Here is a 55,449-nt window from a genome sequence, read left to right as displayed (position 1 = left end):
AGAAATGAAGAATCCACCGCTTGTCAAAGGAACGCTCTTAGCCAGGCCGCAGCGTTTTTTGGCCACTGTTAAATTGGACAACGGCCAGGTTATTAACGCTGCATGCAATCACAGCGGCAGCATGCGAACCTGCTTTGTACCCGGCAGCCGAGTCATGCTGTCGGTAGACAACAACCCCAACCGCAGGCATCCGCATACCTGGGAGCTGATCGAGATCAATGGCGTTTGGGTATGCGTCAATACCTTTGTACCCAATCGGTTGGTGCATCGGGCGGTGAAAAAGGGGCTTATACCGGAGCTGAGCGGCTACAATCAGATTCAGACCGAGGTCAAAATCAGTGACGACAGCCGCATCGACCTCATGCTTAGTCGCCCCGGGGAACGGTGTTACGTAGAGGTCAAGAGCGTTACGATGGTTGAAAACGGCATCGCTTATTTTCCGGACGCCGTGACCAGCCGCGGATTGCGTCATCTGGAGGCCTTGACCAAGCTCATCGAGCAGGGACATCGGACGGTTCTCTTTTTCGTCGTTCAGCGGAACGACGCAAATCTTTTTAGACCGGCTTATGAGATCGATCCTTCGTTTTCGCTCGCGCTCAAAACGGCACACGAACGCGGAGTAGAGATTCTCGTCTACCGTGCTGATGTCTCGGTGCAGGAAATCAATTTAGGGGAACCTTTGCCGTTCGATCTGACGCCGCCGGAAAGCCATCAATAACGCATGGCGCGCAAATACTCGCAGCTTGTTTTGATGCAGGCGAGTTCGTCCTTCGGTTCGTCGTTTTCGACAAAGATGTGCCGCAGGCCGGCTCTTTCCGCACGCTTAAAGATTGCGGGAAAGTCGATGACGCCTTCCCCGACGCAGGCGAATCCCCGCTGCGGCGTCGCATCCATATCCTTGACGTGCCATAAAGGGAAACGGCCGGGATAGGATTCAAGATAATCGATCGGCTGACGGTTGCCTTTGACCATCCAGTAAATATCCAATTCTATACCAACCATTGTCGGGTCGGTCTCCTGCAAAAGCACATCGAATGGTATTCTGCCTTCGGTCGGCTGAAATTCGATGTCGTGGTTGTGATAGGCAAACCGTAAACCCGACCGTTTGACCTTTTCACCAATGGCGTTCAGTTCTTCAGCCAGACGCCGCCAATCGTCGATGGTCTTACCCTCCATGGATCCTTCCCACGGCCAAAAGCAAACGAGGTATTCCTTTTCCATGGCCAGCGACTGATCGATGAGTTGTGAGAGATTGGCGCGCAAAGCCCCGATCGATCCGCCGCCGGAAATGACCTTCAAACCGATTTCCTGCAGGAAAGCCTTAAAGGCTGCCGGCGACTCCCCGAAATAGGCGCCCATCTCCAGGGTATTGTAACCGATTTCCGCCACTCGGCGCAGCGTCTTTTCCCAGTCCTCCTGCAGGGATTTGCGGATGGTAAAGACCTGCAGGCCGATTTCGCGCCACTGTCGGCTTTCTTGTGCGGCTGCCCCCCATGCCAAGCCGGCAACCGCGGCGGTGCTGCGCAAAAACTGCCTTCGCGTTAAAGTGTTCATGCAAAAACCTCCGTTAATTCTACTACGCTTAAACACTCCGATCCGTTTGGTCCGACGCTTGTTCCTACAATGTTCAGTGCAAGGCCCGCACCTTATCTCCGCAGATCCGCCGAAAAGGCTCTTTGAGGGCAGCCGTTCAGATGCCCAAGATGAGCTTGGCCGAAGTAAAATAAATGACTAGGCCGGTCATATCCACGATGGTCGTCAAAGCCGGGCTGGCGATGACTGCCGGGTCCAATTTGAGCTTTGCGGCAATGAGCGGCAAAACGGCGCCGATCAAGGTTGCCGTGACTACCTGCAAACCTAAAGCAACGGCGATGGCCAGACCGATCCTCGGCAAAGTATAGCCGGAAGGAATCGTAGAGCCCTGTGAGAGAAACATGACTTTTAACCAGGAGAGCAAACCTAAAATCACGGCCAAAAGCAGCGATACGCGCAGTTCTTTGAAAATCACCTTCAGGAAATCGCTGGGGGAAATTTCTTTGAGGGCCAACGCGCGGACAACGACCGTAGCGGACTGGCTGCCGGTGTTGCCGCCGGTGTCGGCAACCATCGGCATGTAAAGGGCAAGGATCATCAAATTCATTAGCGTCGACTCAAAGCTGTGGATGATCATACCGGATACCAAACCCAGCGCCGCAACGCTCACCACCCAGGTTGCGCGATTCTTGAAATGTTCCCAGGCCGAAGTGCGGAGGTACACGCCGGCTTCGTGCGAACCGCCGATGGCCATGATTTTTTCCATGTCTTCGGTATGCTCTTGCGTGATGATGTCGAGAGCGTCGTCGTGGGTAATGATGCCGACCAGCACTCGGTCGTTGTTGACGACGGGAATGGCGAGGAGGTCGTACTTTTGGATTTTGCGCGCCGCTTCTTCCTGGTCATCGTCGGCTTTAACATAGATGACGTCCCGATGCATCAGGTCTTCGACCTTTTGGTGCGGCCGGGCAATAATGAGATCTTTGAGCGAAATAAAACCGATCAGTCGACGCTGATCGTCGACCACATAGGCATAGTAAATGGTCTCCTTGTTTGGAGCTTCCAGCCGCAGCTTTTCGATGGCTTCGGCGGCGGTGAGGGACGGTTGAAGAACCGCATACTCGGAGGTCATTACCGATCCGGCGGTACCTTCCTCGTAAGAGGCCAGGCGGCGAATGTCCTCTCGTTCTGCCTGTGCCAAGGCGGGCAGCAGGGACCTTTGCGTCTCCTCGGGCAGACGTTTGAACAAGTCGACGCGATCGTCATGCGACATGTCCGTAATCAGATTGGCCAGCTCGGTGCGGCTCAGCTTTTCGGTTAATTCGAGCTGGTCATCTTCATCGAAATGACTGAATATCTCGGCGCGGATTTCGGGTTTGACCGCCAAAAGGATCTGCCAGATTTCGTTCGGTTCGAGCGCAGAGATAAAATCCGCAACTTCCGCCGGGTGATTCGACTCGCAAAAGTCGCGCAAAGATTCGATGTCGCCGATGTTCAGCAGCTCCCGCAGTTCAGGAACCAGAAACTCGTTCTTCATAACCACCTCGCTTTCTCTGCTCGCTTGATCGGCGTACCGCCGATTGTCCCTTTCGGCGGCGTTTCAAGTAGGAGAAATTACATTGTTCTTCGCAATAGAGTTCCCCCTCCGAATTTTCACTCGAGACGGATAAAATGCGAAACTAAAACGGGGAAACCTTACAAAAAGTTCAATAAAAGAACAAGAACTATCTTGGCGAGAAGGGAAAAGATTCCTTTTTTCGGTAAGCCAGGCCGGTAAAAAGCGCAATCACTTGCCCTTCTTGGTCAAATATTTTTGCCTGGTAGCTTGCCAGTTTGCCGTCTGCAACTTGCTCACAAACGGCGCGCAATATGCCGGCTGTGACCGGACGAACAAAATTCATCGTGGTATTGACGGCCAAGGAGAGCGTGCCGCCGCAATTGCAGGCCACCGCAAAGCTGAAATCGGCCAAAGCAAACAGAGCGCCGCCGTGCACGACGCCGACGGCGTTCAAGTGCGAGGCCGCAACTTCCATCTCGGCAACCGCGCGGCCGGGCGAAGCCTCCACCAGTCGGATGCCGTTCGCCGCGGCGAAGCGATCGTTCGCCTGCATATAGGCGATGATTTCATCGGAAGTCATGGGGCGCCTCCCTGTCTCAAGCTGATTAACCGTCAAAGATATTCGCGCAGATCGATAACCCTTTTGGCTTTGCCGGTCGTTCTTTCCAGCGTTTTGGGTTCCACCAAAGTTATTTTTGCCGAAACGCCGATGGCGTTACGGATCTTGGTTTTGATCTTTTCTTCCAATTGATGCATGACGCGCATCTCATCGGAAAAATAGGCCTCGTTGAGTTCGGCACGGATTTCCAGAGTATCGAGCGCGCCTTCGCGGCGAACAATCAGCTGAAAGTGCGGCTCGGTCTCTTCCATCTCTACGAGAACGGCTTCCACTTGAGAAGGAAAGATATTGACGCCGCGAATAATCAGCATGTCGTCGGTGCGGCCGCGCGGCTTGGACATGCGCACGAAGGTTCTGCCGCACGGGCAGGGTTCCGCAGTCAATTTGGTTATGTCGCGGGTTCGGTAGCGGAGCAGCGGAATGCCCTCTTTGGTCAGAGTGGTCAACACCAACTCTCCATACTCGCCCATAGGCAGCGGCGCGCCGGTTTCCGGATCAATGATTTCGGCGATGAAATGGTCCTCGCTGATATGCATGCCGTTCTTGTGGACGCACTCAAAAGAGACACCTGGTCCCATGACTTCGCTCAGGCCGTAATTGTCCGTGGCGATGATGCCGAGCCGCCGTTCGATTTCGCCGCGCATCGCCTCGGTCCACGGCTCGGCGCCGAAACAGCCGACGCGCAGCTTGAGCGAGTCGAGGGGGATTCTCTTTTCCTCCAAAATCTCCCCCAAGTAAACGGCATAGCTGGGCGTCGAGACCAGTACCGTCACGCCGAACTCGGACATCACCTGCAGCTGGCGGTCTGTGTTTCCGGAAGAAACCGGAATCACAGTGGCGCCGACCCGCTCGATGCCGTAATGCAGACCAAAGCCGCCGGTAAACAATCCGTAACCAAAGGCCACCTGGACGATATCCTTTTTGGTTACACCGGCTGCGGTCAGGAGGCGCGCCACCAAATCCGACCAGGTATCCAAATCGTTGCGGGTATAGCCGACCACCGTCGGGCGACCGGTTGTGCCCGACGAGGCGTGCAGCCGCACGATCTCTTCCATGGGCGCAGCAAACATGCCGTAGGGATAGGTGGACTGCATGTCGGCTTTGGTGGTAAAAGGGAACTTGAAGAAATCTTCCAGGCTTTTGAAATCTTGCGGCTCGGCGCCGATGGTCTTGAACCGTTCCTGATAAAACGGCACGTTTTCATAAACGAGCTGCAAAGTTTTTTGCAGACGCTGCAGTTGAATCTGCTGCAGTTCGTCGCGGGAACGAGTTTCTTCCGCCTGATTCCAGTAGAGCAAACCGCTTCTCCTTTTGTTGACTTGCCCCGCACCGAGGGCGAGGAAAATTTATCGGATTTTCCGCTTACATGGTATAGATCTGCTCGCCTTTGAGCAGCGTAACATTGGCCTCGAGCAGCACTTCGATGGCGCGTTCCATCTCTTCGACGCGTATGATCATGACCGCCTCGTGCTCGTGCTTGCCTAAAAAGCCGTACATATATTCGATGCTTATACCGGCATCGGCCAGCACCTTGAGAATTTGATACAGCCCGCCCGGGCGATCTTCGATGACGGCAGCAATCACCACGTTCTCTCTGATTGTGAAACCGGAGCGGCGCAGAATGTCGACAGCCTTGTCCGGCTTGTCGACAATGATGCGAAGAATGCCGAAATCCGAGGTATCCGCCAGAGACAGGGCGCGAAGATTGATGCCGGCCTGCGCAAGGATGCCGGTGATCTCCATCAATCGGCCGGCGCGGTTTTCCATAAACACTGAAATTTGTCTGACCTGCATGTCATGGCCCTCACGATTATGGTTCAATAAAGTTCATCTCGCCTCAGATGTTGCGCAGATCGATGACGCGTTTGGCTTTGCCCTCGCTGCGTGCGAGAGTCTTTGGTTCTACCAGTTTGACGTTGACGGAAATCGACAGCACGCTTTCGATCTCCTCCTTGATTCGCTTGGTCAGCGCCTCCAGGGCGCGAATCTCATCGGAAAAGAACTTTTCGTTGACTTCCACTTGGACTTCGAGGCTGTCAAGCGCACCCTCCCGCGTGACGACGAGCTGGTAATGCGGTTCGGTTTCTTCCATGGAAAGCAAAACCGACTCGATCTGAGAGGGGAAAACGTTGATGCCGCGAATGATGAGCATGTCGTCGGTGCGGCCTTTGATGCGGCTGATGCGCGGCATGGTGCGGCCGCAATGGGGGCACTTGCCCGTGGTCATGCTGACGATGTCTTTGGTTGCATAGCGCAAAAACGGCGTCGCCTCTTTGGTTAGGGTGGTAATGACCAGCATGCCGTCCTGCCCTTCCGGCACCGGCTTGCCGGTCTTGGGATCAAGGACTTCGGGCAGGAAATGATCAGCCCAAATGTGCAGTCCGTCTTGTCCCACGCATTCGACCGCCACGCCCGGGCCGATGATCTCGGAAAGCCCGTAAATGTCGTAAGCCTTGATGTCCCACTTTTCTTCAATCTGGCGCCGCATCTCTTCGCTCCACGGCTCGGCGCCGTGAATTCCGATGCGCAGCGAGCTTTTGCGCGGATCGATACCCTCAGACTCGGCGATTTCGGCCAAATAAATGGCATAAGAAGGCGTGCAGGTGAGGATGGTGGTCTGAAAATCCTGCATGAGCTGAAGCTGCCGCTTCGAGCCGCCGGAAGAGATGGGCACGACGGTCGCTCCCAGGTCGAGCGAACCGTAATGAACGCCGAGACCGCCGGTGAACAGGCCGTAACCGTAGGCGTTTTGAATAATGTCGTCATCTCGACCGCCCACGGCATAAATGCTGCGCGCCATCACCTCGGACCAGACGCGAATGTCGTGCTCGGTATAGGCCACGACCGTCGGTTTGCCGGTGGTGCCGGACGATGCATGGATTTCCTTGACCTGCTTCATCGGCACCGCAAACATGCCGAAAGGATAGTTGGTGCGCAGCGTTTCCTTGTCGGTCAACGGCAGATGCTGCAGGTCATCGAGCGATTTAATATCCTGCGGCTTCATGCCGATGGCGTCGAAAGCGCCGCGGTAGTACGGCACGTGCTGGTATAGCCGTAAAGCCACGTCGCGCAGCCGCTCCAGTTGCAGCCGATACAACAATTCGGGATCAATGTACTCGACGATATACTTCATAGTCTTCTCCTCACCCTATAGGTTCACGGTTCCGCGTTCAAGCCCGCCGCTCGTCCGAGCTCGAAAGCGCGCCAATTGACTGCAAACGTTTCACCAGAAAACCGCCTGGAGATCGCGCTCTTCCAGGTATCGATCGGAAGATCGAGCCGGGCAGCCAGTACCCCCAGCAGCACCATATTGACGCTCTTAAAGTTTCCCGCCGCTTCCGCCTTTTTCATGCCGTCGATCAATAAAGTGCCGTAACCGCTGCTTGCCAGCCTCGACTCGATGTCCGCCGGATATTCCGCCTTTCCACCCGCGACGGTGATCGGATCGATGCGATAATCGTTGACAATGACCATTGCATCATCAGCCAAATAATCGAGCCAGCGCAGCGTCTCTAATTTTTCGAAGGACAGCAGAAACTGAGCTTCGCCGAGCGGAATAACGGGTGAATGAACGGCAGTACCGAAACGGACATGGCTGCTCACTGCTCCGCCCCGCTGCGCCATGCCGTGCACCTCGCTCTGTTTCACGTCACATCCTGCCGCAAGGGCGGCATTTGCCAGCACATTGCTTGCCGCCACGATTCCTTGGCCGCCGACACCGACAATCAACACATTTATGGTTTCCGCCATGGTTATCCTTCCACATTAACTCGGGTTCGATGAATGGATTCCTTGGGACAAATCTGACTGCACAAGCTGCAGCCGAAACAGAGATCGGGGTTAATGACCACCGAGCCGTCACGAAGACTCATTGCCGGGCAACCGATGCGCAGACAGAGCCTGCATTCACTGCAGGTGTCTTTGTCGATCATCATGACGCCGGTGTATTGATGCCGATCCACCAGAGCGCAGGGCCGCGACGCGATGATTACCGACACGCCGTCGCAGGCTATTGCTTCGCCGATCGCTCGTTCGAGAGCCTCAGTTTCGATCGGATCGACGGTGCGGACGTAGGCAGCACCTACGGCGCGCGCCACAGCTTCGAAATCAAAGACCGGGACCTGCTCTCCCTGCAGCGTTTTGCCGCTTGCTGGATTTTCCTGATGGCCGGTCATGGCCGTAATTCGATTGTCCAGAATAACCACGGTCATTTTGACGCGGTTGTAAACGGCATTCACCAAAGCCGGAATGCCGGCATGAATGAACGTCGAATCGCCGAGCACCGCAACGACGGGGCGATCGGGTTCGAGCACGCGGGCATATCCTTGGGCCATGCCGATGGAAGCGCCCATACACAACACCGAATCGATGGCATTGAGCGGCTGCAAAGCGCCCAAAGTGTAGCAGCCGATATCACTGCTGACAACCGCACGGTGCTTGCGAAGAACCGAAAACACGGCCCGATGGGGGCAGCCTGCACACATTACGGGCGGACGCGCCGGCAAATCATTGCCTGCCGCTTTTTTCGGTACTGTCCCGAAAAAACGGCGGCGCAGAACATCCGGCGACAGCTCTCCGGCCGTGGACTGCAGATCGGTGCCGCGGACATTTAGTCCCGCCGCTTTGATCTGTTCTTCCATAAACGGTTCAAGCTCTTCGATGACGTACACTTGACGATGTCGGCTGATGAATTCGGCGATCTTGCGCATCGGCAAAGGGTTGGTCATGCCGAGCTTGAGAAAGGAAGCGTTCGGAAAGACCTCGCGCGCATATGTATAACTGACGCCTGCGGTAATGATGCCGATCTCTGCATCGCCCTCTTCGACGCGATTCAGCGGTGTGGTTTCCGAATATTCAGCCAAGCGGCGCATGCGTTCCAAAAGAACCGTCCTGCGCACGCGTGCATTTGCGGGCATCATGACGTACTTTTGCGGATCTTTTACGTACGGTCGTGTCCTGACAGGCTGCGGCTCTTCCAGTTCGACGACGCCTCGACCGTGGCAGATTCGGGTCGTCATGCGCAGCATGATCGGCGTATCGAAAGCCTCACTGATCTCGAACGCAAGCTTGGCAAACGCTTTGGCTTCAGCGCTGGATGAAGGCTCCAGCATGGGAATCTGGGCAAAACGGGCAAAATAACGATTGTCCTGTTCGTTTTGGGAGCTGTGCATGCCGGGGTCATCGGCAGAGACCAATACCATACCTGCGTTGACGCCGGCATAGGCAGCGGTCATAAGGGCATCCGAAGCAACGTTAACACCGACGTGCTTCATTGCCGCCAGCGCCCGTTTGCCGGCAACCGCAGCGCCGTAGGCAACCTCAAAAGCGACCTTTTCATTGACCGACCACTCGGCATAGATTTGCGGATATTGAGCAATATTTTCTAAAATTTCCGTGCTTGGGGTGCCGGGATAAGCGGCGGCCACCTGCACGCCGGCCTCAAACGCACCGCGCGCTACCGCTTCGTTCCCGGAAAACAGCCTTTTCATTCAACCTCCGTTATCTCGCGTGATTTGCTTCCGATTTATTTTTATCCAATTCTGCATCATCCGATCGACGAGGTGTTCTCTTACGAAAGATAGACGAAATAAGCTGAAAAACAACAGAGAATTGCCGTGCCAAACACCAAACAACTCGCAGGCACCCCGATTTCATAGTTGCCGGTTAAAAATTCTACTTTTGTCTCAAGATCGATTCTTATCGACCGGTATCAACCGGCTTAAAGGGTCTAGTGCTTTTTTTCCAGCCGATTATACGACCCATCGGAGATGTCCGCGCCTTCCCCCAAGGAAACTGACGCAGTGAATATAAGTCAATTGGGGGCAATTGTTCAAGTGTTATCGAAAAATGTTAAAAAAGTGTTTGCTTCTTTGACAAGATTTTGATATGCTTTTTTTGTAATGCTTAGCAAGAGGCAGGTATTATGGAAGAAAAAACCTTGAGCAAAGGGTACGGCATCGTTATCGTGCTGACTGCCTGTGCCATCATTGGGTTCGTTGCCGGTCTTGCCGGTTCCTACCTTCTTTCTCAACCGATTTTTCGCCAAGCACAAGTCGCCAAATTCAAAGAGCTGGACGACTCGATTCAGCTGCTGCAGGAAAAGACGAACGAGATCGACCAGCAGACGCGCCAAGGTCGTGAAGAGCTCGCAAAGCTGAAGGAATCGTTGGACGAACTGACCGGTAAAGCATCGAATTTGCGCTTTACAGCCTCACATGTCAAAAAGAATCTCGACCACCTGGATCAAAGTCTTTCGATCAGGATGACCAAGCTCGAAAATCGCGCGGCGCAGTTGGAGGAGACGGCCAAGCAGCTGGAGCAGCAATTGGCCGCGTACGCCAAAACCATGACGACTTGCGACAACGATCAGAAGGAGCAGATTCGACAACTTAAGTTGCGTCTTGCCGAGCTGGAGAACAAGGTTGCGCAAATGCCGCGCACCCCTTAGCTCAGTCTTTTGACCATCCGCCGGATCGTTTCGATGCAGGCCTGCGGCGTCTCTACCGTCACGAGTCTGCCCTCCTCCGCTTCTTGGGCAAAAAGCGGCGCCGTCGACCAGCCCAGCAGAATGACGGTCTTGCCGCTTTTCAGCGCCAAGGCAATCTCCGAGATGGTTCCGGCGCCTCCGCGGCAAGCGACTATGACGTCACTGGAAAGAACATTGATCACGTTGCGGGCCGACCCCATGCCGGTTGCCACGGCAATATCGATGAATGGATTGGCTTCGTCGGCATCGGGTCCGGGAAGGATGCCGAGCGTAAGGCCGCCGCGACGCTTTGCGCCTTCCGCTGAAGCGCGCATGACGCCGGCATCGCGGCCGCCGTTGAGCAGAATCCAACCCTGTTCGGCAATCAGTTCGCCCAACTGCCGCGCCTGATCGTAATCCTGCCGAGAAACTTGAGCCCCGCCCATCACACCTATCACGAATTTACGCACGCTTGAACCTCCGTTATACGTCTGCCGGCCAATTGGCCGCAGGCAGCGTTCACATCGTGTCCTTTGCTCCACCGCACCGACAAACCGGCATGCAGCGGCAAGAGCCATTGAGCAAATTGATTCACCCGCTCCTCATCGGGTCTGCGAAATTCCGCCGTTGTAGGGTTATAGGGGATGAGATTGATCTTGCTCGGTATTTTTTTGACGATTCTTTTCAAAGCTTCGGCATGTTCGCGGCTGTCGTTGACATCGGCGAACAGCACGTACTCGAACGTTAGAATTTTGCGCGACTTTCGGGCATAATACTCGGCGGCCTGAAGCAGAACGTCCAAGGGAAAGCGTTTCGCAATCGGCATCAAAGCGGCGCGCTGCTCCTGAAACGGCGAATTCAAAGAAACAGCCAGTCGATACTTTCGACCTTCATCCGCATAGCGAATCATCTGATCGGCAAGCCCGGCGGTGGAGATGACGATGCGCCGCGCTCCGATGGCCAGGCCGTTATCGTCGCTCAACAGATCCGCCGCCTCCATCACATGCTCATAATTTGCCAGCGGTTCGCCCATGCCCATAAAGACGACGTTGGTGATCGGCTGCGGCCGATCGCGCATAATAAACATGACCTGTTCGACGATTTCCCCTACCGTCAGATTACGCTGCAGGCCGAGCCGGGCCGTGGCGCAGAAGCGGCAGTTCAAGCCGCATCCTGCCTGGGAGGAAACGCAGACCGTGTACCGCGGCGGATCCGGAATATAGACGCTCTCGATGTGGCGCCCGTCGCGCAGGCGGAATAGATATTTGATCGAACCCGAAGAGGAGCGGTCATCGCGTTCCACCAGTTCCAGCTGACCCCAATCAGCCGTTTCGTTCAGCTTTTGCCGAAGCGTCTCCGGAAGATCGGTCATCTCTGTAAAGGAGGCGGCACGGCGGCGATAAAGCCAACGGTAAAGCTGACGACCGCGATAGGGCTTTTCGCCGAGCCGCCGCATCAGCTCGATGCATCCTGCTTCGTTCAGCCCGATTAGCGTTGGTTTTTCAACGGATTTTTGCATCATATAAAGTTAGCAATTTTTGCCGCGCTTTGCAACTCATTCACTTGCCGGGCGTTATTGACTTTCAGACGAGAAATCTGTACTTTGATGCAATGCAAATCGGAGGTAGAATGAATCCCCAGTTTCACAATCCGGAACGCGATACGGAAAACATCCAGGCGCTAAGGGCGGCGCACGACCGCATCGTCAACGAGATCGGCAAGGTGATCATTGGACAGCGCGCCGTCATCGATGAGCTCTTGATTTCATTGCTCTCACGTGGCCATTGTCTTTTGATCGGCGTGCCCGGCTTGGCCAAAACGTTGCTGATCAGCACGCTGGCCAAGGCTCTCGATTTAAAGTTCAGCCGCATTCAGTTTACACCCGACCTTATGCCGTCGGACATTACCGGAACCGAGGTCATCGAGGAGGATCAGACGACCGGCAAGAGAGCATTCAAGTTTGTCAAGGGACCCGTTTTCGCCAACATCGTTTTAGCAGACGAAATCAACCGCACACCGCCAAAAACCCAGTCGGCTCTGCTGCAGGCGATGCAGGAGCATGAAGTCAGCATCGCCGGAGAGACCTTTAAGCTGGAAGAGCCCTTTTTCGTTCTGGCAACGCAAAATCCAATCGAACAGGAAGGTACCTATCCGCTGCCGGAAGCGCAGCTCGACCGTTTTATGTTCAACCTGTGGGTCGATTATCCGAATGCCGAAGAGGAAGAAGAAATCGTGCGCACAACCACCAGCGCCGGAGAGGTTCGCCTCGAACCGATTCTCAATGCGGCGGAAATCATCGCCTTGCAGCAGCTGGTACGCCGCGTTCCGGTAGCCGACAATGTCATCCGCTACGCCGTACAGCTCGTCCGCCGCACGCGTCCCAAGAGCGCCGATGCGCCGAAATTTGTGCGCGATTGGATCAGCTGGGGCGCCGGTCCGCGTGCTTCGCAATACTTGATTTTAGGCGCCAAAACGCGCGCCGTGCTCGACGGCAGGCCGACGCCCGACATTGCCGATGTGCAGTCGGTCGCCAAACCTGTGCTTCGGCATCGTCTGGTGACTAATTTCAACGCCGAGGCTGAGGGAGTCACCGCCGGAGACATCATTGACATGCTGATGCAGGGAGAGTAAACATCGAAGCCGTCAGAGACACCGCCGGTTTGGAGTTTCTGCAGCCGCAGATCGTTTCCAAACTGGGCAACCTCGAACTGATCGCCCGGCTGGTCGTCGAGGGCTTTATTACCGGCCTGCACAAAAGCCCTTACCACGGATTCAGTGTCGAATTTGCCGAGCATCGGCCTTACATGCCGGGGGACGAAATCCGTCACATCGACTGGAAGATCTACGCCAAGACCGATCGTTTTTTCATCAAGCAGTTCGAAGAGGAAACCAACCTCAAAGCCTATCTTTTGCTCGACGCATCCGCCTCCATGGGCTACACTTCGCATGCAATCACCAAGCTGCGCTACGCCGCCATCCTCGCAGCATCGCTCACTTTTCTCATGCTGCGGCAACGCGACGCCGTCGGCCTGGTCACTTTCGATCAGCTCATCCGCACCCTTTTGCCGCCGCGCTCCGTACCTTCTTATCTCTCTTTGATTCTCAAAGAGCTGCAGAACACCGCCGCGGGCTCATCGACCCGCATCGCTGCGGCTTTGCATCAAACCGCTGAACGTCTTCACCGCCGCGGCTTGATCATTCTGCTGAGCGACCTCTTGGACGAGCCGCGCGAGATCCTTGCCGGACTCAAGCATTTTCGCCACAAAAAGCACGAGGTCATTGTCTTTCATCTCCTCGATCCGCGCGAGATTACCTTCGACTTTCGCCAGGACGGCTTTTTTCAAGATATGGAGAGCGGCGAGACGCTGCCTACACAGCCTTGGCATGTGCGCAGCGAATATCGGCGGCTGGCTGCTCAATTCATCGAAGAGATGAAGCGCGAGTGCCTTTCACACCGTATCGATTATGTGACGGTACGAACGGATACGCCGCTTGACCGTGTATTGCTGGAGTATCTCATCAAGCGCAAGCGCATCGGCGGCTGAGGAGAAAGCAAATGAACGCCATGCTGAAATGGCCGATCTCAATTCTGGTGCTTGGACTTTCGGCAGCCGTTTTTTTATGGTCAAGAGGGCGGAAAAAGATGCGCTTTCAAAGCCGTTTAGCCGCTCTCTTTTTTCTGTTTTCCGTCATTCCGACCGTCCTCTTTTCTTTCCTCTTTGCCCAGCTGCTGCTGCAGACCGCCGACGCGTTCATCATTTCCGACCTCGATCACACCCTCACCCTATCCCTCGATGCTTTGAAGAGTCGGCTGCAGCATGAAGGGCGATGTTTTCTTTCATCGGTGAAGCGGCGGGAAGACTTTTCGCCGGAAAATCTGCAGGCCTTCGGTTTTGCCTACGGCGGCGAAATTTCCCGCCGCGGTGTCTTTTTGCAGAAAACCAAAGCCGCGCCCGACCTGGATCCGCACTCTTTTCTCCAGACGAGTCCTCAAGAACAAGATCGTCTGCTGCAGGAAGGTCAACTGATCTCCCGCGGCGGAGAAACCTATTTCGAGACCTTTGTCCAAGTCGACTCGGTCATCCGTTTTGTCGGCCTTCGATTGCCGGAGCCGCTCGTCGAAGCCAAGGACGCCGTTAGCCGCACCCTGCGACAAGCGGCCGCCCTTTTGGTCATGCGCGAACGCATGCTGCAGCAAAAGACCATCTGGGGGCTCGCTGCGCTGCTGCTCCTCAGCCTGGGAGGACTGGCGATTCTCTTGGCCGGTCAGGTTTCGCGGGACATCAGCACTCCCATTCTGCGCCTGACGGAAGGCATGAAACGAATCGGCGCCGGTGATTTGTCTTATAGAGTCGTGGCGGAGGCAAAGGATGAGATCGCTTTTTTAGTCGAATCCTTTAATCGCATGACTGAGGAGCTGCGCATCAGCCGCGAGCAGCTGCAACGGGCGGAACGCGCCGCCGCCTGGCGCGATGCAGCCCGCCAAATCTCGCACGAAATCAAGAATCCTTTGACGCCGATCGAATTTTCGCTCTACCGGTTGGAAGAGGGACTCAAGACCTCCCCGCAGACTGAAGAGCTGCATCAGACGCTGGCCGCACTGCGCAAGGAAATCGCCTCCATCCGTCGTTTGGCCGAGGCGTTTTCCCAGTTTGCCCGCATGCCCCATGCCGTTTTCAAGACCTGCGATTTAGCTGAAATCGTTCGTTCAACGGTAGATCTGTTTCGCCTCAACAATAATATCGAGATAGAGTTGACGGTGGAAGAAAACTTGCCGCCGCTATCGCTCGATGAGCAGCAGATCCGCAGCGTCGTCACCAATCTGATCAAGAACGCCGTTGAGGCGTCGCCGCCAGGAGAACAAGTAGTCGTCAACGTATTTCGGGAAAAAGTGAGAAATGTTGCTGTCGTACAGGTGATTGATCACGGCTGCGGCATGGATGAGGAAACCCGCAGACGGATTTTCGACCCCTACTTTACAACCAAAGCCGGCGGCGCCGGTATCGGTCTTTTTTTGGCGCAGCGTATCGTCGCCGATCACGGGGGCACACTGGATGTCCAAAGCCGTAAAGGTGAAGGCTCCACCTTTACCGTCTTTCTCCCCTATGAAAAACCGGCAATGCGGCAATAAAAAAGCCCCGTCGTTTTAGGACGGGGCTTCATATTTTCAGCATAAAGGCCGGTCACGACCCTGTCAGGCACACCGTAATGGCCCCAACCCCCTATTTCACCAAGGCGATCTTGCGGCTTAATTGGATCGGCATGCCGCGATGTCCGTTGGTATCCAGGCGGATTATGTAGACGCCGCTTGGAACGATGTTGCCGGCGGTATCGGTACCGTCCCAAACAACCGTATGGCTTCCGGCAGGCTGCACGCCTTCAGCCAATACCTTGATCTCCTGTCCCTGCATATTGAAAACCGCCAATCGGATATTCGCCTCGCGGTACAGCCGGAAGGGAACGGTCGTCGACAAATTGAAGGGATTTGGATAGGCGGCCAAAAGTTCGAATTCGGTCACCATTCTGCCGGCAGCATCGATCCGTTTGGATTTGACGCCCGTGGCGGATTTGTCGATGACGCTAAAGCCGTCGAGATAAATGGTCGTCGTATTGCCGCCGACGTTGACGCGAAAGTTGTTGGTCGGATCGGTGCGGGTGGCTTCGAATTCGATCGGCCCGTAGAGGTTGGCGCCGTCAATAGTTACAGACTGCCAAACCTGAGCAGCCCAAGGCGCTTGATTTTCCTGCATTCCGACGTCGATCGTCTTTTTTATATCGGAATCGGCAAAAAACCAGATTTCGTAGACGTGTCCGGAATCAAGCGGGCAGGTTTGATTGAGCTGGATATGCCAGGTCGCGCTTCCGCCGTTCGTTATCTCAATCACTAAATAGTTGGCATCATCAAAATAGGTATCAGGCACAACAGTTGCCGTAGCCTGCGCCCCTTCGTTCAGTTGCAGTATCCAATGCGTGAGCTTGGTATCGCACTCAAAGCTGCCGTTAAGAAGCTTCTCGCCGTTCGAAACCGGCCCGGCGCGGAAGGTGATGGGATCCGACCAGACGATGTTGTTATTGGTATCCTTCAGCTGCGCCTGCAGAGTATAGCGGCCGCGCTGTAGATTTTTCCACACATATTCCCAGGGCTCCTTTCTGACTAGGCCGCGCGTTAGACCGTTGTAGAACAGCCGGAGCTCTTTAATCGTCTCGCCGGTTGTCTTGACGTCAAAAGTAATGGTAATATCTTGACAAGGGGCGATGACGGCGCCGTTGGGCGGATAGGTAATCGCTACCGACATTTCCGCTTTTGCCGTCAGCGGCAAAAAGCTCAGCAGCGCAATTACCATGATCATCCATAGCAATTTAGACGACATAACGGACTCCTTTCTTTTAGATTAGACCATCGAACGCCGAATCGATGACGCATCGATCCGTTGTTTGTTTTCTCTCATAATCGAAAATTGTCGTAAGGCAAACTGAAACGGAGACGAACGTTTGCCGCATGCCGAAAGCGGTGCGCCGCTGCTCAAAAGCTTCCTCAGAGAGTCGGCGGGGCGCTCAGGATTGAATTCGCCTTCCGTATAACAAGAATAGGCGCCTGCCCATCTTTCTTCCCCGCGAAAAGGCAAGGGATCAGAGCCGCAGAGCAGCCGAAAACCGTTCTTCTCTGCTTCCCTCATCAGGTGAGGTTTCGGCCAGCCGAGCGGACGCATGGTGGTGTCGCTGATCAACAGTTCCGACGGCGAAAAGTCGCGCAATAACTGTTCGACTACCCGGCCGCGACTCCCCCACCACTTTCCCGGCGCCCAATTGACGGAGGCAATCCCGCCGGCTTGGCGCACGGCATGAACCGCATCTTTTGCATCATAAAGACCATCCGCCGCAGAAAATCGGCAAAGCAAAGCGCAGATTTCCACGCGCTCCCGAGTGACGTATTGGCGGCCTGCGGCAATCCACAACATCGGCGCATCCGAACGACGGTCGAACACCATCAGCGATTCCGCTTCCGCCGACGGCAGAAATCGATAGACGGCGCTTTCGTATTCAAGCGCTGTGGAGAAGAAGGAGCAATCCTGCCGCTCGGTCAACAGCCAAATCCTGACCGGTTCTTCTCCGCCTCCTTCCCGACACTGGTTATTGCGGAAATTAGCAAGAGAGCAGCCGATCATCCGCTCGACGTCGAACATCGGGTAAACATGGACATGGCCGTCGATCTGCAGGCGTTTCAGCATTGTGGTCTTCACAAAAAAAAAATAGCAAAAAAAATCTTCATTTTGCAATTTAAAAATTTTCTTAAAGCCGATTTTCGGCGGTGGGCAAAGATCGTCACCGTATCGACAAAGCCGATTTGTTGAAAAGTCTTATCGATCTTTTTCAGGCCACCAGGAGAGCCGGAGCGCTAAATTTTCTTTAAAATTTTTATGGATAGAAGCCTCTAAAACAGCTGTCGCTATCGCCTTATGTCTTTCATGGCTATTGTTTGTTTTCTCAATAAAGTCTCAGCAATATTTAAAGCTTGCAAAAAAGCCGCGCAAATAATACTTTTTTGCGATGAATAAAATTTATACCGCCGTCTATCTTTGGCAAAAAAGAGCTCTCTATTTGGCAGCGACGTCGCAAGGAATTTGCGTCGTCAGCTTTAATAAAGTCGAGTTCGAATCCTATCTGCGCGCCAAAGGATGGATAAAGCAGCGCAGTAATCCGTTGATCGACCGCCTGGTTGCCTGTCTGGACAACTATTTTGCAGGCAAAAGAGAATCTTTTGATCTGCCGTTAGACTGCGAAGGCACGGCTTTTCAAACAGCTGTCTGGCAGGCGGTTCGTCAAATCCCCTATGGGACAGTGCAGAGCTACGGCGAGGTCGCCGTGAGAAGCGGCAAACCGACCGCGCTGCGGGCGGTCGGCGCCGCCAACGGCGCCAACCCGACGCCGATTATTGTACCGTGCCATCGCGTCGTCTGCAGCGATCTGCGCTTGGGCGGTTACCGCGGCGGCGTTGAGCTAAAACGCACTCTGCTCGAACTCGAGGGAATGGTGCTCGACCCGAGCGGAGAAAGGATCTTGAAAAACGGAGCCAGTCGACTCTTCAGCGGTCGGCTCGATCTTGCCGATGTTGACGGCTACAAAACGGGCCGCCCTGCATCCCATTAAAAGGGACAGTATCAAAATCATGACCTTTTTCGACGACCAAGTCTATACTTTACAGTTCTGTCGTTCCTTAAGCATCCAGCAAACGAGCATCGTTTGGACGCCAGAGCCCTTGACCCTACCCACGGCGCTGACCGAGGAAATCGAGCGTCATTGGGCGTCGCTGTCAAAAGAATACATCTTTAACGGCGGCGTGGTCCGCCTCGATAGTTGGGAGCTGACGAACGATCACTTGACGCTGCATCTGCGTCCGTCCGACTACCGAACTCTTCTTTATTCCAATAGTCAAACAGAGGCAATTTTGCGGGACTGGGGCGCGGAGCGGCTTTCGCGGGCGCTGGGCATCAGCGCCGTGCTGACAAGCCGCGATGACCGGCTGTTCTTTATTCGCCGCAGCGAACGTGTCGGCGAATTTCCCGGCGCCTGGGACGTTTTCGGCGGACATATTGAGCCGCCAAGGCACGGCAAGCCGGACGTCTTTGCGGCAATGACCAAAGAGCTTGAGGAGGAAGTCGGTATCCATGCGGAGGAGATGGAGCTGTGCATCATAGGACTGATCGAATCTACTCCCAATCGAAAACCGGAGCTGATCTTTTCAGCCCGCAGTCTGCTCGACAGCGAACAGATCAGGGCACGGGCGCTAAAGGCATGCGATCGGAAAGAGTATTCGTTGTTGGCCGACATCCCGCGCCGGCGCGAAACTCTGGCCATGCTTCTATGCGATCCGCAAAAAAGCTGGAGCCCTTCGGCTTTTGCCTCGCTGGCTGTGTATTATGAACTGATCAGTTGAACAAGACGGGGAAGGAAAATGAACGAAACGGCAAAAGGAACCCAAATGCGTGAAAAATCGCCTAAATCGCGGCATCCGGACGTCAACCGCGTAATGATCGCAGGCAAGCTGCTGCACGATCCTCCCTTGCGGCATACGCGCAAAGGGATTCCGGTGACCAATTTCATTGTCGTGACTCAGCCGGAGCCGCAACCGCAAAAAATCGAGGGCTTGGAGCGGGAGCCCGTCTATGTCAGCGTGGTTGTTTGGGCCAAACAAGCGCAGGAATGCGCCAAACACCTGCGTAAAGGCAGCGCCGTCGTCATTATGGGCGAGCTGCAGTCAATGCCCAACGCCCGACCGGAAGAGCATTTCTGTCCGGTTCAGATCAGCGCTCAATGGATCCAATATTTGGAAAAAGGCAGCTTTTACCGCATTGCCGGCAGTGAAAACGGCGAGAGTCGCGAGGAGGAGCAGATTCAGGAAAACGAAGCCGAGGCTCAATAACCGAGCACGCTGCGCATGCCGCCGCGTTTTTCCACTTTGATGTCTTTGAACATCGGCGATTTGATGCTGAGCCGCGCATAAATGCGCCTGCCCGGTCCGGTGGGCACCCAGTCGATGATCGCCTCCCAGCAATGAAGGTCACGGTAAAAACTGAATCGATGGTGAGAGATCTCCCGTTTGGCAAGATCATAATGCGCGCTGTAGCCGATGCGCCAGTTGCGGGTAAGATTCATTTCCAACCCCGAGACGTCCAGATAGTACCTTTTTTGCGGCCGTGCCGGGTTGAAGCGGTTTAGGTTAAAGTTGAAATTGAGATTCATCCGCCAGGGAATGGAAAGCGAACGACGCACCCGATCGAGTTCCGACTTGACCTCGCTGCGGTAGATTTCTTCTTCCATCACCCCTAATTCCTGCTCGCCCATTTCCGATAGTCGCCGCTCGCCGTAGGTTCTCGGCATCTCTCTTTCCTGCAGGCGTCCGCCTCCTTCGCCTTTGCCCTGGAGTCGAAGACGAAAATTGAGCCGAAAATCGGTCATGCGGGCAAAGGCCAGGTGCTTCCAACCTTCATTTTCCCATAAATAGTCATCCGTCAACGTGCCGAGGCCCGATCTGCTGTTGACAAAGCGATAAAAGCTGTGGGACATGTCGGCACTGACGCTCAGATTCTGCATCGGATTGGCGGTTAAAGAGGTGCGCAGGTCGCTGAGCTTGTTCTTTTCCGCCCGCATGTTGTAGCCGGTGTTGAAATCCAAATTGAACAGGTCGATTTTCTGCTCCTTCTTTCCCTCTCCTTTTTTCATTTGAAACAAATTGCGTACGCTCAGACTTATGACGCCGCTGCCGAAACTCGGCGTACCAAAACCGAAACGATCCTTTTTAATCGTAGTACCGTCCGGTTTTTCGATGACCTGAAAGTATCCCCATTCCGGTTTGGAAAAGTCGGGAGCGTAGGAAAAAGACAGCGCCGGCGTAATGACATGACGGAACGAACTGATGTCGCCGATGGCAACCGGAAACACGCCGTAGACTTTGGTGTTCGCCGAAGCGCTGTAGGTAAAGGTGCGCCGCGCGGCAAAGCCAGGCTCCTTTTCGCTGATGATTTTTTGGGTCTCCTCATCGTACGAATAGGAGTACGTTTCGTTGAACCAGTCTTCCCGATAGTTGAGAGAATGGTTGAGGAGCAGCCAGCCGAAAAACTTTTTGGGACTGTTTAGGGACAAGGAAAGATTGTGACTGACTCGGCGAGTCACTTCGGTCTGCTTGAGGGTGTCGCGGAATGTGGTCGTCAGCGGATTTCCGAAAGCGTCGGTCGTCTCCACTTGTCGATCGACAAAGGAGAGGTACTCCCGCTCCTGATTCAACAAAGTCGAGTTGTAAGAGTAATAAAGCGACTCGTACCAACGCGAGGGACCGCCGCGCCGTTTCGGCTTGAAAATCTCCGATTGCCCTTTTCGAAACGACACTTGAGGAAAAACGATGGTCTGAACGTCGTCCTGAATGTCGTAGGACTGCGAAACGTTGACGCTCAGACTCAGCTTTTGCTTGGACCAGTTTTTCGTCAAGGTGGCGTTGGAGCGGAGTTCGCGGTTAAGGCGCGTATCGAGGTCGGTGCTGAAATTCTTGTAAAAATTCTTATCGCTGACGAAATTGCCCTGCGCCGTAAACCGGGCCGAAGGAGACAATTCCTGCGAGTGGTCGATGTTGAGGTCCCACCGCCGCATTTTAACGCCGGTTTCAAAATTCTTGCGGGTAAATGAGCCGGAGATCGTGCCGTTGAGGAGATAGCGCACCGAATAATTGGCTCCGCCGCGGAAAAGAAAACCGGAGCGTTCGAAAAAGTCGACCGATCCTTTGGCATCGAAATAGTCGTTCGGCGCCCAGTAATAACCGATGTCCCGCAAATATCTTCCTTCCTGATAACTGTAGCCGAAATGCGGGATGAGCACGCCGGAATGCCGACCCTTTTTGTTCGGGAAAATGATGAACGGCAAAGCAAACACCGGAATTTCGCCCAGGCGCAACACCACCGGCTTGGCGATCACCTTGTCGTTGGGAATCATTTTCATCCGCCGCGCCTCGAAACGAAAGTGCGGCGCACTGTCCAAATCGCAGGTCGTGTAGCGGGAATTAGAAATATTGAAGGTTTTAGGATCGACCCGTTTGATCTGTTGTCCTACATATTTGCCGCCTTCAACGTCTGATCGGCCTTTGATGACCCGTCCTTTTTCCGTGCGATAGTTGTAGATCATTTTCGCGCCGACCATCTGCGTGCCGCCTTCCGAAAGCACCGGCTCGCCCACCCACTTGACCTGAGGGACGGAATCCTGACCCGCCTCGTCGCTCTTTACCCACACCGTATCCGGCAGCGGCTCTGCAATGATCAATCGCGCGTCCCAATCGAGGGTAATCTGAGCAGCCTTTAAGGACATATCTTTGTAACGAACGACCGCATCGCCGATCAAGTAGGATTTGCGTTCAGCCAGATCGTTGAAAATGACTTTGGCTTCGTAGAATACGGTTGTGTCGATGTCTCCGGAAGCGGCCTTGGCTTTGACGGTTTCGACTTTGACGGCAAGCGTATCAACGGCTGCGGAATCGGCTTTGCTTGTCTGCGGCATCGACAAGCCGGCGGATAAGTGCGTTAGAAGGAAAAAACAAATTAAACCGATCTTTTCGGGCGATGACAAGGTCAAAGACTCCCTGCGTAGGCTATCGCTGTCGACTGGGCCATAGTCGCAAAAGACGCTCGCGGATTTTCTGCTCCACGCCGTTCTCCGTCGGCCGATAAAACACTTGGACGGATTTTTCATCGGGAAAATAGTTCTGTTCGACGAATCCGCCGAAATCGTGGGGATAGCGATACCCCGCGGCATAACCGAACTGCTTCATAAGTGAGGTGGGCGCATTGCGCAGATGTAAAGGGACGTCCGCCGGAGAGCCCTTCCGCAGCTCTTCGGTCGCCGCTTCGATCGCCAGGTAGGAGGCATTGCTCTTGGGGGCCGAGGCCAAATAAATCGTCGCCTGGGCAAGCACGATTCTCCCTTCCGGCATGCCGATGACGTCGATTGCCTGGAACGCCGCCGTGGCGATCAGTAAAGCGTGGGGATCGGCGTTGCCGATGTCCTCAGAAGCCAATATGATCAGCCGCCGCGCAATGAATTTGGGATCCTCGCCGCCGTCGAGCATTCGCGCCAGCCAATAGAGCGCCGCATCGGGATCAGAACCGCGCACGCTCTTGATAAAAGCGGAAATGACGTCGTAATGGTACTCGCCGCCCTTGTCGTACAGCAGCGAGCGCCGCTGCATGGCTTCCTCGATCTGCGTCCGATCGAGGACTCTTTTCCCCTCCGCGTCCGGAGGCGCAGAAAGTGCCGCCAGCTCCAACGCCGTAAGCAGATTGCGGGCGTCTCCGCCGGCCAGCAGGACCAGCGCTTCGCGCGCCTCGACAGTCAATTCCACGTTCATCTCCCGAAGCTCCGCATCCTTCTCCAATGCCCGATCCAATACCTGCATCAATTCTTCTTTACTCAAGGCCTCCAGCTTGTAAACTCGACAACGCGACAAAAGCGCCGAAATGACTTCAAAGCTGGGATTTTCGGTGGTGGCGCCGATCAGCAGCAGCGTGCCGTCCTCCACGGCATGGAGCAAAGCGTCCTGCTGCGCTTTGTTGAAGCGGTGGATTTCATCGATAAAAAGAATGGTTCGGCGGCCTCGGCGCCGATTCTCGCGCGCCGCGTCGATGATTTTGCGCACTTCGGCCACTCCGGCGGTAACGGCGCTGATCGAGACGAATTCCGAATCGGTTTCCGCAGCGATGATGCGCGCCAGCGTCGTTTTGCCGACGCCGGGCGGTCCCCAAAAAATCATCGAACCCGGGCGACCGCTCTCGACGGCACGCCGCAGCACCTTGCCCTCGCCAAGCAGATGGCGCTGCCCGATAAACTCGACCAGCTTGACCGGCCGCAAACGCTCCGCCAACGGCGGACGCACGCGTTCCTCTGCCCCAAACAAATCCATTGCTTTATGCTTCATTGTGTCAATTTATCGAAATGCAGGCGGAATTGCAAGGTACAAAATCCAAGGCATTGATCAAGCCGACATTCCTTCTAAATAATATTGACGAAATAAAAAGAAATGCCTAAATTATTACGATTTTCATCATTCTTTTCATTTTTAGTAAATTTGGACAGATAATGTCATATCAAGCGAATCCGGAATATTCACCACGGTTGGAGCTGCTTTTAAAGGCAGCTCGGGAGCTGTTCTATCGCTACGGAGTCAGGCGGGTTACCGTCGAGGAAATCTGCGCCAAAGCCGACGTCAGCAAAATGACGTTCTACAAGTTTTTTAACAACAAGGCTGATTTGGTCAAACACCTGCTTTCGAGGATGATTGCCGAAGGTGAAGGCAAATTTTTGCAAATCATATCGAGCGATGCTCCCTTTGCTGAAAAGATTCGGCAATTGATCGATCTCAAGCTGGATTTTATGAAGGAGATGAGCTCCGAGTTCATGCTCGAGATCCTTAACGGCTCTCTTCCGGAAGTGCAGCCCCTGGTCGAGGAAGCATCCCGCAGGCAGCAGGAGCAGTTCCTAAGCTTTGTCAGACGTTCTCAAGAGCAGGGTTATATTCGCAACGATTTGCACGTCGGATTGCATCTTTATCTCCTCGATCGCTTTACCGAAATGGTCAATGATCCGCGGCTGCTGCAGCTTTACCCTTCGCCCGCCGAGTTGGTCAAAGATCTGCTCAATTTTTACTTTTACGGTATCTTGAGCAGGCCATGAAGAATCGAATTGGACTGCCTCTCCTAGTACTTTGGGCCGTGTCGTACAGCGCCGACATCAACCTCAGCGGTCAGCTTTCCGGCTGGGCGCTCGGCAACTTGAAGAGAGGAGGCGCACAAGTCGGCTTCCATTACCTGCCGGAGGCGTTCGGCGGCTCCCCGCTTGCTTCGGGCCGCCTTGACGGTACCCTTTCTTTGCACCTGCGCGGGGATTATCGGCTTTCCGCCCATGAAGGAGAAGCATCCGCTCGAGTCTATCGTGCCTGGCTGCGCTGGTCTTCCGATCATTTCGAGGCCAGGTTCGGCCTGCAGAAGCTCGATTTCGGTTCGGCTCTGCTATTACGGCCGCTGATGTGGTTCGACTCACTCGATCCGCGTGACCCGCTGCATCTCACAAGCGGCGTCACCGGCGGCATGCTGCGCTGGGTCTCTTCGCACAATATCGTCGTACAGGGCTGGGCGCTGCTCGGCAGCGGCAAACCGAAAGGACTGGAACTGATTCCCTCACCCAAGAATGCGTTCGAGTTCGGCGGCAGAGCCCAATTCCCGACGCCTAAAGGTGAGATCGCCTTCACGGCGCATCGCCGCAGAGTGGAATCGCCTTCCTTCCTGCCCGGTTCCGGGGGTTCGAGGACGGCTGAAAACCGCCTGGCCGTGGACGGCAAATGGGATCTCGGCATCGGTCTCTGGTTCGAAGCCTCCCGCGTGCAGCCGGAAATGCGTATCGCAGGAATCGGCACACAAAAATTCTTGACTATCGGAACGGATTATACCTTTCCGCTCGGCAATGGTCTTCACGTGCTGCTCGAAGAAATGCTGAGCAAAATCGATCTCAATCTGCCTAACGTCGGCGAAAATCACCGCGTTGCCGCGCTTCAGGCGGATTATGCTTTCAGCCTTTGGGATCAATTTGCCGCCATTTACTTTTTAGATCAGCAACGTAAAGAGCTTTATCAATATTACGTCTGGCGAAGAACATACGATAACTGGAGCATAAACCTTGCGTTCTTGGCTTCTCCCAAAACTGCAGCTCTGCCGTTTACGCGGACGGAAAACGCTTTGCCGTTTCAGGGACATTGCCTTTTTTTGATCATCGTTCTGAATCATTAACAATCGAGGCCAAAATGACGGAAAGCCGAAACGACGCATTGGTCATTTTAGAAGAAGTTACAAAGCGCTACCCGATGGGGCTGGGGCAAACTTTGTCGGCTTTGCGGGGCGTTACACTGCGCTTCATGTCGGGCGAGTTTGCCGGAGTTGTCGGACCCAGCGGTTCCGGCAAAACGACACTTTTAAACATCATCGGTTCACTGGATACGCCGAGCAGCGGCCGTGCGGTCGTCATGGGCCGAGACATCAGTCGTCTGACGCCGCGGCAATCGGCCGAACTGCGCAATCGTCACATCGGCTTTATCTTTCAAACATTCAACCTGTTGCCGGTTTACACGGCATATGAAAACGTCGAGTTTCCTTTGCTGCTGCTTCACGTGCCGGCAACTGAACGCAGACGGCGTGTGATGGAGGCGCTGGAGTCGGTCGGGTTGGCCGACCGCGCCGACTCCCGTCCTGCGCAGCTTTCCGGCGGCCAATGTCAGCGTGTAGCCATCGCGCGGGCAATCGTTAAAAAGCCGGAACTGATTCTGGCCGACGAACCGACCGCCAATCTCGACGCCGAAAACTCGCACCTCATTCTGCAATTGATGAAAAAACTAAACCGCGAAACTGGTGCGACCTTTATCTTTTCCACCCACGACGACAAAGTCATTCGCTACTTGGAGCGAAAGATTACCCTGGAGGACGGCAGAGTCATAAAAGACGAAGCAATGACGCCGTTCCAAGGACTTGCAGGCTCCTTTTAAGCGGAGAACATTGGTATGATGGTGCTGAAATTAGCCGTAAAGAATTTAGCCGGTGCGGGAATCCGAACCTGGCTGAACGTGGCTGTGCTTTCCATTTCCTTTGTGGCGATCATTTTTCTGCAGGGTCTCTATAACGGCATGAACGAGCAGGCCTCACGGGCTCTCATCGACACCTATTACGGCGGCGGCCAATATTGGCAAAAGAATTATGATCCTTATGACGCCCTGACCCTTGACGACGCGCATTCGCCGCTGCCGCCGGCGCTCAAATCGATGATCGATGCAGGCCAGGCAGTGCCGATCTTGATCGCCCAAGCCGCAGCCTTTCCCAACGGGCGCATGGTTTCTCTGCAGCTTAAGGGCATTCCGGCGCAACAAACCTTTCTCGCACTGCCGTCGGCAGTTTTGCAGGACGATTCAGGCGAGATCCCAGCCTTGATCGGCACGCGCACGGCAAAAAAGCTCAAGCTGAACGAAGGCGATTATCTGACCGTCCGCTGGCGCGACCGCAGCGGCGCCTTTGACGCCGTCGACGTCAAGATCGTTCATATCCTAAAGACGACCGTGCCGCTGGTCGATGTCGGCACCGTATGGCTTCCGCTCGATCGTCTGGCGCAAATGCTCGACCTGCCTAACGAGGCAACCCTCGTCGTAATCCGTCCTTCAGCACCCATCCCTGGAGAATTCGAAGGCTGGTCGTTCAAGTCCCTTGATGATCTTTTAAGCGATTTGCGGCAGGTGGTCAAGCAAAAGAGCGCTTCGGCCTCCATCCTCTATCTCCTCCTGATGTTTCTCGGCTTGTTGGCGATTTTCGATACTCAGGTTCTATCGATTTTTCGTCGACAAAAAGAGATCGGTACGTTGATCGCCCTTGGCATGACGCGCGGTCAAGTGATCGGCTTATTTACTTTGGAAGGCGCGCTGCACGGCGTGCTTGCGGCATTGATCGGCGCCTTGTGGGGCTTTCCGATCATGGCGACGATGGCCCGCAAAGGTTGGAAACTGCCCGGCTATTCCGACGACTTTGGTCTGGCGATCGGCGAACGGCTCTATCCGCTCTATTCCGCGGCATTAATCATCGGCACAACGCTGCTCGTGCTGATTTCGGTGACGATCGTCAGCTGGCTGCCGACGCGGCGGATCGCACGAATGAATCCGACCGACGCCCTGCGGGGGAGGCGCGCATGATCCGCTTTCTCATCAAAGGCCTGCTGCGCGACCGCTCGCGCAGTCTGTTTCCGGTGATGGTCGTTGCTGCGGGCGCCTTTCTGGCCGTTTTCGGCTATTGTTGGATCAAAGGAACGCTCAACGACATTCTGTGGGCAAATGCGGCGTTCGATACCGGGCACGTTAAGATCATGACCAACGGATTTGCCGCGGAGGCCGATCTGTTGCCGAACGACCTGGCGCTGGCGGATGCGGACAGTCTGCTCAGCGATCTCCGCAGCCGTTACCCGTCGATGATCTGGACTTCCCGCACCCGCTTCGGCAGCATGATCGACATTCCCGACAGCCTCGGCGAGACGCGTGCTCAGGCGCCGGTAATGGGATTGGCGATCGATTTATCGCCGACGAGTCCGGAACGCCGCATCCTTCATCTGGAAAACGCGCTCGTGCGCGGCCGTTTACCGCAGCAAAAAAATGAGATGCTCATCAGCGAACTTTTGGCGGAACAGCTCGGCGTATCTCCAGGAGAGGTCGCCACTCTGATCGGTTCCTCCGCCTACGGCAGCTTGACGCTGCACAACTTTACCATCGCCGGAACGATCCGGTTCGGTGTAACCGCCATGGATCGCAGCGTTATTCTCGTGGATGAGCATGAGGCTCGCTTGATGCTCGATATGGAAAATGCTTCTTCAGAGATCGTCGGCTATTTTCCTGATTTGCTCTACAAACAGGCGGCGGCCTCAAGCATCGTTGCCGACTTTAATTCGATGCAGACGGATGTCGAAGACAGTCCGCACATGTTTGCCCTTCATGAGCAGAACGAGCTGGAGAGCATGCTGATTTGGATCAATTATTTCAGCGCCATCGTCATCGGCGTGTTTATAGTCGCAATGTCGATTGTGCTGTGGAATGCCGGTCTGATGGGCAGCCTGAGGCGATACGGCGAGTTCGGTTTGCGGCTGGCCATCGGCGAATCCAAACTGCATGTCTACCAGACTCTGCTCGCCGAATCGTTGATCATCGGCCTCATCGGCGGAGTCATCGGAACGGCGCTGGGATTGGCCGCAGCCTATTATCTGCAGGTCAAAGGGATGGACATATCGGGCGCCGTTAAAGGTTCGAACATGCTGTTGACGAACGTCATCCGCGCCCAAATTACGCCGGCGGCACTCTATGTCGGCCTGATTCCCGGCCTCATCGCCCCGCCGCTGGGAACCGCCGTTGCCGGTATCGGCATTTTCAAACGGCAAACAGCCCAACTGTTCAAGGAGCTCGAAGTATGAACCGCTCTTGGATTTTCACACTTTGCATGCTTGCGGCAGCAGCGCAGGCGCAGCCGCCTGCCGAAGAAATACTTCACCGCGTCGACGCCGTCATGACCTCGGAAACGAAAATCGTCGTCTCGAAAATGATCATCCACGGCAGACGCAGCACAAGAATCGTCGAAGCCAAGTCCTATATCGATGGCACTCGCCGCGCCTTTACCGAATATTTGGCCCCTCCGCGCGAAGCGGGCACCAAAATGCTCAAGTTGGAAGATCAGCTGTGGACTTTTTCGCCGCAGACTGATCGAATCATCAAAATTTCCGGACATATGCTGCGGCAATCGGTCATGGGATCGGATCTTTCGTATGAAGACATGATGGAGGATCCGCAGCTGGCGAACCTCTACCATGCCGTTCTTTTGGGAGAAGAGAGCATCGGCGATCGCCCATGCTGGATACTGCAGCTCGAAGCCAAGACGGCCGATATTGCCTATCCTTCCCGCAAAATATGGGTCGACAAAGAGAGGTATCTGGTTCTGAAGGAGCAGCGCTTTGCCAAAGGCGGTCGCCTGCTTAAAACCGCCACAGTCGAAGAGGTCAAACTGCTCGACGGCCGCTGGACGCCGGTCAGAGCCCGCTTTAAGGACGAACTGCAGAGCGGAGAGGGAACGGAATTTATCATCGAATCGATACAATACAACGCCGCCATTCCCGAACATCTTTTTACCAAGGCGGCCCTGCGCAGATAGGGGCTCAAGGTCTGATCATTCTCTGACAAAAAATTACATTGCCGAACGAAACCTTTTCCGCAGGTCGGCGTCTAAGCGTTTCGAATTTACCGACCGGTAGGTAGAACAACCGAGGGATTGTACCATCGACGAGAAACAGACCAAAGAGACCATTTTTACCGCAGCGGCGCATCTTTTTGCCGAAAAAGGCTTCGACGGCGTTTCCATGCGGGAGATTTCGGAGCTTTCGCAGGTTTCGAAACCGACCATCTATTACTATTTCGGCAGCAAGGAAGGAATTTATCGCGAGCTTCTCGCTGCCGGTTTTGCCTATGTTCAGGACAAAATTAGGGAAATAGCCGAGAAAGAGATTTCGGTTAGAGAAAAGCTGGTCGAGTTAACCAGAATGTTTTTTGCCGAATCGATCAAGCACCCTGATTTTGTCAGATTTTTTTTCAACTTGCTTTCATCAGCACCGGCGGATAGAAACCTGTTGTGCGATTTGGACAAACAGAAGGTCGGTGTGCAACTGTTGGTGCAGATGATCGGCGAAGGCATTCGCAACGGCGAGTTCGGATCCGGTGTGGATCCGGAGTTGGCGGCAGAAATCTTTGGGGGCGTCATCCGCCATTTTGTTCTCAAACAGTTGGTATCCAAGGAGGTCATTCTCAACGACGCCTTGGCGGGCAAGATAATCGATTTGTTATTCAAAGGATTGAACGAATAGATGAATTGAGGCAAGTATGAAACACAGTGTTTGGGCAATTGTTCTCATCGGATTTTTCGGCATGGCTTCGGCAGAAGAGGAACTGGTTTTGACGATCGAAAAGAGCGTCGAGCTGGCAATGGCCAATAACCCCGCGTATCAGATGAAGCTGAAAGAAGTGCGCAAGGCGAAAGCGGCGGTCGTCGAGGCTTACTCGAATCTCCTGCCGCAGGTCAATGCCACTGCCAGTCTGCAGCATGCCTGGGCCATACAGCAAACGACCATCCCCAACTTTATCAAATTCATGTTGGGTGAAAATTTTCCCGGCGCTTCGATGATGCCGGATTATGTGCGCATTTCCTTCGGCTTGGAAAATACGTTTGTCTACGGCGCTTCTCTGACCCAGCCGCTCTTTTTAGGGGGCGCCGGTTGGGCAGGCGTGCAGATCAGCCGCGCAGCTGCCGAAGCGGCGGAGCAGAGCCTCGAGGCAACCGCGCAGTCGCTGCGCTACCAGACGGCCGCCGCATTTTACGGCTGCCTGCTGGCGCAGGAGGTGGCGCATGTCCGCAAGCAGGCGTTGGAGGAGGCGCAAAAAAATCTGGACATTGTGCGCAAAAAGTATGAGGCCGGCGCAGCGTCCAGATTCGACGTCATGCGCGCCGAGGTCAATCTGGCCAACCTGAAACCGGAGGCGATCTCGGCCCGCAACAATCTGCAGAATGTCATGACCCTTCTCAAAATGACCCTGGCCCTGCCGATGGAAACGCCGATTAGGCTGGAAGGACATCTATCCTTTGCCGAGGATGAATTTACCGGCTTAGCGTTGGAAGAGTATCAGCGCATGGCGCTTCAGTTTCGGCCCGAGATCAAGGTGCTCGATCAGTCGAAATACATGGCGCACAAAGGCATTACAGCCGCGCGCAGCGCGTTTCTCCCCAAGGTCTTTTTCCAAACCGATTACTCGTATATGGCCATGCGCAACGACATGAAATTCGCGCAGAAGGACTTTAGCAAAGGCTTTACCTCCGCCGTGGCGGTGCAGCTGCCGCTGTTTACCGGTTTCAAGTCGATTGCCCAATACCAAAAAGCGCAGATCGATTACCGGGTAGTTTTGGACACAAAAAAGCAGTCGGAGGACGGCATTGCCGCGGAGGTGGAGGCCGCCTACCACAAGCTGATCGAAGCGAAGGAACGCTATGCGTCGGCAAACGAGACGGTGCATCTGGCGGAAGAGTCCTTTCGCCTGGCCGGCATGATGTACGAAGAGGGCGCCAATACGCAGCTGGACGTCTTTACGGCGCAGTTGGGATTGACGAGCGCTCGTCTCAACTATCTTTCTTCGCTCTATGATTACCAGATGGCGCGGTACGCCCTGCGGTTGGCAACCGGCCGATTGAAGGAAATCCTTTGAATCTGACTTTGCAAATAAAGGAGCAACACATGAAATATTTTTCGGTTACGCTTTTGCTGATCGTAATGACATTGGTGATCGGCTGCAGCACACAATCCAAAACAACTCAAGAGCAAGCCAAAGTACCGGTGACGATCACCGAAGTCAAACTGGGTAAAGTAGAAAAGTCGATCGTTTACAACGGCGACATTCAGGCCGAGTTGTCGGTAAAGGTTTTTTCCAAGATTCCCGACCGGATCGAGACGTTTTATGTTGATGAAGGCGCCTATGTTTCCAAGGGGCAGGCCATTGCCAAAATTCAGGCCACGACCATCGAACAGGCGGTACGGCAGGCCGAAGCAGGCTTGAATGCTTTGCGCGCCCAGGAATCCAATCTCAACGTCGAATATGAGCGGATGAAACGGCTGTTCAACGAAGGGGCCGTCAGCCGACAGCAGTTCGACGCTTTGGAAACGCAGTACAAGGCGATCAAAGCGCAGGTCGAGCAGGCAGAAGCCGGTCTGGCGAGCGCGCGAGCTTCGCTTCAGGATGCCACCATCACGGCGCCGATTACCGGAATTATCGGCAAGCGTTATCTCGAAGCCGGCGACATGGCGGCGCCCAGTCTGCCGCTGGTGGAAATTGTGCAGATGGATCGGGTCAAGGTGGTCTTTGACGTTACGGAAAGCGATCTGCGGCTGCTCAAAATCGGCCAGCCGGCGACCGTGCGCATCAAAGGCGAAAGCAACAGAACCTTTGAGGGACAAGTCTACAAAATCAGCCCGATCCTTGATCCCATGACGCGCATGGCCTCTGTCGAAGTGCTTGTAGACAACCGCGACCGATTCCTCAAACCGGGCATGTTTGCCCAAGTCGTTGTTACGACGGGCGTTTTGGATAATGTGATTACCGTACCCCGTTATGCCGCAGTGGAAAACACTTCGCTTACCCGCGTTGCCGGCAAGGATGAGGTGGTGAAAAAGTACAATGTCTTTGTCGTCGAAAACGACCGCGCCGTGCAGCGGGAGCTCGATGTCGCTTATGTTAATCACGTTTCCATCGCCGTGAAAAGCGGATTGAACATCGGCGAAAAACTCGTTGTTCAGGGTCAGAACAATCTTCGGGACGGAACAGCGGTCGCGATCATCGAAGAGGAGAAGTAATATGAAGATTACCGAAATTGCCGTCCGAAGAGTCGTCACCTCGACGATGGTCTTTTTGATCATTCTGGGGTTCGGCTTTTTTTCGCTGCTGCGCTTAAAGCTGGATCTCTATCCCAAGCTTGAATTTCCGGTCATTGCGGTGATCACACAGTATACCGGCGTCGGTCCATTCGACATGGAAACGGTGGTGACCCGACCGATCGAAGAGACGTTGGCGACGGTGAAAAACGTCAAGCGCATCAATTCCCAATCGGCGCAGAGCCTGTCGCTGATCACGCTCGAGTTCGATTGGGGAACCGACATGAATCAAGCCGAAATCGACGTGCGCAATCAATTGGATTTTGTACGCGACATGCTGCCGCCGGACGTGACCTCGCCGATGGTATTCGCCTTTGATCCCTCGATGCAGCCGATTCTCTATTTTTCGGTCACTTCCGACGTCCACGGGCCGGCGGAGCTTCGCCGCATTGCCCAGCACGAGATCGAACCGCGCATGGAGCGCATTCCCGGGGTGGCCTCCGCCATGACGACCGGCGGCATGGCGCGGGAAATCAAAGTACTGGTCGATCCTTTGCGCCTGCGCGCTCATAACTTGTCCATTCAGCAGGTGGTACAGGCTCTGCAGATCAACAATCTGCAAATCCCCAGCGGCTATATAGAAAACGGCCGCCAGGAATTCACCATTCAGACCGTCGGCGAATATCGCAGCATCGAACAGATCGAGAACACGAGCATTCTGTCGCCCGCCGGCGCAAGTGTTCGGATCAAGGATGTTGCGGACGTCATTGACGGATTCAAAGAAGAACGGCAAAGAGCTTGGGCGAACGGCAAGCCGTCGGTCATGCTCTTTCTGCAGCGGCAGTCGGACGCCAACACGGTTCAAGCTTGTAAGGCAGTCATGAAAGAGTTGCCGAAAATTCAAAGCGAGCTGCCTAAAGGTGTGCACATCGAAACGTTTCTGGACATGTCCGAGTTTATTCGCCGCTCCATGTCCAATCTGGGCAACACGGCCCTGCAGGCCATCGTCATCACCTTTGTCGTGCTGCTGTTCTTTCTCCGCAATCTACGCAGTTCGCTTATCGTTGCCGTATCGATCCCCATTTCCATTATGGCCACTTTTGCGGTCATGGATCAAGCCGGACTTACGCTGAATATCATCTCGATGGCGGGTCTGGCGTTGGCCGTCGGTATGCTGGTCGACAATTCCATCGTTGTATTGGAAAGCATCTTCCGCCTACGCGAAGAGGGCGACGGTCCGGTCGATGCTGCCAACCACGGAACGAACCAGGTGGCCATGGCTATTACCGCCTCTACTCTGACGACGTTGGCCGTCTTTGTTCCGGTTCTATTTGTCCCTGGACTTGCCGGACAGTTGTTCAAGGAGATGGTCATTACCATCTGTTCCTCGCTGATTATTTCACTCGTCGTCGCTTTGACGCTGATTCCCATGCTTTCCTCCCGCTTTTTAACGGCCGAGAAAGCGGCTGAAGGGCGGTGGAAAAAATGGAGCGATATGATCGGGCAATGGATCGATTCGTTGCGCGAGAGATACACGCAACGGTTGGAATGGGCGCTGCATCATCGCGGTCTTGTCTTAACCGTGACCGGCGCTCTGTTTATCGTTTCGGTCGTGCTGCTGGTGGTGCGCGGCGGCGAGTTTTTGCCGGAAGGCGACGACGGCTTTATCTCCATCGCTGTAGACCGCACACCCGGCATCAGTCTCGATGAAATGTCAAGGACCATGAAGCAGATCGACGACATTCTCGCCGCCAAAGTGCCCGAGGCCGTCGGCACATTATCCACGTTCGGGCAGGGAGAGGGCATCATGGCGTTCTTTTCCTCGCGCTTTGCCGCCGAAGGCGACATCACCGTTCGTCTGCCCAGCCTCAGCAAACGGAAACGAAGTGAGGATGAGATCAAAGCTTCCCTGCGCGAGGATTTTGCCCGTATTCCCGATGCCAAAATCAATTTTTCCGACCGAGGACAGCAGGCCATGATGGGGAACGCGGCGGATATAACCGTCAAGATCATCGGCCATGACTTGAGCATGGCCGAAGCAATGGCCAACACCATTTTAGAACGTGTGAAAAAAATACGAGGCGTAGTCTTTGCCGAGACGAGCATCGAGAAGGCGCGGCCGGAATTGGTCATCAATCTTGACCGTGACCGTATAGCGGATCTCGGCCTGAGTACGGCGCAAGTGGGACAGACGGTCAGCACCAGCATTCTAGGCTCGGTTGTCACGCGTTATCGCGAAGGCGGCGACGAGTTCGACATCCGCGTCCAGCTGGCTCCCGAAGCGCGGCAGTCCAAAGAAGATCTGGAAAATCTGCTCATCATGACGCCCCAGGGCCGCCAAATCCCGCTGCGCGCCGTCGCTTCGATCGAGTACACCAAGTCTCCGCAAACCATCGTGCGTGAAGATCAAGAGCGGGTTGTGAGCGTCAACATCGACATCTCGGGACGCGACCTGCGCAGCATTACCCGCGACGTGAAAAAAGTTCTTGCCGGCGTCGCCGTTCCGCCGGACTTTCGTTTCGAGATCGGCGGCTCAGCCGAAGACATGCAGGAATCGTTTATGTACTTGGGCATCGCCATGCTGGTCGCCATTGTCCTCACCTACATGGTGATGGCCTCGCAGTTCGAGTCGCTGGTTGATCCGTTCATCATTCTCTTTACCATCCCCATGTCCTTTATCGGCGTAGCGCTGGCTCTGCTGATTACCAACACGCCTCTGAGCGTCATGGCATTGGTGGGAATCGTGATGTTGGTCGGCATCGTCGTCAATAACGGCATTGTTTTGGTCGACTATACCAATCAGCTGCGGCATCGCGGGTTAGATTTGTTCGAGGCTCTCATTCAGGCGGGCAGAATCCGTATGCGGCCGGTATTAATGACTGCGGCCACCACGATCCTGGCCATGACGCCGTTGGCGTTCGGCTTGGGAGAGAGCGGCGAACAGTGGGCGCCGATGGCCCGTGCGGTGATGGGCGGTCTGACGGTTTCCACGCTTTTGACATTGCTCGTCGTGCCGGTCATTTATGCGGTGGTTGAAATCACTTCGGCAAAAAGAAAACAAAAAAAGCAGGCTAAGCGGCAGGCACGGATAGCGGGTTAAAAAGCGTAATCTCAAAAAGCGCCGGTTGATTGACCGGCGCTTTTTTTATTGAGCGGCAGGCAGAAGCAGGCTGAATGTCGTCCCTTTGCCTTCGACGCTGCGACAGCGGATATCTCCACCCTCCCGCTTGAGGAGCATGTAGGTGAGGTAAAGCCCCAGTCCCGTACCTTCGCGGGGGCTTTTTGTGGAAAAAAAGGGCGTGAAGAGGTACTTCATATTTTCTTTCGGAATGCCGACGCCGGTGTCTTCGAAATCGATCTGCACCTGACCGGCTTCAGTGCGCCGACAGCGGATGATGAGATCGCCGCCGTTCGGCATCGCCTGAACGGCATTGAGGATGATATTCAAAAACGCCTGCTTGAGCGAATCGACATTCACAATTACCCGCAGAGGTTCGGGCGCCTGAACCGCCGTGCGAATACGCCGACTTTTGATCTCCTCGGCTAATAAGCCGAGTACACTGTGCAGCAGCGCAACGACTTCGACTTTTTCTTTCGGCGAAACCGCCGGGCGTGAAAATTGGAGCAGATTTTCGATGATGGCCGACGCCCGCTGCACATTGCTGCGGATGGTCTGCAGCTTTTTGGTGATCTCGGGGAAACGGTCTCCGAGTTCGGTTTCGATAGCATAACGCGCCGATTCGATGACGTTGAGCGGATTTCGCAGCTCGTGGGCAATCCCCGAAGAGAGCAGCCCCAGAGACGCCATCTTTTCCGCCTTCATCAATTGCCGTTCGACTTCTTTCTGCTGGGTCACATCTTTGACGTATTCGACCACGTATTCCACTTGCTGCGCCAAATTGCGCATCGGAAAGGTCGAGATGTGATAGACTCTGCCGTTGTGGTGCATTTCGATAAACTCGGAGCGGCCGTCGAGAAAAGTCTTGGGGGCCGGACAGTTTTCGCAAGGATGGGAACGGCCGAAAAGCACTTCGTGACAACTCCTTTGCATCAAAGACCTCGGGTCCGTTCCGGTCGCTTCCATATAGTACTTGTTGGCCATCTGAAGGCGATAATCGTTATTGATGACGCAGATCAGATCGGTTATGCCGTTGAACAACGCCAGCAGCCGCTGTTGACTGAGCTGAAGTTGTCGTTGAATGCGCAGCTTTTCACTAATGTCGGTGACGAACATCTCGATGAGCCGTCTGCCTCCCGACTCAACGAGGGCGCCGGTGATGTCCGTCGGGATGGGGCGTCGTTCCGCCCCCAACAACGTCAAGTTTTGCGCCTGTCCATGTCCCGTTTTGTTGATCTGCTCGATCATTTTTTCCAGCATGGCCTGCTGATCAGGCGAAGCAATATTGAAAAAAGCTTTCTGCAGCAACACTCTTTCTTCCAGACCCAGCAGCGTTTTGGCACGCTGATTGACCTGCACGATCTGCATCGTCTGGGCATCGATGACGAAAATCGCAATATCGGCGTTGTGGAACAGATCATAATAACGCCTTCGGCTCTGCTCCAATAACAACGTCAGTTGATTTTCGCGCACCGCCCGCAGCAGAACGCGCGGCAGCATGTCGAGCTGTTCCGGTGTTTTAGTCAGATAATCGATGGCGCCGGAACGCATCGCCTGCACCGCCACCTGTTCGTCGCCCTGGCCGGTCAACATCACCACCGGCAGATGGGGATGCTGCTTTTTGATTTTTTTCAGCACCTCCAAACCGCTGGCGCCCGGAAGATGATAGTCGAGCGTGACAACGTCAAAGGGTTGCGATTCGAGGAAATCGAACGCCGATTGGGCGTCGTAGGCGGTGCGGACGTCGAACGGCGGATTGTATTTGCCGAGCCGCAGAGCAAAGGCCCGCGCCTGCTGCAGATCATCCTCGATGATGAGTGCTTTGATCGGTTGCGGCATATTATTCCCCTATATGATCAAGCATGATTGGATTCAATAATCATTCAAATGATCCCTCTCGCCTTTTCAGCCGCCGGCATGATCGACAACCTGCCGCCCAACTTTTGCAGAATTTGTTCCACGCTCGATAAGCGCAAGCCGGTCTCGAATTCACGCCGCAATAGTTCTTCAAAGGGGAAAAGCAGGCATAGCGCTTCGGCGACCTGCGTCAAAAGTTCGAAAAGCTGATCTTCATGTTCTTGACTGCCGGCGGACACGGAAAAGACCGCAGCCAATCGTTCGGCATGCACGACCGGCGTCAGAATGAGCGGCCGCCAGGGATCCGGAGGCGGTGTCTCCGGTAGACAGAACCATTCGACCGCATCCTCGGCCGTCTGTACAAGGAGCGGCGCCCGGTCCTGGACAAAGGAGGGCAAAAAAGCTGCCGCTTTCTCGGGCGAGATCTTTTCTCCAAGCACTTCCGGCAAAACCATGCGGATGCAGTCCGCCGGATCAGCCTCGTTATGAAAACCAAAACGCACCGTCGCATCGCCCACTGTCGCGGCGACCGCATTACGCCACGCCTCTGTCCAATAATCCCCTTTAAAAGCGGCGAGCAGAGGAATGATGGGCGTGAAACGCACAACAGTCGTAATCGATTTGGTTTCTTCCGTCAGGATTTCCGCCAAGGCCGATGCGACGTCCTGCACCATCTGCCGTTCATCCGGCGTAAAGGGAGCATTCTTTAGGCGACCAAGCACAATTCGTCCAAGACTGTTTTGACCATCCAAAATAAAAGTGCTATAATGCGCCGGCAAAGTGAAAGGCAATCCTCCACAAGTCGACGGGGAAGCGGGTTCGGAGGTTGACTCGGAAACGGCAAGCAGGCGCCACTCGCCTTTGGCTTCAGCCATCGGCAGCAATTCTACCCCCGAAGGCAAAAAGGGCTGTATTTTTGGGGTACAGAACGCCGTCGTAAATTCCCCCCCTTGGGTCAAGGAAAAAGAGACAAAATCACAGGCAAGATATTTCGTCATTGTCTCGAGCACATCGACGAACAATTGATCGATTGGCGGCTTTCCCTTTTTAAAGAGCTGCAGTTCGGCTGCAAGAGAGGCGCGCCGCGAGGCGGCATCGGCGCGTTCGGCTTCCTTTTGCAACAATTTGAGAGACAAAGCGGCTGCGGCAAGATGTATCTCCTGCTCGAATTGCGGCCGCTCGATCGGGCTTTCCGTAAAAAAGACGGCACATGCTTGATAAGGAAGCTCATATAAAGGCGCGACCACTGCCGGCGCGCTGTTGCCGAACCGGAGGCTGATGCTGTCCGGTGCGCCTGCATGCGCGGGGTTCAGATGAAGCAGCCGCTGCATCTGAATAGATCGTTCGAAAAACTCTTCCAGACCTTCAGCCTCAAACTCTGCCGGTAACTGCGGGTGAAAAGCGCCGATGGTTTGCCAGGGGCCGTTTTCGGAGCGGCGGCAAACGGCGATCGGTGATTGTAGAGCCGAAGCAACCGCCTTGACGCACTCCGGCCAGTCAACGGGCAACGAGGTCGAAAAAAGAGCCGCCGTTCGAAGCGCAGCGGTGGAGATCAGCGGTATGAAAAGATAGAGGCTTTGCGGCAACTCTCCGAGCGGCATCGAGACGACGGCATAGCGTCTGCCGTCGATGACGGTCACAACACGCTCTCCCTCTGATTCCAATCGACAAAGCGACCGAAAGGGCTTGTCGATAAAACCAACTCGATCGGCGCCGAACAGCCGCCTCGCCGCTTCGTTCGCTTCGTTACAAACATCGTTGTTCGTATCAACGACCAAAGCCGGATACGGAATCGCTTCGAGGAGCGCGAGGTAACTTTGCTGCCGCATATAAATCTCGGTTTGTCGCCGCACGATCTGTCGGCGCAGGCTTTCCCGTTCAAGCGCAAAGGTCAAATTAACCGCAGCGTGTTCGAGAAACTGGATTTCCTCTTTGGGAAAACCAAAAGGGGTAATGCGGGCGACGTACAAGATACCGAGTATCTCAAAGGGAGAAATGAGCGGAATAAACAGCTCCGAGCCCATGGCCGGCAAGATGGGGGTTGCGCTGTTCTGCTTGAGAGCGCTCTTTCGCCTCAGGAGCAGTTCGGCAAAAAAGGGCTCTTCTTCCGAAATAGCGATACTTTGTTCGCCGTCCTGGCCGGGATTGTAAGGATTGGCGGCGATCAGCTGCCGTTTTTCCGTAACATAATGAAAGACGAGCACCGCATTGCAGGAAACCAGGCGCTTCAGCAGCTCACAGAAATGCCTTTCGAGCCCGGCAGGATCGGAAATAAGCACGGCAATCCTGGCCAGCTGGTAGAAAGCATCGAGTTTTTCCTGTTCGATTCCCGCCATATTCCCACTTTTAATTCGACATCGGCGGAACAGAGGCAAAAAATGCCGTCAGTCGCTGCCTTCAAGGTGCTTTTGGAGGAACGAGACCGCCTTGGGGACGAGAATGCGGATCGCCTCATCGAGTCTCATCGGCAAAACGGCGCCGCTGGCATACAAATGTCCGCCGCCGCCGTACTGTTCGGCCAGCGGCCGCACCGGCACCCGTCCTTTGGAGCGAAAACCCACTTTGGTAACGCCGTCTTCGGTTTCCGTAAACAGGAGGCTCATTTCCACACTGCGAATAATGTTGGGAAGTTCTGCAAAACCCTCGGCATCCTGCAGTGTGGCGCCGGTTTTGTTCAAAATTTCACGCGACAGGACGAACCAGCACAGCCGGTCGTCGAGCTCGTACCGAAGGCCGGCCAACAGCTCGCCCTTTAGCCAAGCCCGCTGTTTCGAATAGCTCTCATAGATTGTCGAGTAGATGTCACGCGCCCTCACCCCTATTTCGAGGAGCCGAGCGGCGATGCGATGCGTTCGCGGCGTCGTGTTGTTAAAGCGGAAAGCTCCAGTATCCGTCAAAATGCATGTATAGAGCGCCTCCGCCATGGGCAAAGAAATGGTTGCGTCTGCGGCAACGAGCAGTTCGAAAAGAATTTCGCCGGTGGAGGCCGCCGCGGCATCCAGTATGGCACAAACTGCTTCTGTGTTGCCGTTCGGATGATGATCGATGACCGCGATCGGCAGCTGCAAATCCTGCAGCCTTTTGCCCAGATCATCCAGCCGATGCGTTTCGTTTACGTCGACGAGAATGACTCCGTCCAACCTTTGCTCAAGCGCGTCAAAAGCGTCTTTTGAATAGATCCGAATTTCCTGATTCGGATCTAAAAATTCGTAAATTTGCGGCGTCGGATCAGGATTGATGATTATCGGCTCGATGCTGATTTGCTTCAAATATTCGGCAAGTGCGATTTCGCTGCCCAAACCGTCTCCGTCGGGGTTGCGATGCGTAGAGATCAAGATACAACTTTTATCGCCGAGAAAGCTCTTCAATTTCTCGGCCGCAGCGGCGGCATCGAACGACGTTGTCATGGCCGATGGTAAACTCCGACGTTACCATTTTGGTCTTCGACTTTGATCGCGACATCGTGCGGACGTTCGTCGGGCAACTGAAAGCGAAAAGATTCATACGGAGCGTCGAACAGGCCGTCTACGGGATAAAGCGGCTCCCATTTTCCGGCATCGATGCTGATCTGAGCGCTTTTGATCGGCAGCCAGGCATCTTTGACCTCAAATTCGACAGAGGGTTTCGGGCCAGCCGTCACGCGGTAATTCTCGAGGCTCGGCGCACTGTTGTCGACTAGAAACGGCCGACTCACTCGTTCACCTTTGAGACTCTTCTCTTTCGGATTGCTGAGACTGTCGTTGGCGGTGATTTTAAGTTCGTACCAGCCGTCCGCCATCTGCATGGAATCCCAAGAATAGACATTGACGCTTAAATTTCCGGCCATCTTGCGCCAGAGTTGTTCACCGACCCGACGATAGGAAAGGGAAAAAACGAGTTTATCAAAGTTGGCATCTTCGAATGTCCAATCCGCACAACGAAAACCCCGCTTATTTTGCTTCTGTCCGAGCGGCGCCGGGAAAATGATGCCGTCGCCCTTTTCTCCGCCCTCTGCCTCATAGACCTCATCCGGCGGATGAACAACCACCATCGTCACTTCCGGTGCCTGATTGCTTTGCGCATAGTTTACCGTCACTTTGTCGATCACCGCCTTTCGGTCATTCCATACGGCTTTCCACTGAAAAAAGCGCGCTGCCGGGCTGGAAACAAGATACAGATCGCCCGAACGCGTTGCCGGTTGCCAACTGCTCCAATAGGCGGTCGCTTGTTCGGTATTTCCGGTGCGGGTAAAGATCGTAATTCCCTGCACGCCGCTGCCCTCGATCATCAATTTGCTCCATTGCGAACTTGTATTGGCATCGATGACCTCGGATTCGTACCATAAAGAATCTGCGAGGCTTTCCGTCAATTCGTAAAGGCGCGCCGGATGTGCGGTTGTAAAAAAGAAGCGACCGCGAGTTTGCAGAAATGAGCTGACCTGCTGTTCCGTCAGCCGAGAGAGCAGAGAACTCTCGCCGTTACGATCGAGAAGAATCAGCTTTGCCGGAGAAGCGCAACCAATCAACAGCTTATCCTTAAAATGAGCAGCGGTTTGAATGCGGTCGCTCGAGCCGACCCACAGATCTTTGCCGTAACCGTAAGGCGAAATTCGAAAAAAAGAAGAGCTGATCGAGCCGCTCTTCCCCATAAGACGAAGCGCATCCTCATCTTCATCAGCCTCGGCCGTTGTATCTTTTTGTCCGACGGCACCGGCAGAGGTCACGCGGTTGAGCGCGGCGGCAAAAAGCAGCGATTGGTCTTCCAAAAGCAATCGGTGCACTTCTTCCATTTTGGGGTCATAGAGCACGAAAGGTTTGCCGTCGGCAGCCAAGCGAAAGACATAACCGCGTCCGCCGGTGCCGAAAAAAAGAGTGTCATTGCGGACCGCAAGTGTGCGTACATGATCGACTTCGCCCTGAAAAAGGGTCTCCGTCCTGTTCCGCTCGTCGATTCGCACAATGCGGCCCGGTTTGCCGGTGGCGATCAAAAGTCGTCCGCGTGCATCGAATTGCAAATCCCAAATATATTCAGCCGAGGCAGAGAAAAAAAGACGGCTTTGGCCGTCGGGAGTTATTTGGTAGATCTTTCCTCCCGGCGAAGCGCCTGCATAGAGCCGGTCTTGGCGATCGACGGCAAGCGCAAAAAAGAATATCTCTTCGGCATCAAAGAGTGTGCGGACTTGGCCGTCCGGTTCGCGGCAGAGGATGCGGCCCTCATTGCCGGTGCTCAAATAGATGCGTCCGCGTGAGTCGCCGACGGCGGTCCAGATCGTCGATTCCTCGCTCTCGAAAAGCTTTTTGACGGCCGGTGCGGCGGTCAATCTGCCGTCGGCAATGACCGCAACATTGAACAGCTTGCCGCGCTCAAAATCGCTCTTGGTGTCGAAAACCACGCTCTTGCCAAAAACTGCAGCGACTAAAACAAAAAGAAAAACGATGGCTCTGGTTTTCATAGGCTTCCATTCAGAATAAAAGTCGATAAAGGCGGTCGGCAGCGTCACGTTTGGGTTCCTCTTTGCGCGATTCTGCCGGAGCCTTGACACGCAGTGTGAGTCTTTGTCCGCCTGTAACCGCGCTGCCGCAGGCCACCGCTTCTTCGAGCAGCGCCCGATCGCGCAGCGGCACAACCGCTCCTTTTTCCAGGCTGGAATTGATCATAGCAGCAACGGAGGGCGGAAGGTTGGTCAGCTCTTTTCCCCGCACCGCCACGCTTTCGTCCTCAACACGAAGCTGAAAAAACAGCATCTGCGGTTTACGGCGCTCGTTGATGAGGGTAAGGAGATGGTCGAAATCTCTGGGGACATACTTGCCGCGATTGTTCTGCATTTCATAATTGCTCAGCGGGGCCCCCGAGCTGACGATGAGCGACAATCGCTCGGCCGCCAAATTCTTGGGAACAATCAATCGCTGTCTTACCTCTCGTCTGTTATTGCGATCGTCACGCAAAACCGCCGCGGCAAAAAGCGTATCGCCGGGCTGAACCGTCATTTTGGTCGTACGGACAGACTCGAGGGTCAAATAGTTTTCTTTGGGAAAAGAAGTCAGCTTAAGTTGAACTTCTTCGATTCGCGGCATTGGAAAATCGTGCACCATCAATGTGCCGAGGGCGGAGGCGACGAGATCGGCTGCCGAAGCAACATCTTCGCCGGCTCCCAAGAATCCGAGACGCTGCCGCGAAGAAAAGTGATCATCAAACGGCACGCTGCGGCCGTCGGCGAGGCGTATTCGGCCCTCCAAGCGGCAGGAGCTCTGTTCGCCGCCCAAACGTGCAGAAAACGCCGCCTGGATGACGGCTGTACGCAAAAAAAGCGGGAGAATGTTATTAAAGGCCGGATCGTCGGCCAGTTGAAAAGAAAAAGTCTGCAGACCGCTTTGCGGCGAATCCACCGCAATTTGTATGGGCACCATGCGCGGCATGCGGGATAGATCCCCTAAAGCGCCGGTGGTGCGATCCTGCACAAAGGTGCCCAGAACCTCGGTTGCGGCCGCCATTTTGCTCGACGCCATCAGGCTGGGCAACGTGGCGTAGACTGTCGCTCCGGCAAGCGGCAAAGAGATGGGTCCCAGGTTGAACAACGAATGGCCGAAGGCCAGAACCTTATTGCCTGCGACGGCGGTGACGGTGCCGGTGGCTTCGATGGTGTAATCGCCCGTCATAAAGACGACGCAAACGGCTGAACCCGGAGAAAGAGTCGTGTTGCGGTTCTCGCTCCCGCTCCCTCCCGACATCACGATTTGAAAGCCGAGATTCTGCATGATGGGCTCAATTCCCTGCAGCGTCGCGGACGAAAATCCGCCGAAAGACAGCGGGCAGGTTATTCGTCGTAGACCGGCGGAGGACTCGGATCCAGTATCGCTTTCCTTAAGCAGCTTGATCCAAAACAGCGAATCGGCGCCGACCTGCACGGCCTGCATAAATTTGTCGAACAAAGCCGCCGATCGCCTTGCCGGCTCGCTCCGCTGCAGCTCTTTTTGCTCGATCTCGATCATCTCCGCAATGGGCGTGATGCCGACGATCGGCTCCTTCATGAATTCGCCGAAACGATAGGCCACGGCGCCGATCAGACGATCGTCGATATAGACCGGACTGCCGCTCATACCGCTGACCACGCCGTTCCGCTCGGCTTTTTCGCCCAAAAGGCGGGCGACGATCACGTCGCGATGCGGGTAATAGTTGTTCATCACGCTGACGATTTCGAGGTCCACCAGCTCGACTGCCTCACCGTAAAAAACGGTCTTGAGATAGCCGCGTTGACCCGGCTTGATCTGATCGGCGGTCATCAAGTTATTCGGCCATTGGGCGCCGTTCAAAGGAAACAGCAGCATAAGGCCGGCGAGTGCAGCCCATTTTATCCGTCTGCTCACCCAGTAATCCTAATCGATTGTTTTCTACATCAAGGCAATATATCGAATTCCAACCATCGAAACAAGGCCTTAACGACCGCGGAGCATTTTGGGATTATACAAGGCTTCACAGGTCACCGCCTTGGGGGCGCAAAACGACGGTTTCGACCATGGCGCCGGGATCAGCCAGCAACACGGCCAAAACGGCACGCGCCACATCCTGCGGCCGCATCATGCGGGAAGGATCAACGGCACGGTCGCCCCAAATGTCGGTCAGCGTCGCCCCGGGCGCCACGGCCGTCACTTTTATGCCGTACTTGCGGGTTTCCAGGCGCAGGACTTCGGTAAATCCCAGAAGCCCGTATTTGGAGGCGCAATAACCGCCGGATTTGTAATAAGGCTGCATGCCGGCTACCGAAACGATGTTGACGATGTGCCCCTCTCCCCTATCCATCATGCTCGGCAGGACGGCACGCGTACAAAGAAACGCCGCTTTGAGATTGACGTCCATCATCTCGTCCCACTCTTCAGGACTTGTTTCGATGATTTTTTTAAAGTGCGCCACACCGGCATTGTTGACGAGCACGTCGATTGGGCCCCATTCTTCGCTTGTTTGTTCCACCAACTCTTGAATCTGACGTTCGTCCCTCACATCGCAGCGAAAGGCAAGAGCCGAGCCGCCTTCGGCGTTGATGCGCGACGCGACCATCTCGGCGTTCTCTTCGCTGCGAGACGAAACGACGATGCGTGCTCCATGCTCGGCCAACAGCTCGGCAGTAGCAGCGCCGATGCCGCGGCCGCTGCCGGTTATCCAAACGATCTTGTTCCAAAGGTCCATACGTTACACCTGCGTCTGAATGAGGTTGAGGAGTTCCATGCGCGTCGCCCGTTCTTGCTTAAAAGTTCCGAGCATGGCGCTGGTAGTGACAAAGCTGTTCTGCTTTTCAACGCCGCGCATCATCATGCAGAGATGTTTACCTTCCATGATCACGGCGACGCCGTAGGGATTGAGCAGTTCCTGCAGCGTCATGGCGATCTGATTGGTGAGCCGTTCCTGCACCTGCAGGCGCCGCGAAAAAGCGTCCACCAGCCGCGGGATCTTGCTCAAACCGATGATCTTGCCTTTCGGCAGATAAGCCACGTGACATTTGCCGTAAAAAGGAAGCATATGGTGCTCGCACAGACTATAGAACTCGATGTTGCGTACCAGCACCATCTCGTTGCACTCTTCATGAAAAATGGCTTCGTTGACGAGCTTTTCAATGTCGACCTTGTAGCCCTTGGTCAAAAATTCATAGGCCTTGGCAACGCGCCGGGGTGTTTTGATAAGCCCCTCGCGCTGCGGATTTTCTCCGATTTCCTGCAGGATTTGAGTAACGGCTTGTTCAATTCTTTCCGACATGGTTTATTCTCCTCGATAGACGGCAATGTTGCGTTCGGTTTCATAGACTTTTACTTCGTACAATTTTCCTTTCGGCAACTCTCCTTCGATTTGATGCCAGATTGCCACGGCGATGTTCTCGGCAGTCGGTACAACACCGGCCAAAAAATCGACCTCCTCATTGAGATGTTTGTGATCCATAGGCGCCGCCACACGACGCTCTAAAATTTCCTTCAGCTCCTTGAGATCGATGACCATTCCCGTTATCGGATCCGGCTCGCCGCAGACCGTCACCTCCACCTCATAGTTGTGGCCATGGCCGAGAGGATTGTTGCACAATCCGTAGATGCGGCGATTCTCATCTTCGCTCAACTTGTCGCTGTGCAGCCTATGCGCGGCGCTGAAATGAATTTTTCGCGTAACATAGACGATCGGCATAGAGTCTCCTAAACGATCACCAAAATTTAACACAATGAACAATTCTGCACGAGTAAAATTCCAAAGTCGCAAAAAGAGTTTTGAATCCTTTTTGCGTTTCTTCATCTAATTTAGCGAACATAAAAATAAGGAGTAACTATGCTTTACTACGATCTGCCCTTAAAAGAATTGGACGATGTTCTGGCCAAAAATGATATAGTCATGATTGATTTTTGGGCGGAATGGTGCGGCCCGTGCCGCATGTTTGCGCCCATCTTTGAGAAAGCGGCCAAAAATCATCCGGATATCGGATTCTACAAAGTCAATACGGAAAAGAATATGGAAATGGCTGCCGCTTTCGGCATCCAGTCCATTCCGACGCTCGCGATATTTCGCGAGGGGATTCTGCTTTACAAGCAGCCGGGCGCCCTTCCCGAAGCGGCTTTGGAGGACATTATCCGCCAGGTTCGAGCTTTGGATATGGAAAAAATCAAAGCAGAAGTGGCGGCGCAAGCAGGCAACTAAATTTTACAAATCGGCAAGGCCCTGCACAGACCATTCCTTCTCCTCCTCCTCTACAACACAAAGGCCGCCTTTCGCTGCGCTCGACGCATCGAATCGGCGGCCTTTTTATGCTTAAGCGACGGCTTTACCGCCTTGGTTTTCTCGTCAAAAATCAATAATTTTTTGTGTGGAACGAAGCGAACAGGATATCCTTTTGCGGCAAAAACGTTGGTCCAGCCGACTTTTTGACCGCATCGCCCGACGTTATGACTTGCTCAACCGCGTTCTTTCATTAAGGCTGGATGTTTCCTGGCGCAAGACGATGCTCCGTCTGCTGCCTCTCGGCCCGACGTCGATTGTCATCGATTTGGCGACCGGCACAGGGGATGTGGCTTTGGAATTATTGATAAAGTCCCACCAAGGATTCGTGCTGGGGGTTGATCCGTCGCGTCGAATGCTGGCAGTCGCCAAAGCCAAGGCTGAGCGCCGCGATCTGCCGCTTCGACTTATCTCCGGCGATGCATTGCACCTTTCCATCCGAGACCGCTCGGCTGATGCCGTGACCATCGCCTTCGGCATCCGTAACTTTGCCGACGTCTCTGAAGCGCTACGCGAAGTGTACCGCATCCTCAAACCGAACGGCCGGCTGTTCATCCTGGAATTCTCGATGCCGCAAAATCGTTTTATCCGCGTTCCGTACCGGTTCTATCTGCGGCACATCTTGCCGAGAATCGGCGCCGCGCTTTCAGGAGACCGCAAAGCATACCGGTACCTCAACGTGACCATCGAGGATTTTAGTCGCAGCGAAAACTTGCTCCGGCGCCTTCGACAGGCCGGTTTTTCCGATACATCGTACCGATCACTCACATTCGGCATTACAACATTGTACATGGCGACGAAAGAAAGTTGATGACCCGGCTATGACCTTTACGGATCTTGGAACCGAGCTGCTTGAACAGTTGAAAAAAAAGCTGATGCGCCCAAACCGTTCGGGGTTGTCCATCGGCAGAGTGGAGGTACCGGTCGAGGGGCTCGATCTTTTGCATTTTCTGAACGGTCAAAAAGCTGCCGCGCGGATCTTTTGGTCCAAGCGCGATCAAAGCGAACGCATAGCCGCAATTGGCGCAGTCCATCACCTGATATCCAACTCTCCCAAGATCTTTCAGACGATTCACCACCGCCTGGCTACGGCTGATGACGGAGTGCGCTATTTCGGCGGCATGCGCTTCGATCCCTCACGACCAATGGAGGAAATCTGGCAACCCTTCGCCAAATATCACTTTATCCTCCCCCGTTTCGAGCTGGTCAGCCATGCCGACGGCGAACGACTCGCCATGAACTTTCTTCTTTCGCCGGATACCGATTCTACCCAACTCTATAGAGACTGCAGGCGCGAAGTCGAAGAATGGCTGCTGCCCCCGCAGCCCTTTGCAGAGACAGCCTTACCGGCCGTGATGGAGCACAGCGAAATACCGAACCGCGAAGCTTGGGAAATAATGGTCAACTCCGCTCTGGATGCCATCCGCAAAGGCGATCTCATAAAGATTGTCTTGGCCGGAAAAACCATGCTGCGCTTGGAGAAAAGCGTTAGTCCATGGTTGTTATTGGACTATCTGCTGAAAAAGAACGGACGCACCTTTCACTTTGCTTTGCAGTTCAATCCCCGCAGCGCTTTTATCGGCATGTCGCCCGAGTGCCTTTTTGAGCGGCGAGATTCGACGATCTTTACCGAAGCCGTTGCCGCGACGCGGCCCCGAGGATTTTCAGATGAGGAAGATGAGCGGTTAGCGCTCGAGATGCGCGCGTCGGACAAGGATCAGCGGGAGCATCGGTTGGTGCAAAAGATGATTCTGGAAAAGCTCACTCCTCTTTGTCGTCATATCGAGCAAGTTACTACGGAGCAGGTCGTCAAACTTACTCACGTTCAGCATTTGGTGAGCGAATTCAGCGCCGAGCTTCGCAAAGAGGTAACGGACGGGCACCTCATCCTGGCGCTGCACCCCACCCCGGCGGTCGGCGGTTTACCCGGCAGGCAAGCCATTGATGCCATTGCGCAACTGGAGCCGTTCGATCGCGGCTGGTATGCTGCGCCCCTCGGCTGGATTTCCCGCCGCGAGGCCGAATTTGCCGTGGCGATCCGCTCCGCTCTGGTCTACGGCGACCGTCTCGAAGTCTATGCCGGTTCCGGAATTGTCGAGGGATCGGATCCTCAAAAAGAATGGGATGAAAAGCGCAACAAGACCAAGAATTTTATGCAGCTCTTTGGATTAGAATGACTACCGCTGAAAACCTTAACCTCTTTTGGGCTTCTTTAATCGTCGAGGAACTGGTTCGGCTGGGTATCCGGCTGTTCTGCATTTCTCCCGGCTCGCGTTCGGCACCTTTGGCAGTCGCGGTTGCCCGTCATCCTGAGGCCGAAGCGGTCATTGCCCACGACGAACGCGGCGCGGCCTATTTGGCCGTCGGTTATGCCAAGGCCTGCGGCAAACCGGCCGCGGTGATCGCCACGTCGGGCACTGCAGGCGCCAATTATCTGCCGGCTGTCGTTGAGGCCTCGGAGGATTGGACGCCGCTGCTCGTACTTACGGCCGATCGTCCGCCGGAACTGCAGGACGTCGGCGCCAATCAGACCATCCGTCAAGGACAGCTTTTTGGAGAATTCGTCCGGCAGAGACTCACCCTACCCTGCCCTGATGAAAAAATATCGCCCGATTTTCTTTTGTCATCGCTCGATTGGGCGGTTGCGGCGGCCGTCGAGAAATCCGGTCCCGTGCACATCAACATAATGTTTCGCGAGCCGTTGGCGCCGAAACCGACGCCGTTTTCTTTTCCGACTTCACCGGCATTTTCCCGTTGGCAGCAGGACCGCAACCCTTTTACCGTTTACACCCGCCCTCCTGATACGGGACGAGAAACCGCACGGCAGATTCTGCCCCTGCTGCAAAATGCATCCCATCCGCTGCTCATCATCGGCCGTCGGCCGCCCTATCATGATTGGAAAGCAGTCGCCGACTTGATCACCGCCCTGCAATGGCCGACTCACATCGACGTACTCCATCCTCTTCGCTTTGCCGAGCTCGATGCGCCCTTGGTCGACGAACGCCGATTGCTCGCCGAACGGCCGCCGATCGACTGTGCTCTGCACCTAGGCGGGCCTTTCTTGTCGAAGCAGCTCCATACGGCTCTGGAGGCCAATCCGCCGCAATGCTTCGTCCACATCGACGAGTTTCCGCGCCGAACCGATCCGGGACATTGGGTGACGCATCGTTTCAATGCTGCCCCGGAGACCGTTGCCCGTGCTTTGGCGGAACAGCTGCCGCGTCGCTCATCGCTCGGCAAGACCGTTGAGTGGAATAAAGAGTGGTTCTCTGCCGAGCTTTGCGAACCGGCCGCGGCGTTTTGGATTTCCCGACTTCTTCCGGATGAGCACGGCCTATTTTTGGGCAACAGCATGCCGGTGCGCGACATGCATTGGTTTGCCGCCCGCGGCAGGAAACCTCGCCCCGTCGGCGGCAACCGCGGCGTCAGCGGCATCGACGGCACCGTCGCTGCTGCCGTCGGCTTTGCCCGCGGTCTCGCGGCGCCGACCACTCTGTTGATTGGAGACTTGGCCCTGCTGCACGATCTCAATTCTCTCCTGCTTGCCGCACGTTCCCCTTCTCCGATGACTATTGTCGTGGTCAACAATAATGGCGGCGGCATCTTTGCTTTTCTGCCTATAGCCGACTATGCTGAATACAATGATTATTTCCAGACACCGCACGGTCTGCGGTTCAAAAAGACCGCCGAGCTGTTCGGCCTGGATTATGAACAACCGCAGAGCGTCGAAGCATTTAAGGCCGCCTTTCAGCGCGCCTTAACAAGCGGTCGTTCGACGCTCATCGAGGTTGTCAGCGATCCTCGAGAAAACCTTCAGGCGCACCGCAAAATCGAAGAAGCAATCCGTCAAAGCCGTGGGAACAACTCATGAGCGTTCTTCCCTTTGACAAGTTCGGCAATGAAGCAGGCTGCCGGCTCCTGTTTCTGCACGGCTTTTTGGGCGCGCGTCAAGACTGGCTCCGCGTTGCGCAAGCCCTCTCCGATCGAGTCTGCTGTGTCACCGTCGATCTGCCGGGGCACGGCGAGGCAAATCATCTCAAGGCGGACTTTAAGGAAACCATAGAGGCCGTTATTGCCTTGCTGAATGCCCTCGATGTTCGTAAAATCGGGCTCGTCGGGTATTCGATGGGCGGCCGCATTGCACTTTATGCCGCGCTGCACTTTCCGCATCGGTTTCATTTTGTCATACTCGTTTCAGCGTCGCCGGGCATCGAGGAATCGGAAAGAGCCGATCGACGTCGGCGGGAAGAGCTGTGGGCTGAGCGGTTTCGTCATCAGCCATTGGCGGAAGCGTTGGATCAATGGTACGCGCAGCCGCTGTTTGCCGATATTCGCAGCTCGCCTTATTACGCCGAGACCATTGCCCGCCGCTTAAAGAACCGACCTGAAGCCGTAGCCGCGGCTTTACTTTCGCTTGGACAAGCGTCGCAGCCGCCGATGCGGCACAAGCTGCCGGAACTGGTCGTTCCGCTGCATCTGATCGTGGGTGAAAAGGATGAGAAATATCGACGCGAAGCCGAATGGATGAGGAGCGTTCTTCCGTCGGCGACGCTGCATGTAGTAAAGGAATGCGGCCATGCGGTCCATTTGGAGAACCCGACTGCTTTGGCCGATGTTATTGCCGAGATTTTGCAACAATCGTCGCTTTTGGACAAACGTTGGGAGTAAGCTATGAGCAAATTTCCATGGCAAAGCGCCGGAACATTCGTGGACATTCTTTACGAAAAATATGACGGCATCGCCAAGATCACCATCAATCGACCCGAGGTACGTAACGCCTTTCGACCGCTGACGGTAACTGAAATGGCGGCGGCCTTGCGGGATGCCGAAGAAGATCCGGATATCGGCGTCGTCATTCTCACCGGCCAAGGAGAGAAGGCCTTCTGCTCAGGCGGGGACCAAAAGGTGCGAGGCCACGCCGGTTATCGCGATGCCGAAGGAACCGATCGGCTCAACGTGCTCGAGTTTCAGCGGCAAATGCGCCGGTGCCCCAAGCCGATCATCGCCATGGTTGCCGGCTATGCCGTCGGCGGCGGCCATGTGCTGCACCTGCTGTGCGATTTGACCATTGCTGCCGATAATGCGATTTTCGGCCAGACCGGACCGCGCGTCGGCTCCTTCGACGGCGGCTACGGCGCCTCCTACCTGGCACGGGTCGTGGGGCAGAAAAAGGCGCGCGAGATTTGGTTCCTCTGCCGGCAGTATTCCGCCCAGGAAGCATTGGCTATGGGACTTGTGAACACGGTCGTGCCTTTGGAGCAATTGGAGGAAGAAACGGTGAAATGGTGCCGGGAGATTCTCGCCAACTCACCGACCGCGATCCGCTGTCTCAAAGCTGCGCTCAACGCCGACTGCGACGGCCAGGCCGGACTGCAGGAGCTGGCCGGCTGCGCCACCATGCTTTTTTACATGACCGATGAGGCCAAAGAAGGACGGGACGCCTTTATCGAAAAGCGCAAACCTGACTTTAGCCGCTTTCGTCGTCCAAAGAGCACCAAGAACGGAGAACAGCAATGAACCTCAAGCCTTGGCTGCTTGCCGCCCGTCCTAAAACGCTGCCGGCGGCCATAGCTCCTGTGCTCATCGGCACCGCCTTGGCATACCGAGACGGCCGCGCTCACCCCTTGGCGGCACTTCTGGCAGGCGCATGCGCCCTGCTCCTGCAGATCGGCGCCAATTATGCCAATGACTATTTTGACTATCGTCACGGCAGCGACAAAGCGGAACGGCTTGGCCCAACGCGCGCCGTAGCCGCAGGCTGGATCAAGCCGGAGCAGATGCGCAACGGTTTCCTCGTCGTCTTTTCGGCGGCGGCTGTCTGCGGCGCTTATCTGGTCGTGCGCGGAGGCGTGCCGGCGATCATTATCGGCGCCCTCTCCATCCTTTGCGCAGTGCTCTACACCGGCGGGCCGTATCCACTCGGCTATCATGGACTGGGTGAATTGTTCGTCTTTATCTTTTTCGGCTTCGCGGCGGTCGCCGGCACTTACTACGTCCAAGCCCTGACCGTCACCCCAAACGTTCTCTTGGCCGCTGTCGGACCCGGCCTTCTTTCTACGGCGATCCTGACGGTCAATAACCTGCGCGATATCGATGACGACCGCGCCTCCGGCAAACTGACGCTGCCGGTGCGTTGGGGTGCAGCATTCGGCCGCGGCGAATACCTCTGCTGCGTCATAGTCGCCGTCCTGGTCATTCCGCTACTGCTCGTGCTTACCGGGCAAGTCAAGCCGACTGCGCTTCTGGCCGTCGCTGCTTTTGCAGAAGCGATTCCCCCACTGCGCATCCTTTTGCGCGAGCCGCCCAGTCGAAAGTATAATGAAGCGCTCGCCCAGACCGGTCGGCTTTTGTTGATCTACAGCCTGCTTTTTTCCATTGGAATTTTGGTGTGATCGACCTGCAGCTTTATGAATATGTGCTTCCGCTGAAGCGGCCGTTTCGCATCGGCAAAACCGACATGAAGTGCAGGCGCGGCTTCCTTATCTGCACCTTCGACGGCCGCTTTTGCGGTTGGGGCGAGGCATCGCCGCTGCCGGGCTTTTCTGTCGATACATCCCAAGATGTCTTGGATCAGTTTCACCAATTTCTCTCCAAAGGAATCGCGAACAACGAAAACGATTGGCAGCGGTTTTTGCAGATAAAAGAAATCACGGCCGTCTCTTCGCCGGCACTACGCTTCGGCGTGGAGAGCGCGCTCATTGATCTCCGCGCGTCCCAACAAGGTTTGACGCCGGCAATCCTTTTGGGAGGAAATTGCGAGAAAATACCCAATAACGGCCTGGCCTACGGCGATTCCGCCGGCGAGCTCGTCCGGCAGGCGGCTCGACTCGCCGAGGAGGGATACAGAGTCATCAAAATCAAGGTGGGCCGACTGGCATTGGCCGACGAGATTGCGGCAATTAAAGAAATCGCCGCCTTTAACCTGCAGCTGCGTCTGGACGCCAATCGGCTGCTGCCGCTCGATCAGGCGGTCGATTTTGCCCGCGCCGTTGCCGATCTCCCGATCGAATACATCGAAGAACCGGTCGACGATCCGCGCGACCTGCCCGAGTTCAGCCGATTCTCTCCCATAGCGCCGGCTCTTGATGAGTCGCTGCTGATGCCGGAAGGCGAACATCTTGCCGCAGCGGCCTGGATTTTAAAGCCGGGAATTCACGGAGGCATCAAAGATTTGATCGCATGCATTGCTCGAGCAAGGGAGCGCGGCATCCTGCCGGTGATCAGCTCGCCGCTGCTCAGCGCCGTCGGCCTGCGTACGGCCGCTGCCGTTGCCGCTGCGTTTTGCCCCGACACTGTTATGGGTTTGGATACCGCTTCGCTGTTGGACCGCGACTTTCTCAGCCGGCCCATAGACACAAAGGGCGGCGTCCTTAAGCTCCCGGAGCTCGAAAACAGCTTTCATGTGAATGAATCGGAGCTGACGTGCCCCGCATCAAGCCGATAACCACCGCCGAAGAGTTGGCGATCTTTTTGCGCCGACGCGGCGGATTAGGCGGAGTCTTGAGCGCCGCAGGCCGAATGAGCTGGGCCGAGTTGATCAATGAGGCCGTTCATAAGGCGGAAGATTTACAGCCGCAAGTCAAAGGCGAATTGATCGGCCTGTCCGGCGAACCTTCCCTCGAAACAATCCGAAAAATCTTTACCGTATGGGCGGCGGGAGCAATACCCGTTCTGCTGAACCATCGCCTGCCGTATGAGCCTGCGCTTGAGCAATGCCGCCGTAGCGGATGCCGGTTTTTTTATGGACCTGGCGAAAAAAGTCCGGAGCTTCTCTCCTTTCAACCCAAGGCACGCTCAATTGCGCAAGATCGATCGCAATGGGCGACGATCCTGTTTACCACAGGCAGCACGGGCGAACCCAAAGCCTGCGTTCACACTTTCCGCAATCATTTTTACAGTGCGCTGGGAGCCAATGAAAATATGCCTTTGACAGCAGGTGATCGATGGCTGCTTTCTCTGCCCCTTTTTCATGTCGGCGGACTTGGCGTGCTCTTTCGAACCATGCTTTCCGGTGCCTCGGTCGTTATTCCGCCGGAGCCATCCCTGTCGGCGTCACTCGATTTCACCGAGCC

General features: G+C 55.1%; 49 protein-coding genes. 27 read left to right on the top strand and 22 right to left on the bottom strand.

Annotation, left to right across the window (positions count from 1 at the left end):
* Window positions 1-4 precede the first annotated feature (4 nt).
* The gene (sfsA, locus tag ONB24_10140; protein ID MDZ7316471.1) at window positions 5-718 is read left to right on the top strand and encodes a DNA/RNA nuclease SfsA; all 714 of its coding nucleotides are present in this window, start codon (window positions 5-7) and stop codon (window positions 716-718) included.
* On the opposite strand, the gene ONB24_10135 is transcribed toward sfsA, so the two are convergent.
* The 8 genes from ONB24_10135 to iorA all read right to left on the bottom strand — a co-directional run bounded on the left by ONB24_10135 (window position 712) and on the right by iorA (window position 9,199).
* Window positions 712-1,554, bottom strand: coding sequence for a sugar phosphate isomerase/epimerase (locus ONB24_10135; GenBank protein ID MDZ7316470.1), 843 nt, complete (start codon window positions 1,552-1,554; stop codon window positions 712-714). The genes sfsA and ONB24_10135 overlap by 7 nt on opposite strands.
* Before the next feature lie 136 nt (window positions 1,555-1,690).
* Window positions 1,691-3,070, bottom strand: a complete 1,380-nt coding sequence (mgtE, locus tag ONB24_10130) for a magnesium transporter (protein ID MDZ7316469.1) — start codon at window positions 3,068-3,070, stop codon at window positions 1,691-1,693.
* Between the two features lie 187 nt (window positions 3,071-3,257).
* Window positions 3,258-3,671, bottom strand: coding sequence for a PaaI family thioesterase (locus ONB24_10125; protein MDZ7316468.1), 414 nt, complete (start codon window positions 3,669-3,671; stop codon window positions 3,258-3,260).
* 32 nt (window positions 3,672-3,703) lie between these two features.
* The gene (locus ONB24_10120; protein ID MDZ7316467.1) at window positions 3,704-5,008 is read right to left on the bottom strand and encodes a phenylacetate--CoA ligase; all 1,305 of its coding nucleotides are present in this window, start codon (window positions 5,006-5,008) and stop codon (window positions 3,704-3,706) included.
* A gap of 64 nt (window positions 5,009-5,072) precedes the next feature.
* Window positions 5,073-5,504 (bottom strand): ACT domain-containing protein, encoded by a 432-nt coding sequence (locus ONB24_10115; GenBank protein ID MDZ7316466.1) that lies wholly within the window; start codon window positions 5,502-5,504, stop codon window positions 5,073-5,075.
* A 43-nt stretch (window positions 5,505-5,547) separates the two neighbouring features.
* Window positions 5,548-6,843 carry a phenylacetate--CoA ligase gene (locus tag ONB24_10110; protein MDZ7316465.1) on the bottom strand — a complete coding sequence of 432 codons (1,296 nt, stop codon included), beginning with the start codon at window positions 6,841-6,843 and terminating at the stop codon, window positions 5,548-5,550.
* A 23-nt stretch (window positions 6,844-6,866) separates the two neighbouring features.
* A complete protein-coding gene (locus ONB24_10105; GenBank protein MDZ7316464.1) occupies window positions 6,867-7,460 on the bottom strand; it encodes an indolepyruvate oxidoreductase subunit beta in 594 nt (197 codons plus the stop codon).
* Window positions 7,461-7,462: 2 nt separating this feature from the next.
* Window positions 7,463-9,199, bottom strand: coding sequence for an indolepyruvate ferredoxin oxidoreductase subunit alpha (gene iorA / locus ONB24_10100; protein MDZ7316463.1), 1,737 nt, complete (start codon window positions 9,197-9,199; stop codon window positions 7,463-7,465).
* Window positions 9,200-9,633: 434 nt separating this feature from the next.
* Between iorA and ONB24_10095 the strand changes: the two genes are divergently transcribed.
* Window positions 9,634-10,158: a hypothetical protein gene (locus tag ONB24_10095; protein ID MDZ7316462.1), complete on the top strand. Its 525-nt coding sequence runs from the start codon at window positions 9,634-9,636 to the stop codon at window positions 10,156-10,158.
* On the opposite strand, the gene ONB24_10090 is transcribed toward ONB24_10095, so the two are convergent.
* On the bottom strand, window positions 10,155-10,646 hold the full coding sequence (locus ONB24_10090; protein ID MDZ7316461.1) for a TIGR00725 family protein: 492 nt from the start codon (window positions 10,644-10,646) through the stop codon (window positions 10,155-10,157). The genes ONB24_10095 and ONB24_10090 overlap by 4 nt on opposite strands.
* Entirely contained in the window at window positions 10,631-11,698 is a 1,068-nt protein-coding gene (gene rlmN / locus ONB24_10085) for a 23S rRNA (adenine(2503)-C(2))-methyltransferase RlmN (GenBank protein MDZ7316460.1), read from the bottom strand. The genes ONB24_10090 and rlmN overlap by 16 nt, the downstream gene beginning before the upstream one ends.
* A 107-nt stretch (window positions 11,699-11,805) precedes the next feature.
* On the opposite strand from rlmN, the gene ONB24_10080 reads away from it, so the two are divergent.
* The 3 genes from ONB24_10080 to ONB24_10070 are packed head-to-tail and all read left to right on the top strand — an operon-like array spanning window position 11,806 to window position 15,307.
* Window positions 11,806-12,807, top strand: a complete 1,002-nt coding sequence (locus ONB24_10080; GenBank protein MDZ7316459.1) for a MoxR family ATPase — start codon at window positions 11,806-11,808, stop codon at window positions 12,805-12,807.
* A 29-nt stretch (window positions 12,808-12,836) separates the two neighbouring features.
* Complete coding sequence (locus ONB24_10075; GenBank protein ID MDZ7316458.1) at window positions 12,837-13,721, top strand: DUF58 domain-containing protein; 885 nt, start codon at window positions 12,837-12,839, stop codon at window positions 13,719-13,721.
* An 11-nt stretch (window positions 13,722-13,732) separates the two neighbouring features.
* A complete protein-coding gene (locus ONB24_10070) occupies window positions 13,733-15,307 on the top strand; it encodes an ATP-binding protein (protein MDZ7316457.1) in 1,575 nt (524 codons plus the stop codon).
* A gap of 91 nt (window positions 15,308-15,398) precedes the next feature.
* Here the strand turns inward: ONB24_10070 and ONB24_10065 are convergent, their stop codons facing one another.
* Window positions 15,399-16,547, bottom strand: coding sequence for a carbohydrate binding domain-containing protein (locus ONB24_10065; GenBank protein MDZ7316456.1), 1,149 nt, complete (start codon window positions 16,545-16,547; stop codon window positions 15,399-15,401).
* 21 nt (window positions 16,548-16,568) lie between these two features.
* Window positions 16,569-17,405, bottom strand: coding sequence for a hypothetical protein (locus ONB24_10060; GenBank protein ID MDZ7316455.1), 837 nt, complete (start codon window positions 17,403-17,405; stop codon window positions 16,569-16,571).
* A 319-nt stretch (window positions 17,406-17,724) separates the two neighbouring features.
* Between ONB24_10060 and ONB24_10055 the strand changes: the two genes are divergently transcribed.
* From ONB24_10055 to ONB24_10045, 3 genes are read left to right on the top strand one after another with little or no spacing between them, the layout of a single operon-like run.
* Window positions 17,725-18,324 (top strand): methylated-DNA--[protein]-cysteine S-methyltransferase, encoded by a 600-nt coding sequence (locus tag ONB24_10055; protein ID MDZ7316454.1) that lies wholly within the window; start codon window positions 17,725-17,727, stop codon window positions 18,322-18,324.
* Complete coding sequence (locus ONB24_10050) at window positions 18,284-19,111, top strand: NUDIX domain-containing protein (GenBank protein ID MDZ7316453.1); 828 nt, start codon at window positions 18,284-18,286, stop codon at window positions 19,109-19,111. The genes ONB24_10055 and ONB24_10050 overlap by 41 nt, the downstream gene beginning before the upstream one ends.
* Before the next feature lie 18 nt (window positions 19,112-19,129).
* Window positions 19,130-19,597, top strand: coding sequence for a single-stranded DNA-binding protein (locus tag ONB24_10045; GenBank protein ID MDZ7316452.1), 468 nt, complete (start codon window positions 19,130-19,132; stop codon window positions 19,595-19,597).
* Here ONB24_10045 and ONB24_10040 read toward each other — a convergent pair.
* Together ONB24_10040 and ONB24_10035 are read right to left on the bottom strand one after the other, a co-directional pair.
* The gene (locus ONB24_10040) at window positions 19,591-22,215 is read right to left on the bottom strand and encodes a putative LPS assembly protein LptD (GenBank protein MDZ7316451.1); all 2,625 of its coding nucleotides are present in this window, start codon (window positions 22,213-22,215) and stop codon (window positions 19,591-19,593) included. The two genes, ONB24_10045 and ONB24_10040, sit on opposite strands and share 7 nt — an antisense overlap.
* 91 nt (window positions 22,216-22,306) lie before the next feature.
* The gene (locus ONB24_10035) at window positions 22,307-23,614 is read right to left on the bottom strand and encodes a replication-associated recombination protein A (protein ID MDZ7316450.1); all 1,308 of its coding nucleotides are present in this window, start codon (window positions 23,612-23,614) and stop codon (window positions 22,307-22,309) included.
* A gap of 176 nt (window positions 23,615-23,790) precedes the next feature.
* On the opposite strand from ONB24_10035, the gene ONB24_10030 reads away from it, so the two are divergent.
* The 10 genes from ONB24_10030 to ONB24_09985 all read left to right on the top strand — a co-directional run bounded on the left by ONB24_10030 (window position 23,791) and on the right by ONB24_09985 (window position 35,779).
* Window positions 23,791-24,384: a TetR/AcrR family transcriptional regulator gene (locus ONB24_10030; GenBank protein MDZ7316449.1), complete on the top strand. Its 594-nt coding sequence runs from the start codon at window positions 23,791-23,793 to the stop codon at window positions 24,382-24,384.
* The gene (locus tag ONB24_10025) at window positions 24,381-25,493 is read left to right on the top strand and encodes a hypothetical protein (GenBank protein MDZ7316448.1); all 1,113 of its coding nucleotides are present in this window, start codon (window positions 24,381-24,383) and stop codon (window positions 25,491-25,493) included. The genes ONB24_10030 and ONB24_10025 overlap by 4 nt, the downstream gene beginning before the upstream one ends.
* Window positions 25,494-25,507: 14 nt before the next feature.
* Window positions 25,508-26,242, top strand: coding sequence for an ABC transporter ATP-binding protein (locus ONB24_10020; GenBank protein MDZ7316447.1), 735 nt, complete (start codon window positions 25,508-25,510; stop codon window positions 26,240-26,242).
* A 15-nt stretch (window positions 26,243-26,257) separates the two neighbouring features.
* Window positions 26,258-27,430 (top strand): FtsX-like permease family protein, encoded by a 1,173-nt coding sequence (locus ONB24_10015; GenBank protein ID MDZ7316446.1) that lies wholly within the window; start codon window positions 26,258-26,260, stop codon window positions 27,428-27,430.
* Window positions 27,427-28,692 (top strand): FtsX-like permease family protein, encoded by a 1,266-nt coding sequence (locus ONB24_10010; GenBank protein MDZ7316445.1) that lies wholly within the window; start codon window positions 27,427-27,429, stop codon window positions 28,690-28,692. Before ONB24_10015 ends, ONB24_10010 begins: the two co-directional genes overlap by 4 nt.
* Window positions 28,689-29,423, top strand: a complete 735-nt coding sequence (locus ONB24_10005) for an outer membrane lipoprotein-sorting protein (protein MDZ7316444.1) — start codon at window positions 28,689-28,691, stop codon at window positions 29,421-29,423. Before ONB24_10010 ends, ONB24_10005 begins: the two co-directional genes overlap by 4 nt.
* A 151-nt stretch (window positions 29,424-29,574) precedes the next feature.
* The gene (locus ONB24_10000) at window positions 29,575-30,129 is read left to right on the top strand and encodes a TetR/AcrR family transcriptional regulator (protein MDZ7316443.1); all 555 of its coding nucleotides are present in this window, start codon (window positions 29,575-29,577) and stop codon (window positions 30,127-30,129) included.
* Window positions 30,130-30,145: 16 nt separating this feature from the next.
* A complete protein-coding gene (locus ONB24_09995; protein ID MDZ7316442.1) occupies window positions 30,146-31,519 on the top strand; it encodes a TolC family protein in 1,374 nt (457 codons plus the stop codon).
* 29 nt (window positions 31,520-31,548) lie between these two features.
* A complete protein-coding gene (locus ONB24_09990; protein ID MDZ7316441.1) occupies window positions 31,549-32,661 on the top strand; it encodes an efflux RND transporter periplasmic adaptor subunit in 1,113 nt (370 codons plus the stop codon).
* Between the two features lies 1 nt (window position 32,662).
* On the top strand, window positions 32,663-35,779 hold the full coding sequence (locus tag ONB24_09985) for an efflux RND transporter permease subunit (GenBank protein MDZ7316440.1): 3,117 nt from the start codon (window positions 32,663-32,665) through the stop codon (window positions 35,777-35,779).
* Between the two features lie 45 nt (window positions 35,780-35,824).
* Here ONB24_09985 and ONB24_09980 read toward each other — a convergent pair whose 3' ends face one another.
* The 8 genes from ONB24_09980 to ONB24_09945 form a co-directional block, all read right to left on the bottom strand.
* Complete coding sequence (locus ONB24_09980; GenBank protein MDZ7316439.1) at window positions 35,825-37,636, bottom strand: response regulator; 1,812 nt, start codon at window positions 37,634-37,636, stop codon at window positions 35,825-35,827.
* 44 nt (window positions 37,637-37,680) lie between these two features.
* Window positions 37,681-39,990, bottom strand: coding sequence for a PAS domain-containing protein (locus ONB24_09975; GenBank protein MDZ7316438.1), 2,310 nt, complete (start codon window positions 39,988-39,990; stop codon window positions 37,681-37,683).
* A gap of 48 nt (window positions 39,991-40,038) precedes the next feature.
* The gene (locus ONB24_09970) at window positions 40,039-41,061 is read right to left on the bottom strand and encodes a bifunctional oligoribonuclease/PAP phosphatase NrnA (protein MDZ7316437.1); all 1,023 of its coding nucleotides are present in this window, start codon (window positions 41,059-41,061) and stop codon (window positions 40,039-40,041) included.
* The gene (locus ONB24_09965; GenBank protein MDZ7316436.1) at window positions 41,058-43,085 is read right to left on the bottom strand and encodes a hypothetical protein; all 2,028 of its coding nucleotides are present in this window, start codon (window positions 43,083-43,085) and stop codon (window positions 41,058-41,060) included. The genes ONB24_09970 and ONB24_09965 overlap by 4 nt, the downstream gene beginning before the upstream one ends.
* A 10-nt stretch (window positions 43,086-43,095) precedes the next feature.
* Window positions 43,096-44,997: a hypothetical protein gene (locus tag ONB24_09960; GenBank protein ID MDZ7316435.1), complete on the bottom strand. Its 1,902-nt coding sequence runs from the start codon at window positions 44,995-44,997 to the stop codon at window positions 43,096-43,098.
* 106 nt (window positions 44,998-45,103) lie between these two features.
* Window positions 45,104-45,814 carry an SDR family oxidoreductase gene (locus tag ONB24_09955; protein ID MDZ7316434.1) on the bottom strand — a complete coding sequence of 237 codons (711 nt, stop codon included), beginning with the start codon at window positions 45,812-45,814 and terminating at the stop codon, window positions 45,104-45,106.
* Window positions 45,815-45,817: 3 nt separating this feature from the next.
* Window positions 45,818-46,378 (bottom strand): GTP cyclohydrolase I FolE, encoded by a 561-nt coding sequence (gene folE / locus ONB24_09950; GenBank protein ID MDZ7316433.1) that lies wholly within the window; start codon window positions 46,376-46,378, stop codon window positions 45,818-45,820.
* 3 nt (window positions 46,379-46,381) lie between these two features.
* Window positions 46,382-46,795: a 6-carboxytetrahydropterin synthase gene (locus tag ONB24_09945; GenBank protein ID MDZ7316432.1), complete on the bottom strand. Its 414-nt coding sequence runs from the start codon at window positions 46,793-46,795 to the stop codon at window positions 46,382-46,384.
* A 138-nt stretch (window positions 46,796-46,933) separates the two neighbouring features.
* On the opposite strand from ONB24_09945, the gene trxA reads away from it, so the two are divergent.
* From trxA to ONB24_09900, 9 genes are all read left to right on the top strand, one after another.
* Window positions 46,934-47,299, top strand: coding sequence for a thioredoxin (trxA, locus tag ONB24_09940; GenBank protein ID MDZ7316431.1), 366 nt, complete (start codon window positions 46,934-46,936; stop codon window positions 47,297-47,299).
* Between the two features lie 193 nt (window positions 47,300-47,492).
* Window positions 47,493-48,188 carry a bifunctional demethylmenaquinone methyltransferase/2-methoxy-6-polyprenyl-1,4-benzoquinol methylase UbiE gene (ubiE, locus tag ONB24_09935; GenBank protein MDZ7316430.1) on the top strand — a complete coding sequence of 232 codons (696 nt, stop codon included), beginning with the start codon at window positions 47,493-47,495 and terminating at the stop codon, window positions 48,186-48,188.
* 10 nt (window positions 48,189-48,198) lie between these two features.
* Complete coding sequence (locus ONB24_09930) at window positions 48,199-49,554, top strand: isochorismate synthase (GenBank protein ID MDZ7316429.1); 1,356 nt, start codon at window positions 48,199-48,201, stop codon at window positions 49,552-49,554.
* Entirely contained in the window at window positions 49,551-51,248 is a 1,698-nt protein-coding gene (gene menD, locus ONB24_09925; GenBank protein MDZ7316428.1) for a 2-succinyl-5-enolpyruvyl-6-hydroxy-3-cyclohexene-1-carboxylic-acid synthase, read from the top strand. Before ONB24_09930 ends, menD begins: the two co-directional genes overlap by 4 nt.
* The gene (gene menH / locus ONB24_09920) at window positions 51,245-52,045 is read left to right on the top strand and encodes a 2-succinyl-6-hydroxy-2,4-cyclohexadiene-1-carboxylate synthase (GenBank protein MDZ7316427.1); all 801 of its coding nucleotides are present in this window, start codon (window positions 51,245-51,247) and stop codon (window positions 52,043-52,045) included. The genes menD and menH overlap by 4 nt, the downstream gene beginning before the upstream one ends.
* 3 nt (window positions 52,046-52,048) lie before the next feature.
* The gene (gene menB / locus ONB24_09915) at window positions 52,049-52,894 is read left to right on the top strand and encodes a 1,4-dihydroxy-2-naphthoyl-CoA synthase (protein MDZ7316426.1); all 846 of its coding nucleotides are present in this window, start codon (window positions 52,049-52,051) and stop codon (window positions 52,892-52,894) included.
* A complete protein-coding gene (locus ONB24_09910; GenBank protein MDZ7316425.1) occupies window positions 52,891-53,769 on the top strand; it encodes a 1,4-dihydroxy-2-naphthoate polyprenyltransferase in 879 nt (292 codons plus the stop codon). The genes menB and ONB24_09910 overlap by 4 nt, the downstream gene beginning before the upstream one ends.
* A complete protein-coding gene (menC, locus tag ONB24_09905; GenBank protein ID MDZ7316424.1) occupies window positions 53,766-54,821 on the top strand; it encodes an o-succinylbenzoate synthase in 1,056 nt (351 codons plus the stop codon). The genes ONB24_09910 and menC overlap by 4 nt, the downstream gene beginning before the upstream one ends.
* Window positions 54,800-55,449: AMP-binding protein (locus ONB24_09900; GenBank protein ID MDZ7316423.1), on the top strand; the 650-nt coding region annotated here is incomplete at its 3' end. The genes menC and ONB24_09900, both read left to right, overlap by 22 nt.

The sequence above is a fragment of the candidate division KSB1 bacterium genome (assembly GCA_034505495.1).
Classification (GTDB): domain Bacteria; phylum Zhuqueibacterota; class Zhuqueibacteria; order Residuimicrobiales; family Krinioviventaceae; genus Fontimicrobium_A.
Note: the sequence above shows the minus strand (reverse complement) of the source record. Positions and strands in the feature narration are given on the sequence as shown.

Bases quoted from the DNA above. Each gene is read 5' to 3' on its own strand.
- sfsA (MDZ7316471.1), top strand. From the start codon at position 5: ATGAAGAATCCACCGCTTGTCAAAGGAACGCTCTTAGCCAGGCCGCAG.
- trxA (MDZ7316431.1), top strand. From the start codon at position 46,934: ATGCTTTACTACGATCTGCCCTTAAAAGAATTGGACGATGTTCTGGCC.
- ONB24_10060 (MDZ7316455.1), bottom strand. From the start codon at position 17,405: ATGCTGAAACGCCTGCAGATCGACGGCCATGTCCATGTTTACCCGATG.
- ONB24_10125 (MDZ7316468.1), bottom strand. From the start codon at position 3,671: ATGACTTCCGATGAAATCATCGCCTATATGCAGGCGAACGATCGCTTC.
- ONB24_10115 (MDZ7316466.1), bottom strand. From the start codon at position 5,504: ATGCAGGTCAGACAAATTTCAGTGTTTATGGAAAACCGCGCCGGCCGA.
- ONB24_10055 (MDZ7316454.1), top strand. From the start codon at position 17,725: ATGAATAAAATTTATACCGCCGTCTATCTTTGGCAAAAAAGAGCTCTC.
- ONB24_10135 (MDZ7316470.1), bottom strand. From the start codon at position 1,554: ATGAACACTTTAACGCGAAGGCAGTTTTTGCGCAGCACCGCCGCGGTT.
- menH (MDZ7316427.1), top strand. From the start codon at position 51,245: ATGAGCGTTCTTCCCTTTGACAAGTTCGGCAATGAAGCAGGCTGCCGG.
- ONB24_09975 (MDZ7316438.1), bottom strand. From the start codon at position 39,990: ATGGCGGGAATCGAACAGGAAAAACTCGATGCTTTCTACCAGCTGGCC.
- ONB24_09970 (MDZ7316437.1), bottom strand. From the start codon at position 41,061: ATGACAACGTCGTTCGATGCCGCCGCTGCGGCCGAGAAATTGAAGAGC.
- iorA (MDZ7316463.1), bottom strand. From the start codon at position 9,199: ATGAAAAGGCTGTTTTCCGGGAACGAAGCGGTAGCGCGCGGTGCGTTT.
- ONB24_10070 (MDZ7316457.1), top strand. From the start codon at position 13,733: ATGAACGCCATGCTGAAATGGCCGATCTCAATTCTGGTGCTTGGACTT.
- ONB24_10040 (MDZ7316451.1), bottom strand. From the start codon at position 22,215: ATGCCGCAGACAAGCAAAGCCGATTCCGCAGCCGTTGATACGCTTGCC.
- ONB24_10095 (MDZ7316462.1), top strand. From the start codon at position 9,634: ATGGAAGAAAAAACCTTGAGCAAAGGGTACGGCATCGTTATCGTGCTG.
- ONB24_09945 (MDZ7316432.1), bottom strand. From the start codon at position 46,795: ATGCCGATCGTCTATGTTACGCGAAAAATTCATTTCAGCGCCGCGCAT.
- ONB24_10020 (MDZ7316447.1), top strand. From the start codon at position 25,508: ATGACGGAAAGCCGAAACGACGCATTGGTCATTTTAGAAGAAGTTACA.
- ONB24_10015 (MDZ7316446.1), top strand. From the start codon at position 26,258: ATGATGGTGCTGAAATTAGCCGTAAAGAATTTAGCCGGTGCGGGAATC.
- ONB24_10010 (MDZ7316445.1), top strand. From the start codon at position 27,427: ATGATCCGCTTTCTCATCAAAGGCCTGCTGCGCGACCGCTCGCGCAGT.
- ONB24_09980 (MDZ7316439.1), bottom strand. From the start codon at position 37,636: ATGCCGCAACCGATCAAAGCACTCATCATCGAGGATGATCTGCAGCAG.
- ONB24_09955 (MDZ7316434.1), bottom strand. From the start codon at position 45,814: ATGGACCTTTGGAACAAGATCGTTTGGATAACCGGCAGCGGCCGCGGC.
- menB (MDZ7316426.1), top strand. From the start codon at position 52,049: ATGAGCAAATTTCCATGGCAAAGCGCCGGAACATTCGTGGACATTCTT.
- ONB24_10005 (MDZ7316444.1), top strand. From the start codon at position 28,689: ATGAACCGCTCTTGGATTTTCACACTTTGCATGCTTGCGGCAGCAGCG.
- ONB24_10065 (MDZ7316456.1), bottom strand. From the start codon at position 16,547: ATGTCGTCTAAATTGCTATGGATGATCATGGTAATTGCGCTGCTGAGC.
- menD (MDZ7316428.1), top strand. From the start codon at position 49,551: ATGACTACCGCTGAAAACCTTAACCTCTTTTGGGCTTCTTTAATCGTC.
- ONB24_10080 (MDZ7316459.1), top strand. From the start codon at position 11,806: ATGAATCCCCAGTTTCACAATCCGGAACGCGATACGGAAAACATCCAG.
- ONB24_10035 (MDZ7316450.1), bottom strand. From the start codon at position 23,614: ATGGATTTGTTTGGGGCAGAGGAACGCGTGCGTCCGCCGTTGGCGGAG.
- ONB24_10105 (MDZ7316464.1), bottom strand. From the start codon at position 7,460: ATGGCGGAAACCATAAATGTGTTGATTGTCGGTGTCGGCGGCCAAGGA.
- ONB24_10050 (MDZ7316453.1), top strand. From the start codon at position 18,284: ATGTTGACGGCTACAAAACGGGCCGCCCTGCATCCCATTAAAAGGGAC.
- ONB24_09990 (MDZ7316441.1), top strand. From the start codon at position 31,549: ATGAAATATTTTTCGGTTACGCTTTTGCTGATCGTAATGACATTGGTG.
- ONB24_09930 (MDZ7316429.1), top strand. From the start codon at position 48,199: ATGACCTTTACGGATCTTGGAACCGAGCTGCTTGAACAGTTGAAAAAA.
- ONB24_10025 (MDZ7316448.1), top strand. From the start codon at position 24,381: ATGAAGAATCGAATTGGACTGCCTCTCCTAGTACTTTGGGCCGTGTCG.
- ONB24_09965 (MDZ7316436.1), bottom strand. From the start codon at position 43,085: ATGAAAACCAGAGCCATCGTTTTTCTTTTTGTTTTAGTCGCTGCAGTT.
- mgtE (MDZ7316469.1), bottom strand. From the start codon at position 3,070: ATGAAGAACGAGTTTCTGGTTCCTGAACTGCGGGAGCTGCTGAACATC.
- ONB24_10110 (MDZ7316465.1), bottom strand. From the start codon at position 6,843: ATGAAGTATATCGTCGAGTACATTGATCCCGAATTGTTGTATCGGCTG.
- rlmN (MDZ7316460.1), bottom strand. From the start codon at position 11,698: ATGATGCAAAAATCCGTTGAAAAACCAACGCTAATCGGGCTGAACGAA.
- ONB24_09910 (MDZ7316425.1), top strand. From the start codon at position 52,891: ATGAACCTCAAGCCTTGGCTGCTTGCCGCCCGTCCTAAAACGCTGCCG.
- ONB24_09985 (MDZ7316440.1), top strand. From the start codon at position 32,663: ATGAAGATTACCGAAATTGCCGTCCGAAGAGTCGTCACCTCGACGATG.
- folE (MDZ7316433.1), bottom strand. From the start codon at position 46,378: ATGTCGGAAAGAATTGAACAAGCCGTTACTCAAATCCTGCAGGAAATC.
- ONB24_09995 (MDZ7316442.1), top strand. From the start codon at position 30,146: ATGAAACACAGTGTTTGGGCAATTGTTCTCATCGGATTTTTCGGCATG.
- ONB24_10045 (MDZ7316452.1), top strand. From the start codon at position 19,130: ATGAACGAAACGGCAAAAGGAACCCAAATGCGTGAAAAATCGCCTAAA.
- ONB24_10030 (MDZ7316449.1), top strand. From the start codon at position 23,791: ATGTCATATCAAGCGAATCCGGAATATTCACCACGGTTGGAGCTGCTT.